This is a genomic window from Mesorhizobium sp. B2-6-4, from assembly GCF_006441495.1.
GTDB lineage: Bacteria > Pseudomonadota > Alphaproteobacteria > Rhizobiales > Rhizobiaceae > Mesorhizobium.
Genome location: NZ_VFUE01000017.1, coordinates 55134 through 109215 on the forward strand (window position 1 = coordinate 55134; position 54082 = coordinate 109215).

Annotated in this window: 61 protein-coding genes (2 of these 61 only partly in view); 23 read left to right on the forward strand and 38 right to left on the reverse strand. The window is 64.2% G+C overall.

Annotation, left to right across the window (positions count from 1 at the left end):
• The 5 genes from FJ426_RS22495 to FJ426_RS22515 form a co-directional block, all read left to right on the forward strand.
• A protein-coding gene (locus FJ426_RS22495) for a glucan 1,4-alpha-glucosidase (protein ID WP_140825526.1) crosses the window boundary here: on the forward strand, positions 1-312 show its 3' end. 2106 nt of this gene lie to the left of the window's left edge; 312 of the gene's 2418 nt are visible here — the last part of the coding sequence; its start codon lies off the left edge, out of view; the stop codon is at positions 310-312.
• A 42-nt stretch (positions 313-354) separates the two neighbouring features.
• The gene (gene gnd, locus FJ426_RS22500; RefSeq protein WP_140492606.1) at positions 355-1371 is read left to right on the forward strand and encodes a phosphogluconate dehydrogenase (NAD(+)-dependent, decarboxylating); all 1017 of its coding nucleotides are present in this window, start codon (positions 355-357) and stop codon (positions 1369-1371) included.
• Between the two features lie 22 nt (positions 1372-1393).
• Complete coding sequence (gene zwf, locus FJ426_RS22505) at positions 1394-2770, forward strand: glucose-6-phosphate dehydrogenase (RefSeq protein ID WP_140513965.1); 1377 nt, start codon at positions 1394-1396, stop codon at positions 2768-2770.
• 16 nt (positions 2771-2786) lie between these two features.
• The gene (locus tag FJ426_RS22510) at positions 2787-3491 is read left to right on the forward strand and encodes an ROK family protein (RefSeq protein WP_140559253.1); all 705 of its coding nucleotides are present in this window, start codon (positions 2787-2789) and stop codon (positions 3489-3491) included.
• A gap of 216 nt (positions 3492-3707) precedes the next feature.
• Positions 3708-4169 (forward strand): MucR family transcriptional regulator, encoded by a 462-nt coding sequence (locus FJ426_RS22515; RefSeq protein WP_140492615.1) that lies wholly within the window; start codon positions 3708-3710, stop codon positions 4167-4169.
• A gap of 178 nt (positions 4170-4347) precedes the next feature.
• Here the strand turns inward: FJ426_RS22515 and FJ426_RS22520 are convergent, their stop codons facing one another.
• A complete protein-coding gene (locus FJ426_RS22520; RefSeq protein WP_140513964.1) occupies positions 4348-4755 on the reverse strand; it encodes a lysozyme inhibitor LprI family protein in 408 nt (135 codons plus the stop codon).
• Positions 4756-4788: 33 nt separating this feature from the next.
• Positions 4789-5214: a hypothetical protein gene (locus FJ426_RS22525; protein WP_140513963.1), complete on the reverse strand. Its 426-nt coding sequence runs from the start codon at positions 5212-5214 to the stop codon at positions 4789-4791.
• 896 nt (positions 5215-6110) lie between these two features.
• On the opposite strand from FJ426_RS22525, the gene FJ426_RS22530 reads away from it, so the two are divergent.
• Together FJ426_RS22530 and FJ426_RS22535 are read left to right on the forward strand one after the other, a co-directional pair.
• Positions 6111-7349, forward strand: a complete 1239-nt coding sequence (locus tag FJ426_RS22530; protein WP_140513962.1) for an MFS transporter — start codon at positions 6111-6113, stop codon at positions 7347-7349.
• A gap of 84 nt (positions 7350-7433) precedes the next feature.
• On the forward strand, positions 7434-7664 hold the full coding sequence (locus FJ426_RS22535) for a hypothetical protein (protein ID WP_140492627.1): 231 nt from the start codon (positions 7434-7436) through the stop codon (positions 7662-7664).
• Between the two features lie 21 nt (positions 7665-7685).
• Here the strand turns inward: FJ426_RS22535 and FJ426_RS22540 are convergent, their stop codons facing one another.
• From FJ426_RS22540 to hemC, 6 genes are all read right to left on the reverse strand, one after another.
• On the reverse strand, positions 7686-8414 hold the full coding sequence (locus FJ426_RS22540) for a glutamine amidotransferase (RefSeq protein ID WP_140559254.1): 729 nt from the start codon (positions 8412-8414) through the stop codon (positions 7686-7688).
• A 22-nt stretch (positions 8415-8436) separates the two neighbouring features.
• Positions 8437-8916, reverse strand: coding sequence for a TerB family tellurite resistance protein (locus FJ426_RS22545; RefSeq protein ID WP_140492633.1), 480 nt, complete (start codon positions 8914-8916; stop codon positions 8437-8439).
• Between the two features lie 36 nt (positions 8917-8952).
• On the reverse strand, positions 8953-10554 hold the full coding sequence (locus tag FJ426_RS22550) for a heme biosynthesis protein HemY (RefSeq protein WP_140513961.1): 1602 nt from the start codon (positions 10552-10554) through the stop codon (positions 8953-8955).
• A gap of 10 nt (positions 10555-10564) precedes the next feature.
• Positions 10565-12046: a mitofilin family membrane protein gene (locus FJ426_RS22555; protein WP_140559255.1), complete on the reverse strand. Its 1482-nt coding sequence runs from the start codon at positions 12044-12046 to the stop codon at positions 10565-10567.
• 89 nt (positions 12047-12135) lie between these two features.
• Positions 12136-12852 (reverse strand): uroporphyrinogen-III synthase, encoded by a 717-nt coding sequence (locus FJ426_RS22560; protein ID WP_140513959.1) that lies wholly within the window; start codon positions 12850-12852, stop codon positions 12136-12138.
• A 2-nt stretch (positions 12853-12854) separates the two neighbouring features.
• Positions 12855-13781 (reverse strand): hydroxymethylbilane synthase, encoded by a 927-nt coding sequence (hemC, locus tag FJ426_RS22565; RefSeq protein WP_140559256.1) that lies wholly within the window; start codon positions 13779-13781, stop codon positions 12855-12857.
• Between the two features lie 105 nt (positions 13782-13886).
• Between hemC and tsaD the strand changes: the two genes are divergently transcribed.
• From tsaD to FJ426_RS22595, 6 genes are read left to right on the forward strand one after another with little or no spacing between them, the layout of a single operon-like run.
• Complete coding sequence (gene tsaD / locus FJ426_RS22570) at positions 13887-14972, forward strand: tRNA (adenosine(37)-N6)-threonylcarbamoyltransferase complex transferase subunit TsaD (protein ID WP_181172715.1); 1086 nt, start codon at positions 13887-13889, stop codon at positions 14970-14972.
• Positions 14969-16006, forward strand: a complete 1038-nt coding sequence (locus FJ426_RS22575; RefSeq protein WP_246671685.1) for an NAD(P)H-dependent glycerol-3-phosphate dehydrogenase — start codon at positions 14969-14971, stop codon at positions 16004-16006. The genes tsaD and FJ426_RS22575 overlap by 4 nt, the downstream gene beginning before the upstream one ends.
• 23 nt (positions 16007-16029) lie before the next feature.
• Positions 16030-16326, forward strand: coding sequence for a YciI-like protein (locus tag FJ426_RS22580; protein WP_140513955.1), 297 nt, complete (start codon positions 16030-16032; stop codon positions 16324-16326).
• Positions 16327-16354: 28 nt separating this feature from the next.
• Positions 16355-16780 carry an EVE domain-containing protein gene (locus FJ426_RS22585; RefSeq protein ID WP_140492656.1) on the forward strand — a complete coding sequence of 142 codons (426 nt, stop codon included), beginning with the start codon at positions 16355-16357 and terminating at the stop codon, positions 16778-16780.
• The gene (locus FJ426_RS22590) at positions 16777-17448 is read left to right on the forward strand and encodes a methyltransferase (RefSeq protein WP_140559258.1); all 672 of its coding nucleotides are present in this window, start codon (positions 16777-16779) and stop codon (positions 17446-17448) included. The genes FJ426_RS22585 and FJ426_RS22590 overlap by 4 nt, the downstream gene beginning before the upstream one ends.
• Before the next feature lie 51 nt (positions 17449-17499).
• Positions 17500-17916, forward strand: coding sequence for a DUF1761 domain-containing protein (locus FJ426_RS22595; RefSeq protein WP_140513953.1), 417 nt, complete (start codon positions 17500-17502; stop codon positions 17914-17916).
• Positions 17917-17925: 9 nt separating this feature from the next.
• On the opposite strand, the gene gcvA is transcribed toward FJ426_RS22595, so the two are convergent.
• The gene (gcvA, locus tag FJ426_RS22600) at positions 17926-18858 is read right to left on the reverse strand and encodes a transcriptional regulator GcvA (protein ID WP_140492662.1); all 933 of its coding nucleotides are present in this window, start codon (positions 18856-18858) and stop codon (positions 17926-17928) included.
• Between the two features lie 165 nt (positions 18859-19023).
• On the opposite strand from gcvA, the gene FJ426_RS22605 reads away from it, so the two are divergent.
• The gene (locus FJ426_RS22605) at positions 19024-19269 is read left to right on the forward strand and encodes a hypothetical protein (RefSeq protein WP_140554835.1); all 246 of its coding nucleotides are present in this window, start codon (positions 19024-19026) and stop codon (positions 19267-19269) included.
• Between the two features lie 56 nt (positions 19270-19325).
• On the opposite strand, the gene FJ426_RS22610 is transcribed toward FJ426_RS22605, so the two are convergent.
• Positions 19326-19862 carry a L,D-transpeptidase gene (locus FJ426_RS22610; protein WP_181165209.1) on the reverse strand — a complete coding sequence of 179 codons (537 nt, stop codon included), beginning with the start codon at positions 19860-19862 and terminating at the stop codon, positions 19326-19328.
• A 144-nt stretch (positions 19863-20006) separates the two neighbouring features.
• Here FJ426_RS22610 and FJ426_RS22615 point away from each other — a divergent pair, with 144 nt between their 5' ends.
• Positions 20007-20690 carry a response regulator transcription factor gene (locus tag FJ426_RS22615; RefSeq protein WP_140559259.1) on the forward strand — a complete coding sequence of 228 codons (684 nt, stop codon included), beginning with the start codon at positions 20007-20009 and terminating at the stop codon, positions 20688-20690.
• Positions 20691-20811: 121 nt separating this feature from the next.
• Positions 20812-21267, forward strand: a complete 456-nt coding sequence (locus FJ426_RS22620) for a cyclic nucleotide-binding domain-containing protein (RefSeq protein ID WP_140492671.1) — start codon at positions 20812-20814, stop codon at positions 21265-21267.
• A 122-nt stretch (positions 21268-21389) separates the two neighbouring features.
• On the opposite strand, the gene FJ426_RS22630 is transcribed toward FJ426_RS22620, so the two are convergent.
• The 7 genes from FJ426_RS22630 to tesB all read right to left on the reverse strand — a co-directional run bounded on the left by FJ426_RS22630 (position 21390) and on the right by tesB (position 29441).
• Positions 21390-22196 (reverse strand): exodeoxyribonuclease III, encoded by an 807-nt coding sequence (locus FJ426_RS22630; RefSeq protein ID WP_140492674.1) that lies wholly within the window; start codon positions 22194-22196, stop codon positions 21390-21392.
• A 130-nt stretch (positions 22197-22326) separates the two neighbouring features.
• Positions 22327-23007: an outer membrane lipoprotein carrier protein LolA gene (locus FJ426_RS22635; protein ID WP_140513951.1), complete on the reverse strand. Its 681-nt coding sequence runs from the start codon at positions 23005-23007 to the stop codon at positions 22327-22329.
• Between the two features lie 135 nt (positions 23008-23142).
• Positions 23143-25809 (reverse strand): DNA translocase FtsK, encoded by a 2667-nt coding sequence (locus FJ426_RS22640; protein WP_140559260.1) that lies wholly within the window; start codon positions 25807-25809, stop codon positions 23143-23145.
• Between the two features lie 213 nt (positions 25810-26022).
• On the reverse strand, positions 26023-26298 hold the full coding sequence (locus FJ426_RS22645) for a hypothetical protein (protein WP_140513949.1): 276 nt from the start codon (positions 26296-26298) through the stop codon (positions 26023-26025).
• Positions 26299-26607: 309 nt separating this feature from the next.
• On the reverse strand, positions 26608-27960 hold the full coding sequence (locus FJ426_RS22650; RefSeq protein ID WP_140559261.1) for an ammonium transporter: 1353 nt from the start codon (positions 27958-27960) through the stop codon (positions 26608-26610).
• A 32-nt stretch (positions 27961-27992) separates the two neighbouring features.
• Positions 27993-28331, reverse strand: coding sequence for a P-II family nitrogen regulator (locus FJ426_RS22655; protein ID WP_013528889.1), 339 nt, complete (start codon positions 28329-28331; stop codon positions 27993-27995).
• Between the two features lie 249 nt (positions 28332-28580).
• Positions 28581-29441: an acyl-CoA thioesterase II gene (gene tesB / locus FJ426_RS22660; protein WP_140524665.1), complete on the reverse strand. Its 861-nt coding sequence runs from the start codon at positions 29439-29441 to the stop codon at positions 28581-28583.
• 99 nt (positions 29442-29540) lie between these two features.
• Between tesB and FJ426_RS22665 the strand changes: the two genes are divergently transcribed.
• Positions 29541-30800 carry a ubiquinone biosynthesis hydroxylase gene (locus tag FJ426_RS22665; protein WP_140559262.1) on the forward strand — a complete coding sequence of 420 codons (1260 nt, stop codon included), beginning with the start codon at positions 29541-29543 and terminating at the stop codon, positions 30798-30800.
• 13 nt (positions 30801-30813) lie between these two features.
• Here FJ426_RS22665 and FJ426_RS22670 read toward each other — a convergent pair whose 3' ends face one another.
• The gene (locus FJ426_RS22670; protein ID WP_140492691.1) at positions 30814-31170 is read right to left on the reverse strand and encodes a YciI family protein; all 357 of its coding nucleotides are present in this window, start codon (positions 31168-31170) and stop codon (positions 30814-30816) included.
• On the reverse strand, positions 31167-31394 hold the full coding sequence (locus FJ426_RS22675; protein ID WP_140554839.1) for a hypothetical protein: 228 nt from the start codon (positions 31392-31394) through the stop codon (positions 31167-31169). Before FJ426_RS22675 ends, FJ426_RS22670 begins: the two co-directional genes overlap by 4 nt.
• A 213-nt stretch (positions 31395-31607) precedes the next feature.
• Between FJ426_RS22675 and FJ426_RS22680 the strand changes: the two genes are divergently transcribed.
• Positions 31608-32033 (forward strand): OsmC family protein, encoded by a 426-nt coding sequence (locus FJ426_RS22680; RefSeq protein ID WP_140492697.1) that lies wholly within the window; start codon positions 31608-31610, stop codon positions 32031-32033.
• A 48-nt stretch (positions 32034-32081) separates the two neighbouring features.
• Here the strand turns inward: FJ426_RS22680 and FJ426_RS22685 are convergent, their stop codons facing one another.
• The 5 genes from FJ426_RS22685 to sdhC all read right to left on the reverse strand — a co-directional run bounded on the left by FJ426_RS22685 (position 32082) and on the right by sdhC (position 36290).
• Positions 32082-32708, reverse strand: coding sequence for a DUF480 domain-containing protein (locus FJ426_RS22685; RefSeq protein WP_140559263.1), 627 nt, complete (start codon positions 32706-32708; stop codon positions 32082-32084).
• Between the two features lie 105 nt (positions 32709-32813).
• Positions 32814-33593 (reverse strand): succinate dehydrogenase iron-sulfur subunit, encoded by a 780-nt coding sequence (locus tag FJ426_RS22690; RefSeq protein ID WP_140518103.1) that lies wholly within the window; start codon positions 33591-33593, stop codon positions 32814-32816.
• Positions 33594-33632: 39 nt separating this feature from the next.
• The gene (gene sdhA, locus FJ426_RS22695; protein WP_140518102.1) at positions 33633-35468 is read right to left on the reverse strand and encodes a succinate dehydrogenase flavoprotein subunit; all 1836 of its coding nucleotides are present in this window, start codon (positions 35466-35468) and stop codon (positions 33633-33635) included.
• Positions 35469-35472: 4 nt separating this feature from the next.
• Positions 35473-35868 carry a succinate dehydrogenase, hydrophobic membrane anchor protein gene (gene sdhD, locus FJ426_RS22700; RefSeq protein ID WP_140518101.1) on the reverse strand — a complete coding sequence of 132 codons (396 nt, stop codon included), beginning with the start codon at positions 35866-35868 and terminating at the stop codon, positions 35473-35475.
• 2 nt (positions 35869-35870) lie between these two features.
• Positions 35871-36290, reverse strand: a complete 420-nt coding sequence (gene sdhC / locus FJ426_RS22705) for a succinate dehydrogenase, cytochrome b556 subunit (protein WP_140518100.1) — start codon at positions 36288-36290, stop codon at positions 35871-35873.
• A 444-nt stretch (positions 36291-36734) separates the two neighbouring features.
• Between sdhC and FJ426_RS22710 the strand changes: the two genes are divergently transcribed.
• The gene (locus FJ426_RS22710) at positions 36735-37097 is read left to right on the forward strand and encodes a hypothetical protein (protein ID WP_140559264.1); all 363 of its coding nucleotides are present in this window, start codon (positions 36735-36737) and stop codon (positions 37095-37097) included.
• Here FJ426_RS22710 and FJ426_RS22715 read toward each other — a convergent pair.
• Together FJ426_RS22715 and FJ426_RS22720 are read right to left on the reverse strand one after the other, a co-directional pair.
• Positions 37081-38283: a GGDEF domain-containing protein gene (locus FJ426_RS22715; RefSeq protein ID WP_140559265.1), complete on the reverse strand. Its 1203-nt coding sequence runs from the start codon at positions 38281-38283 to the stop codon at positions 37081-37083. The genes FJ426_RS22710 and FJ426_RS22715 overlap by 17 nt on opposite strands.
• Positions 38284-38472: 189 nt before the next feature.
• A complete protein-coding gene (locus FJ426_RS22720; RefSeq protein ID WP_140662750.1) occupies positions 38473-39669 on the reverse strand; it encodes a GGDEF domain-containing protein in 1197 nt (398 codons plus the stop codon).
• Between the two features lie 160 nt (positions 39670-39829).
• Here FJ426_RS22720 and FJ426_RS22725 point away from each other — a divergent pair, with 160 nt between their 5' ends.
• Positions 39830-40144 (forward strand): hypothetical protein, encoded by a 315-nt coding sequence (locus tag FJ426_RS22725; RefSeq protein ID WP_140559267.1) that lies wholly within the window; start codon positions 39830-39832, stop codon positions 40142-40144.
• Positions 40145-40232: 88 nt separating this feature from the next.
• On the opposite strand, the gene leuC is transcribed toward FJ426_RS22725, so the two are convergent.
• The 8 genes from leuC to rplS all read right to left on the reverse strand — a co-directional run bounded on the left by leuC (position 40233) and on the right by rplS (position 46595).
• Complete coding sequence (leuC, locus tag FJ426_RS22730; RefSeq protein WP_140518096.1) at positions 40233-41642, reverse strand: 3-isopropylmalate dehydratase large subunit; 1410 nt, start codon at positions 41640-41642, stop codon at positions 40233-40235.
• Between the two features lie 66 nt (positions 41643-41708).
• Positions 41709-41834, reverse strand: coding sequence for a hypothetical protein (locus FJ426_RS32070; protein WP_140492732.1), 126 nt, complete (start codon positions 41832-41834; stop codon positions 41709-41711).
• Positions 41835-42235: 401 nt separating this feature from the next.
• Positions 42236-42871, reverse strand: a complete 636-nt coding sequence (locus FJ426_RS22740; protein WP_140559268.1) for a class I SAM-dependent methyltransferase — start codon at positions 42869-42871, stop codon at positions 42236-42238.
• Between the two features lie 56 nt (positions 42872-42927).
• Positions 42928-43740, reverse strand: coding sequence for an amino acid ABC transporter permease (locus tag FJ426_RS22745; protein ID WP_140559269.1), 813 nt, complete (start codon positions 43738-43740; stop codon positions 42928-42930).
• Between the two features lie 260 nt (positions 43741-44000).
• Positions 44001-44798 (reverse strand): transporter substrate-binding domain-containing protein, encoded by a 798-nt coding sequence (locus tag FJ426_RS22755; protein ID WP_140559270.1) that lies wholly within the window; start codon positions 44796-44798, stop codon positions 44001-44003.
• A 177-nt stretch (positions 44799-44975) separates the two neighbouring features.
• Positions 44976-45485, reverse strand: coding sequence for a MarR family transcriptional regulator (locus FJ426_RS22760; protein ID WP_140518092.1), 510 nt, complete (start codon positions 45483-45485; stop codon positions 44976-44978).
• Complete coding sequence (locus FJ426_RS22765) at positions 45482-45901, reverse strand: organic hydroperoxide resistance protein (RefSeq protein ID WP_140492746.1); 420 nt, start codon at positions 45899-45901, stop codon at positions 45482-45484. Before FJ426_RS22765 ends, FJ426_RS22760 begins: the two co-directional genes overlap by 4 nt.
• 154 nt (positions 45902-46055) lie before the next feature.
• Positions 46056-46595, reverse strand: coding sequence for a 50S ribosomal protein L19 (gene rplS / locus FJ426_RS22770; protein WP_140492749.1), 540 nt, complete (start codon positions 46593-46595; stop codon positions 46056-46058).
• Positions 46596-46900: 305 nt separating this feature from the next.
• Here rplS and FJ426_RS22775 point away from each other — a divergent pair, with 305 nt between their 5' ends.
• Positions 46901-47653, forward strand: coding sequence for a sulfite exporter TauE/SafE family protein (locus FJ426_RS22775; protein ID WP_140559271.1), 753 nt, complete (start codon positions 46901-46903; stop codon positions 47651-47653).
• Here FJ426_RS22775 and trmD read toward each other — a convergent pair.
• Both trmD and rimM read right to left on the reverse strand, forming a co-directional pair.
• A complete protein-coding gene (gene trmD, locus FJ426_RS22780) occupies positions 47635-48336 on the reverse strand; it encodes a tRNA (guanosine(37)-N1)-methyltransferase TrmD (RefSeq protein WP_140559272.1) in 702 nt (233 codons plus the stop codon). The genes FJ426_RS22775 and trmD overlap by 19 nt on opposite strands.
• Positions 48333-48932 (reverse strand): ribosome maturation factor RimM, encoded by a 600-nt coding sequence (gene rimM / locus FJ426_RS22785; protein WP_140825527.1) that lies wholly within the window; start codon positions 48930-48932, stop codon positions 48333-48335. Before rimM ends, trmD begins: the two co-directional genes overlap by 4 nt.
• 282 nt (positions 48933-49214) lie before the next feature.
• On the opposite strand from rimM, the gene FJ426_RS22790 reads away from it, so the two are divergent.
• Positions 49215-50153 carry a tyrosine recombinase XerC gene (locus FJ426_RS22790; RefSeq protein WP_140559274.1) on the forward strand — a complete coding sequence of 313 codons (939 nt, stop codon included), beginning with the start codon at positions 49215-49217 and terminating at the stop codon, positions 50151-50153.
• Between the two features lie 174 nt (positions 50154-50327).
• Complete coding sequence (locus FJ426_RS22795; RefSeq protein ID WP_140559275.1) at positions 50328-51395, forward strand: TraB/GumN family protein; 1068 nt, start codon at positions 50328-50330, stop codon at positions 51393-51395.
• Between the two features lie 505 nt (positions 51396-51900).
• On the opposite strand, the gene lpdA is transcribed toward FJ426_RS22795, so the two are convergent.
• Together lpdA and FJ426_RS22805 are read right to left on the reverse strand one after the other, a co-directional pair.
• Positions 51901-53304, reverse strand: coding sequence for a dihydrolipoyl dehydrogenase (gene lpdA, locus FJ426_RS22800; RefSeq protein WP_140554848.1), 1404 nt, complete (start codon positions 53302-53304; stop codon positions 51901-51903).
• Between the two features lie 26 nt (positions 53305-53330).
• Positions 53331-54082: the 3' portion of an SDR family oxidoreductase gene (locus FJ426_RS22805; protein WP_140554849.1), read on the reverse strand. The gene runs 4 nt beyond the window's last position; only the last 752 of its 756 coding nucleotides appear in the window; its start codon lies off the right edge, out of view; it ends in the stop codon at positions 53331-53333.

Sequence of the window (54082 nt, forward strand, 5' to 3'; positions counted from 1 at the left end):
TATATCGACAATAGGACCGTCTCGCCGTTCCGGACATGGCGCTTCAACAACAAGATCCGTTCCATGCCGGCCGGCAAGACAATGCGCGTCGAGCTTTTGGCGAAGGCAACCGTTCATTGGAGCGTCGACAATTGGGCGACCGTGCATGACAGCGCGACCAGCGAGAATGCCTTCGGCGTCCATGTTGCTGATCTGCCGGTCGCCGGCCTGCCCGAGGGGAGCACGCTGATCTTCACTTTTTTCTGGCCCGGCAGCGGCGATTGGGAGAATGTCGACTTCTCCGTCATCATTGGTGAACAGGACAGACTGTAGATCCTTCCCGGCAGATCCTCTTCAAGACACAAGGATGAGACCATGCAGATCGGAATGATGGGACTGGGCCGAATGGGCGCCAACATGGTCCGGCGCCTGATGCGTGACGGCCACGAATGCGTCGTCTACGACATCAACCCGGCAAGCGTCGCGGCCCTGGTCGGCGACGGCGCCTCGGGGGCTGCATCGATGGCGGAATTCGTCGGCAAGCTCGCCAAGCCGCGCTGCGTGTGGCTGATGCTGCCTGCGGCCATCACCGGCAAGATCGTCGATCAGGTGGCGGCGCTGATGGAACCCGGCGACATCATCATCGACGGCGGCAATTCCTACTATCACGACGACGTCGACCGGGCCGCCAAGCTCGCCGCCAAGGGCCTCAACTATGTCGATGTCGGCACCAGCGGCGGCGTCTGGGGCCTGGATCGCGGCTACTGCCTGATGATCGGCGGGCCCGATGACGCGGTCCGGCATCTCGATTCGGTCTTCGCCACGCTGGCGCCCGGCGCGGATGCCGGTGCGCCCGCTCCCGACAAGACGGCCGGCACGGCGCCCTTCGGCTATCTGCATTGTGGCCCGAGCGGCGCCGGCCACTTCGTCAAGATGGTCCATAACGGCATCGAGTACGGCGTCATGGCCGCCTATGCCGAAGGCATGAATATTCTCAAGGCCGGCAATGCCGGCAAGGTCAAGCGCGAGGCCGATGCCGAGACCAGCCCGTTGCAGAACCCCGAATACTACCAGTTTGACATCGACCTTGCCGAAGTGGCCGAGGTCTGGCGGCATGGCAGCGTCATCGGCTCGTGGCTGCTTGATCTCACCGCCGGCGCGTTGAAGAGCGATCCCGGCCTGACCCAGTTTGGCGGCCGGGTGTCCGATTCCGGCGAAGGCCGCTGGACCCTGAAAGCGGCCATCGACACCGGCGTGCCGGCGCCGGTGCTGTCCTCGGCCCTCTTCGACCGCTTCTCCTCGCAAGGCGAATCCGAATTCGCCGACAAGCTCTTGTCGGCCATGCGCTATGCATTCGGCGGCCATGTCGAAAAACCGAAGGCCGGCAAGTGACGGCGGCAGGGGAGACGCGCTCATGAGCCCGGAACGGTCCGATACGCTGGTGCTCTTCGGGGCGACCGGCGACCTCGCCCACAAGAAGATATTTCCTTCCCTCTATGCCATGGTCGCCAAGGGAACGCTTACCGAACCGGTGATCGGCGTCGCCTTCGACGCCTGGGATTTGAGGAAATTGCAGGACCGCGCGCGCGACGGCATCGTCAATACGCTCGGCAAGATCGACGAGAAGGTGTTCGCCAAGCTCGCTTCGCTGCTGCGCTATGTCAGCGGCGACTATCGCGACCCGGCCACGTTCGAGAAACTGAAGAGCGCGCTGGGCACCGCCCAGCGGCCGCTGCACTACATGGCGGTGCCGCCGACCATGTTCGAGACGGTGGTCCAGGGCCTGGAGCAATCGGGCACGGCGCGCGGCGCGCGGCTGATGGTGGAAAAGCCCTTCGGCCATGACCTGCAATCGGCGCGCTGGCTGAACCGGGTGCTGCATCTGGTGTTCGACGAACAGTCGATCTTCCGTATCGATCACTATCTCGGCAAGGAGGCGATCCAGAACCTGCTCTATTTCCGCTTTGCCAATTCCTTCCTGGAACCGATCTGGAACCGCAATTTCGTCGAGAGCGTGCAGATCACCATGGCCGAGGATTTCGGCATCGATGGGCGCGGCCGGTTCTATGACGAGGTCGGCTGCGTCAGGGACGTGATCGAGAACCATCTTCTCAACATCCTCCTGCTGCTGGCGATGGAACCGCCGGTCGGCCGTTCCGCCGACGACCTGATCGACGAGAAGGTGCAGGTGCTGCGCGCGATCCGCACCTTGACCAAGGACGATATCGTGCGTGGCCAATTCGACGGCTATCTCGCCGAGCCCGGCGTGGCGCCCAACTCGCCGGTCGAAACTTTCGCGGCGGTGCGCTTCTTCGTCGACACCTGGCGCTGGCGCGACGTGCCGTTCTTCATCCGCGCCGGCAAGAACATGCCGGTGCATGCCACGGAGGTGATCGTGCGGCTGAAGCGGCCGCCGCTCGATGTCTTCGACCCGATCAAGCCGAACGACGCCAATTATGTGCGCTTCCGCATCGACCCGCAGGTGGCGATCTCGATCGGCGCCCAGCGCAAGGCAGCGGGCGACGACATGGTCGGCGAACAGGTCGAACTGACGGCGCTCGACGACAGCAAGGGCGATATGCCGCCCTATGAACGGCTGATCGGCGATGCCATGAACGGCAATGGCCAGCTTTTTACCCGCCAGGACGCCAGCGAACTTGCCTGGCGCATCGTCGGGCCGGTCCTCGGCGACACCACGCCGCCGCATCTTTATGAACCGAAGACCTGGGGGCCGGCAGCCGCCATGAACGGCTTCGGGCCGCCGAACGGCTGGATCAATCCATCGAAATAGGCTGGGAGAGGGCAGCATGGCCAGGACGGCAAGGCCGAAAGCGGCGAGCGGCGATCCGATCGTGCTGTCGATCGACATAGGCGGCTCGCACGTCAAGATCCTCACCAGCTCAGGCGGTGCTGAGCGCCGCGCCGATTCCGGGCCGGACCTGAGGCCCCAGCAGATGATCGATGCGGTGAAGGCGCTGGCCGACGGACTGTCCTACGACGTCATCTCGATGGGCTATCCCGGCCCGGTGCATCACAACAGGCCCTTGTTCGATCCCGCCAATCTCGGCAAGGGCTGGGCCGGCTTCGACTTCGCCGCGCAGTTCGGCAAACCGGTCAAGGTGGTCAACGACGCGCTGATGCAGGCCATCGGCAGCTATGAAGGCGGTCGCATGCTGTTCCTGGGGTGGGGAACCGGCCTAGGTGCGGCGATGATCGTCGACAACGTCGCCCAACCGATGGAACTCGCCCATCTTCCCTATAAGAAGGGCAAGAGCTTCGAGGACTATGTCGGTGAGCGCGGCCTGATAAAACGCGGCAAGAAGAAATGGCGAAAATCCGTTTTCGACGTCGTCGACCGGCTGCGCGCCGCCATGCAGCCCGATTATGTCGTCATCGGCGGCGGCAATGTCGACAAGCTCGGCGATTTGCCCGCCGACAGCAGGCGCGGCGACAACACACGCGCCTTCGAAGGCGGATTTCGTCTGTGGCGAGACAAGGCCCTGATCGTCTGATAGTATTACAGTTCAGTATAGTTATTCAAAATAATGTGTGACGCGGGGCCAAGTCGTTGCATTGCGCAGATTTGCCGACTAGGAATTCCGGCGCACTACATCGCGACGAACCGCGAGGGACGTGCAAAGACGCCGCCGCACTTTAACTTTGCGCATCATCCCATCCGAAACTGTGCCGATTTCGGGCCCCATACGCCATAGACGGAGGAAAATAGATTGACCGACGACAGCAACGACGCTCGCAAGGATATCGACCTTCTCGAGCTGACCGCCCATATCGTGTCGGCTTACGTCGAGAAGAACCGCCTGCCCGCCTCCGGCCTGGCCGACCTCATCGCCAGCGTCAGCGCTTCGATCAGCGGGCTCGGCCAGCCGGCCGTACCCGTGGCGGCGCCGCTCGTGCCGGCGGTCAATCCCAAGAAGTCGGTGACGCCGGATTTCATCATCTGCCTGGAGGACGGCAAGAAGTTCAAATCGCTGAAGCGTCATCTGGGCGTGCATTTCGGCCTGACGCCGGACGCCTACCGAGCCAAATGGGGCTTGCCGTCGGACTATCCGATGGTCGCTCCCAATTACGCGGCCTCGCGTTCGGAACTGGCTAAGTCGATCGGTCTCGGCCGCAAGGCCGTCGCCCCGAAAGCGCCGGCCAGGGGCAGGAAAGCCAAGGTCTCGGCCTGAGCGCGCATTCCGGCGCTGAGCCAATGGTTTGATTGAGGCCTGCCGGCGGTTCCGTCTTGGCAGGCTGCCCGATGTTGCGCTCTTCCACGGCGAGCGCGCAATTGCAGGGGGGCTCGACGCCATCTCCGGCGAGCTGAGGGAATGATTTTCCACCCCGCCTGCAGGCAGGCAGGAAAGCTCAGTTCGCTGCCGGAACGGAACAGCTCAGATCGCCTTCCTTGCAGTTCAGGTAACCGTCGAAATCCTTGACCCGGGATTGCGTCAGGCCATCCATGCACATCGAGAGGAGCATGGGGACCACGCTGCCTCCGGCCGCTCCCGCGGTCTGAAAATTGCACTCAGCGTCGCGGAACTTGATCCAATCCTGCTGCGCTTGGACAAGAAGCTTCTTGGTATCCGCGTCGTCCTTCAGGCGGGTTTCGATCTGCTTGTAAAGTTCGTTGAGCTTCTTGTCGGATTTCCTGAACGAAGCATCGGCGCACTGGTTCATGGTGGCCTGATCCTTGGCGTCGGCACACTTGTCCTTGGCAAAAGCGAAAGCCGGCATGGCCAGAACCACGGCGGTGGTCAGAATTGCGGTTTTCATTGGTCTCGTCCTCTTTGCAGGTGAGCGGCATCGTCATTCCGTAACGGTTTCGGCGAAGCACCTGGCCAGCTTTTCCGGTGCTCCAAGCTTCTTCGCCCAGGATACCAGTCCAGGCTTTTCCGATGGATCGGCATAGCCGCCCCATACGTCACGAAACTGCTTCTTTCCGTCGACGGTCTGGAAGAACATCACGCCGTCATCGCTCACAGGCGTGGAGACATAAGCGGCGCTCCAGTTGCCGCTTTCCAAGATGGTGATGAACTTGGCGCGGGCGGGCTTGAACTTATTGTCCATCGCCGAAGCGACGAGCGGTGCATATTCCTGTTTGCGCGCCTTCGTCACTTCGACCTTGACGCCGTCGCAGGCATCGTTCGCGAAAGCAGATGTCGGTATCAATCCCGCCAGCCCGATCATGACGGTTTTGGCGTGCCGTCGAACCAAGTCGCCGAATTCAGACATGGGTGGTTTTCCTCTTCCTTTGCGGAGTGTGGCTGTCAGTCGGAATCGTCGTCATCGGACGAATTGTCATCGTCAGGCGCATCGACCTGGCAGCCGATGCCATTGCACCCCTGATAGTTGCCCTGCGTATCGAAGCTTGGATTGCCGGGCTGTGGCCCATGCATTCGACGACTTTGCGGCCGGCCGTCGCAATTCCTCAAGTCGAGGGGAGCGCTCCCAGCGGGAGCCGCCTTGGCGAATGTCCATTTCCCTCTCCATGCCTAGCGCCCATCCGCCCAAGCATGCCAACGATCCGCCGGCGCGGTTGATGTATCCATAGGTTGTAGCCGATGTCGCCGGCTAGCAAGGGAAAATTGCCAGATCTTGAGTTCTGTTTTGAGAATGCTTAATAATCCAGTAAGCGCCCTGCTTGATTTAGCAAGTACTTAAATATAATTGACAGAAAGGCTCCAGCAAAAAGATTGCTGGGTTACGCCTACGCTTTTCGACTATTCCAACATAAAATGGTCTATTATTCCAATTCACAAGGGACGACGATATATAAGGGTGAAGTTACGCTCGACATTATCGCCAGAACCCCAATGTATTGGTAGGTTTCGGCCAGGCCAGTGGGCAGGCCAAAAGAATGCTGCTCACGGATCGGCTTTCAAGGTTATCGCGTGCACGATGGGGGAGACATGCGGTCTTCGAGACACCCGATAGGCTTTCCTGTCCCGCTGGGTCTTGGCGGGTGAGTTTCGTGTGCGTTCGATGGAACACGCCAGAAAATCCTTGATCCAGAACCTGTTTTTTGCGCGCGTCATACGTCGAACTGGGCTAAAGGGTTCCCCGGCCGGACCAGCGTCCATCGTGGAAGTGCCCCGCCGGCCTCCATCCTTCTAACGGGGCCTCGTTCCATGACCGCCGAACAGATATCACCGGACCAGCGCTATGCCGCGTTCCGCCATCGCTCCTTCCTGAGCTATTGGGCGGCGCGCTTCCTCACCACATTCGCCACCATGATCGTTTCCGTCGCGGTCGGCTGGCAGATGTACGACCTGACCCGCGACCCGCTCGATCTCGGTCTTGTCGGCATCGTCCAGTTCCTGCCTTCGCTACTCCTGGTGCTGGTCACCGGGGTCGTTGCCGACCGTTTCGGCCGCCGGCTGATCATGGCGCTGGCGGTGCTACTCGAGGCGATCTGCGCGCTCGCGCTGCTCATCCTGACCCTGCGCGGCATCAGTGGCCCGCTGCCAATCTTCATCGTGCTCGCCATGTTCGGCATCGCCCGCGCCTTCTTCGGACCGGCCTCGTCGTCGCTGTTCGCCAATCTGGTGCCGCCCCGGGATTTCGCCAACGCCATTGCCTGGAACTCGTCGGCCTGGCAGACGGCGACCATCGTCGGGCCGGTCGCCGGCGGCCTTCTCTACGGCGTATCGGCCGAGGTGGCCTATGGCACGGCCACGGCGCTGATGCTCGTCGCCGGGCTGCTGATCTTCACCATACCGAGGCCGGCACAGCGCAGCGAGACCGACAAGCCGACCATGCAGACCCTGTTCGCCGGCTTCGGTTACATCTGGGGCGAGAAGATCGTGCTTGGCGCCATCTCGCTCGATCTCTTCGCCGTGCTCCTGTCCGGCGCCTCGGCGCTGCTACCGATCTATGCCCGCGACATATTGCAACTCGGTCCCTGGGGACTTGGTTTGCTGCGCTCGGCGCCAGGGGTGGGTGCCATCTGTGTCGCCATCTGGCTCGCTGGTCATCCTATCCGAAACCACGCGGGCCTGATCATGCTCGGCTTCGTGGCCGCGTTCGGCGCCTTTACGGTGCTGTTCGGCCTGTCGACCTTCACCTGGCTGTCGATCCTGGCATTGGCCTTCCTCGGCGCCACCGACATGTTCAGCGTCTACATCAGGGAAACGTTGATCCAGCTCTGGACCCCCGATCATGTCCGCGGCCGCGTCAACGCCGTCAATCAGGTCTTCGTCGGCGCCTCCAACGAGCTCGGCGAATTCCGCGCCGGCACCATGGCGGCGCTGATCGGCACGGTGCCTGCCGTCGTCATCGGCGGCGTCGGCGCCATTGCCGTTGCCGGCCTGTGGGCCTATCTGTTCCCGGCGCTCCGAAGGGTGCGGCACCTCAGTGGACGAAACTGACGGGGATCGAATTCAGGTCCACCGGTATCGGCGGGCTGCGAATCTGTGCTAAGCCGCCGCCCGACCAATCAAAGGACGATAACTGTGAGCGAACCGACCGTGGCTGAGGCAACCGAGAGTATCTATGTGTCGCTGCGGGCCGATAATGCCGATCTCGACGCCCATATCGCGACGCTTAAGGCAGCGCTGGCACGAGAGGGGATGAAGCAGGCGGTGTTCGATCCCACCAAACTGGCGCAGAACAACCGCTCGGGCCGCAAATTGATGCAGGCTTATTTTCGTCAGCGCGGCGTGAGCGTGACGTTTTCGAACTAGCAGGTGTTAAACGACCCGCCATCAGGGGATGGTTGTGCCGCGACCGCGCCGTCGGCCGCCGAAAATCAGCACCAGGAACTCGTCCAGCCAGCGCTTGAGGTGCATGTCCCAGATCAGCCTGCCGCCGAGATGGTCGCGGCCGGGCTGGGCGCCCGGCAATTCGAAGCGGTGCGCGCCGCGCACCACCCAGCGCTGCATCATCAGCCTGGTCAATTCGCCGTGGAACTGGATGCCCCAGGCATTGTCGCGGTAGCGGAAAGCCTGGTTGGGATAGGTCTCGGCGGTCGCCAGCAAGGTCGCGTCGCTCGGCAGCGAAAAACCTTCGCGATGGAACTGATAGACCATTTCGGGCCAGTGCATCAGCTTTCTGCCGGCTTCGGTCGCCTTCAACGGATACCAGCCGATCTCGACAAGCCCTTCGCCATGCCCCTCGACCTTGCCGCCCAAATGGTTGACCAGCATCTGCGCGCCAAGGCAGATGCCCAGCAGCGGCCGGTTCTCGCGCAGCGGAACCTCAAGCCACTCGGTCTCGCGGCGGACGAACTCGTCCTCGTCATTGGCGCTCATCGGCCCGCCGAACACCACGGCCCCGGCATGGCCGTCGAGCGTCTCTGGCAAGGGATCGCCAAGCGGCGGGCGGCGGATGTCGAGATCGAAGCCCTCTTCGAGAAGCATGTGGCCGACGCGCCCGGGGCTCGAATTCTCCTGATGCAGCACGATCAGGATTCTCGGCTTCGAACGCGGCGGCATCGGCGGCATCGGCGGATGGATCCTATTCGTCGCTCGACGTTCCACGGGCCCCCGGCGCCGCGGCCGCCGCCTTGCGGCGCGCCTCGATGCGATCCTGGCGTTCGACGCCGATCAGCTCGGCAACGCGCCAGACCGTGTTGTCTTCCAACTCGTGCAGCTCGCCATCGGCATAGACGATCTCCCACATCAGGCCGATGAAAGCCTTGCGGCCTTCGGCATCGAGGTGGCGCTTCAGCACGCTGGTGAAGGCATAGAGGTCGATCGCCTCGTTGTCGGCGCGCTCGCCGGCGGCGGCCAGCGCGTCGAGCTCGTTGCCGCTGACCGAATAGGCCTGCGCCAGCACTGCCTTGAACCGTTCCCACTCGACGTCCTGGCGCACGCCGTCGGCGCTCATCACGTGGTAGAGCAGCGCCGAGGCTGCCACGCGCGGATCATCGGCGCTGGCGCGGGCGCCGGTGCCGGTCGGCAAATCCCTCAGAAACGACAAAACGCGTTCGAACATCGATCCATTCCCAAACGGCCGGGCCACCCAGCCAACTCAAAACAACCGGAACCGGCGCGGCGACTTTTCCGCCGCATCGTCCGGATCGACGCCGGGATCGTCCGGCAGGCGTGCCAGTTCCTGCGCCGGTTCGACGGCCTCGGCATCGGCGGGCACCGCGGCGAAAGCCTGCGCCGTCACCGGCCTGACGTGGTCCTGATCGTTCTCGGCCTGCTTGCCGGCCGTCTCGCCGCCCGGGCCAGCGTGATCGATCACCTCGACCGACTCTTCCTGCGCCGGCCTGCCCGGCGCCTCGATCGCCACCGCCGGGGCGTCCGGCGCATCGTCACGGCTGTCGATCAGCTGGCCGAGACGCTCCATCGGGGCGCGCCACTCGAAGGCGTCAAGCCGGCCGGTGACCGGCGATACCGGCGCCCAGCGCTCCGAGACGACGCCGTCGGCGACCCAGGCCGGGTCGCGCGGCGCCCGCACCGCCTTGGACAAGAGCTGTCGCACCTTGCCTTGGTCGCCCGTCTCGGCTTCTTCGATGTCGGCCAAAAGCAGATAGGCGCCCTCGCGGCGGTCCATCCGGATCGCCGCCTCGGCTTCGCGGCGGGCAGTCGCAAAATCCTGTGCATCGAGCGCGGCGCGCGCCACCGTCATCGAGGATTCGGCGTGGTTCTTCTTCATCTCCTGCAATTTCCTCGCCCGGTTGAGGCGATCGAGCACGGCGTCACCCGGCCTTGCATGGGTATAGAGCTCCGCTATCTCCGGATGCGGTTCGGCCCTCCAGGCTGTCTCGAGGATCTTCGAGCCCTTGCGCACGTCGTTCTGGCGAAACAGCAGCGTCGCAGCCGCGACCGCGGCCGGCGCGAACTCCGGCTGCAGCCGATTGGCCTCTATCGCCGCCGTGCGGGCGGCTGCGGGATCGCTGTCGGCGAGTGACTGCGCCTTGGCGGTCAACAGCACGGCGCGTCGGCGGTTGGCGGCGTCACGTTCGATCTGGCGGGTCGCCTTCTGCGCCTCGACCAGCTTCAGCGCGCCGTCCCAGTCGCCGCGCCCGGTCAGCTCTTCAAGCGTCGATTCGGCCGCCCAGGCCAGTTGCGGCGCCATGCCGGCGGCGCGCCCAGCATAGTGCCTGGCGGCATTGCGGTCCCCCAGGCGCTCGGCTTCGAGATAAAGCCCGCGCAGGCCGAGCAGCCGCATTTCGGGATCGTCGAGCATGCTCTCGAATTTCTGGCGCGCGCCTTCGTGGTCGCCTTCGAGCAGCGAAGCCTGGGCCTCGAGCAGATGGATCAATGGCTCCTGGTCGGAGCGGATCAGCTTGGCCGCTTCCTTGGTCTTCTTGCGGGCCAGCGCGCCGTCGCCGGCGCCGGCGGCGATCATGCCGGTCGACAGCGCCTGATAGCCGCGGTCGCGGCGCCGCACCCGGAAATAGCGCGAAATGGTGTAGGGGCTGTTCCAGACCGACTTGATCAGCCACCACAGGATCATCACCGCCGCGACGACAGCGACCACCGCCACCGCCGCCACCATCAGGCTGACCTGATACTGGTAGCCGTTGAAGGTGATGACCATGTCACCCGGCCGGTCCGCCAGCCAGGCAAAGCCTAGGCCCAGCGCGAAGACGACGGCGAGGAAGAGCAGGATTCGGATCATCGCCAGTTCCTCACGCCTTCATCGCGCCTGATATCAGCGCATCGATCAGCGTCTCGACCTCGATGCGTGCCTTCAGCTTGCCGGCAAAATCGGCGCCGGCCGCCTTTGCAGGCGCGGGCAGCGTCTCATATTCTGTGAGCGCCTTGGCATAGTCGCCCTGATTGACCGCCACCTCCATGCGCGCAATGGTTTCCGGCGCGCCGGCGCCCTGGACAGCGCCGATCGGCCGGACCTTGACCAGCGATTCGGCGCTCGACAGAAGGTTCTGCAGCAGCCCGGCATTTTCGTCGACCGGCGTGGCCGCCGCGACCATGGCGTTGGCGGCGGCATCCATCTGCGATGCGATCTCGGTGCGGGTCTGGACGCCCTTTTGGGCGTAGGCGCGCAGAGCCGCAAGCTGCGGCGCGTCCGGCGCGATCGCGGCGAAGGTCTCGAGTTCGGCACCAAACGGCGCGCCACGGTCGAGCGCCGCCTTCAGTGCCGAAGCGGCGATGGCGAGCGCGACCTTCGGCTGTCCGGCCTGCGCCTCGACTTTCCCAGAAAGCTGCGACACCGACTGCTCCAGCGCGGTGAGCCGACCGTCCTGCTTCGCCGCCGCCTCGCCGGCCGATTTCACCAGCGCATCGAGGCCAGCCAGCCTTTCATTGAGCGGACCGAGATCGACTGGGGCCGAGTTGCCGGCCTTGCCGAGCGCCGCAACCGCCGTCTCGATCTGCCTGACCTTGTCGCCAAGCGCGGCCAGCCCGGCATTGTCGCCCGCTCCGCCTTGCTCGACCGCCGATTTGAGCGCTGCGACATCCGTCCTGACCTGATCCAACGCCGCGGACAACCCGTCGACCTTGGCCGACGCACCGCCGTCGCCGGCTTGCCTCAGATCCGCGATCTCGGCTCTGAGCGCGGCGATTTCGCCGTTGACGCCTTCGAGCGAGACGCTGGGAGCGGACCCCGGCGCGCCGAGCAGGCCGGCGAACTGCAATCCGCCGGCGCCGACCAGTGCGATGACACCGCCGATGATGCCGGCCGCGATGCCGTTGACCCGCTTCGGCGGTGGCGGTGCGGATGCGGTTTTCCCGTTCCCCGCCGAGGCGCCGGTTACTGGCCCGGCCGGTTCAGGTTCGGCGCGCTTCGCCGAAGCGTCCTCGAAACTGTAGTCGAAGGCGCCGGCCTTGCCAGCGGCGTCGTCCGGGGAACCGGGGTAGGCTGCCGCCGGTTCGTCCGCCTTGGCGGCGCTTTCCGCGGATCGTTCCGATCGGGGCGCTGTCGCCTCGGCGTGCTCCCAGGGTTCTAGATCGGTCTGGTCGGCGTGCACAGGCTCTTCGGGCGCCTCCGGCCGCGAGGCGTTCGCGGCTTCCTCCGCCTTGGCCTCGTCGGTTTGCGCCCCGGCCCTGGCGGCATTCTCGTCGGCGATGCGGGAAACGGCGCCGGGCTCAAGTTCGATGGTCACCGGCTCGCGGCGGCTTTTCGAATGTCGCATCTTCGGCGTCTTGACCATGCTTGGGCTCCGCAAATTCGCTTGGGGATGGTTCAAAGAGGGTCTAGCACATCACCAAGCGGTGAAAAGGGGCGGTGTGATGACGCGGCTCAGGACCCGGGCCGCAAAAGCGAAAGCAGCGCACCCTCGTCGGGCCGCGCGGCTATGTGGATGCGGTCGCCAGCGACGTCGCCAAGGACGGCGGCGATGCGATGCGACAGGGCAAAAACCCGCGTCTTGTCAAAGGCTTCATGCAGCGCAGGCCGCCTGACCAAGGCCTGCAGCGCAGCAGCCGCCCTGGCGGAATAGAGCAGCACCGCATCCGCGGTTTGCCCCGACAGACGGGCAAGCACGGCCTCGTCCGAATAGGTCACGGCGAGCGTGTCGTATGTCTCGACGGGGCGGACCCCGACATCGGCAGCTTGCAGCCGCTGCTCGAATGCCGGGAAGCGCACGCGTCCGCAGAGATAGACAATGGTCTTGCCCTGGAATTCGCCGGCAAGACTGCCAGCAAGACCTTCGGCATTGCCGGGACCTTCGCTGACGGACAAAAATCCTGCTTCACGCGCGGCTTGCGCGGTCCTCTTGCCGACGGCATGGCAAGGCAAGTCCGAAAGCCGGGCGACGACCTCCTTAGGCGCAAAGCGCACGCCATTGGCGCTGGTCACCGCAACGGCCACGGCATTGCCGATGACGAGGTCCGTATCGATCGGCAAGGCCACCGTCTCGGTCAGCGGCAAAAGCAGCGGTAGAAACCCCATGTCCTTGAGCATTCGCGCGGTGCGGGAGGCGCCCGGTTGAGGCCGCGTCACCAGAACGCGCTGCACCGTCAGGCCCAGCCGTCGAAGAATGTCTCGCCGGCCCTGGCCCGCACCGTCCTTGCCGCCTCTTCACCGATGCGGGCGGCATCCAGCGCCAGGCCTTTCATCTCGACCACGTGCCACTGCGTGCCATCAGGCGAGATGATCAATCCCGCGAAAGAAAGGTCCGCGCCGTCTATCACGGCATGACCGGCAATCGGCGTGCGGCAGGAGCCGTCGAGGGCCGCCAGGAAAGCGCGCTCGCAAGCCAGCGCCTGTCCGGTCGGCAGGTCGTGGATGGCCGCCAGCATCTGTTCGACGTCGCCATCGCCTATGCGGGTTTCGATGCCGATCGCGCCTTGGCCCGGCGCCGGCGGAAAGATGTCGAGCGGGATCAGATCGGTGACCACGTGGCCGAGCCCGAGCCGCTTCAGCCCGGCATGGGCGAGGATGGTGCCGGCGGCAACGCCTTCATCGAGCTTGCGCAGCCGCGTCTGCACATTGCCACGAAACATCACCACGTCGAGATCCGGCCGCATGCGGCGGATCAGCGCCTGCCGCCTGAGCGACGACGAGCCGACTTTGGCGCCACGCGGCAGGTCTGCAATCGTCTTAGCCGCCTTGCCGACGAAAGCATCGCGCGCGTCCTCGCGCGGCAGGAAAGCAGACAGCTCCAGCCCATCGGGCAACTGCGTCGGCATGTCCTTCGAGGAATGCACGGCAATGTCGATCGCGCGGGCGAGCAGCGCCTCCTCGATCTCCTTGGTGAAGAGGCCCTTGCCGCCAGCTTCCGACAGCGGCCGGTCCTGGATGCGGTCGCCGGTGGTCGAGATGACGACGATTTCGAACGCTTCTTGCGGCAAACCATGCGCCGCCATAAGCCGCGCCTGGGTTTCCTGCGCCTGCGCCAGCGCCAGCGGGCTGCCGCGTGTTCCGATCTTCAAGATTGTTTGCATGGCGCGCGGTCCGTGATAACCCCCCGGCAAGCGAAGTCGCCTTTTCCGGGCGTCTCCTACCGGGGAATGCCCCGATACACAATCCTTGGGGACAGCGACCAATTGATCCGCGTTCTGGGCATTGAAACGAGTTGTGACGAGACCGCCGCCAGCGTCGTGGCGTTGGAGGGCGATGCCGCGCCCAAAATCCTGTCCAATATCGTGCTGTCGCAGATCGAGGAGCATGCCGCCTTCGGCGGGGTTGTGCCGGAGATCGCCGCGCGCGCCCATGTCGAGGCCCTGGACGGCATTGTCGAGGCAGCCCTTGCCGATTCGGGCGTGGCGCTGGCCGACATCGACGCCATCGCCGCGACCGCAGGTCCGGGCCTCGTCGGGGGCCTCATCGTCGGGCTGATGACGGCCAAGGCGATCGCGGCCGCAACCGGCAAGCCGCTGATCGCCGTCAACCATCTCGAAGGCCATGCCTTGACGGCGCGGCTGACCGATGGGCTCGACTTTCCCTATCTCCTGCTGCTGGTCTCCGGCGGCCACACACAGATCCTGGCCGTGCGCGGCGTCGGCGACTACCAACGCTGGGCGACGACCATCGACGACGCGCTCGGCGAAGCATTCGACAAGACGGCCAAGATGCTTGGCCTACCCTATCCCGGCGGTCCCAATGTCGAGAAGGCGGCGGCATCGGGCGATGCGGGTCGTTTTGCCTTCCCGCGTCCGATGAAGGGATCGGCGCAGCCCGATTTTTCGTTCTCCGGCTTGAAGACCGCCGTGCGCCAGGCGGCGAGCGCGATCGAGCCCTTGAGCGACCGGGACGTCGCCGACATCTGCGCGTCCTTCCAGGCGGCGGTGGCCGACGCGCTGGGCGACCGTGTCTCGCGCGCGCTCGCCCGGTTCCGCCGGGAATTCCCCGACACGGCCGCGCCGGCGCTGGTCGTCGCCGGCGGCGTCGCCGCCAACCATACGATCAAGGCGACGCTGGAACGGCTGTGCGCCGAGGCGCGCTTCGCCTTCGTCGCGCCACCGCTGAAACTTTGCACAGACAATGCGGCAATGATCGCCTGGGCCGGCATCGAGCGGATGCGCGAAGGCCTGGCGCAAGAAAACGGCTTCGATTTCGTGCCGCGCTCGCGCTGGCCGCTGGACGGCATCTCCGCGCCGATGATCGGTTCGGGCCGGCGCGGGGCCAAAGCATGAGCAAGGAGGGCATGAGCGAAGAAGGCATGAGCGGCATCGAGATCGCGCCAACCGGCTGGCGCGTTGCCGTGCTCGGTGGCGGGGCCTGGGGTACCGCTTTGGCGCTGGCCATGCTGCGCGCCGGCCATTTCGTCCGCCTTTATGCGCGCGACCCGGAGACCGTCGCCGCAATCGACCACGGCGAAAATCGACGCTATCTGCCTGGCATCGCGCTCCAGGCCGGCATCGTGGCGACGAGCAACATCCAAGCCGCGCTCGACGGTGCCGATTGCGTGCTGGCGGTGACGCCGGCGCAATCGTTGCGGGCCATGCTTGCTCACGCCAACGGCCATATGCCGGCCGGCGTCCCACTGGTGCTATGCGCCAAGGGCATCGAGCGCGACACCGGCGCTTTGCTGTCGGCGATCGTCGGGGAAATCCTGCCTGTGAATCCGGTCGCCGCTCTGTCCGGTCCGAGCTTCGCCACGGACGTTGCCCGGGGCTTGCCCACGGCGGTAGTGGTTGCCGCCCGGGACGAGGCGCTGGCGGCCAAGCTTGCCGCGCGCTTCTCGGCGGAAAATCTGCGCTGCTATTCGAATGATGATTTGATCGGCGTCGAGATCGGCGGCGCCTTGAAGAACGTCTTCGCCATCGCCGCGGGTGCCGTCACCGGCGCCGGGCTCGGCGCCAGTGCCCAGGCCGCCATGGTGACGCGCGGCTTCGTCGAACTGCGCCGCATCGGTGCCGCCTTCGGCGCCAGGCCCGAGACGTTGATGGGGCTTTCCGGCCTTGGCGACCTGCTGCTCACCTGCTCGTCCACGCAATCGCGCAACTTTGCCTACGGACTGGCGCTCGGCCAGGGCAAGCCGCTTGGCGGGCTGCCGCTGGCGGAAGGCGTGCCGACGGCGGCGATCGCCGCCCGCATCGCCACCGAGCGCGGCATCGACGCGCCTATCATCGCCGCAGTCGCCGCCATACTGGACGGCACCATCACCATCCGGCAGGCTGTGGCGGCCTTGATGACCCGGCCGCTGAAGACCGAAACCGACGATTGATTCCAGCATCAGGAGACAGAGACATGTTGTTCGCGTTGATTTGCAAGGACAAGCCCGGAAGCATGCAAGTGCGCATCGATACGCGGCCGGAGCACCTCGCTTTTCTCGAAGGGCTGAACAGCGACAAGAAGCTGGCCTTCGCCGGTCCGTTCCTCGACGCCGACGGCAAGTCCAACGGCAGCCTCGTCGTCGTCGAAGCGCCTGACATGGCAGGCGCGCAGGCGCTGTCGGCAGCCGATCCCTATGCCAAGGCGGGACTGTTCGAAAGCGTCGAGATCCGCCAGTGGAACTGGACCTTCAACAAGCCGGCGGCTAATTAATCGGCACAAGGCTGGAGGAGCAATACGAATGAACTACTGGCTGTTCAAATCCGAACCCTCGGTCTTCTCGTTCGAGGCGTTGAAGGCCAAGGGCAAGGCAGGCACGCAATGGGACGGCGTGCGCAACTATGCGGCGCGCAACAACATGAAGGCCATGCAGATCGGTGATCTCGGCTTCTTCTACCACTCCAACGAGGGGCTGAACGTGGTCGGCATCGCCGAAGTGTGCGCACTGGCTCATCCCGACACCACATCGGACGATCCGCGCTGGGAATGCGTCGACATCCGCGCCTTCAAGGATGTGCCGAACCCGCCGACGCTGGAGCAGGTCAAGGCCAATCCCAAGCTCGCCGACATGGCGCTGGTGCGGCTCGGACGGCTTTCCGTGCAGCCGGTGACGCCGGCCGAATGGAAGGAAGTCTGCCGCATGGGTGGCCTGACGCCGGCTCCGTGACGGTTCTCACGAGCCATAGCGCCGAACGCTTCATCCTCGACAATACGGCGCTGATGGCGCCGCCGCATGTGCCCGAGATTGTGCTGTATCTTGCCGACGAGGCGCATGATCTGTGGCAGCGGACGGAGGACGAGCTGGTCGAGATCGGGCTGCCGCCGCCTTTCTGGGCCTTTGCCTGGGCCGGCGGCCAGGGGCTTGCCCGCCATATCATCGACAATCCGGCCATGGTGCGGGGCAAGCGCGTGCTCGACTTCGCCTCCGGCTCCGGTCTCGTCGCCATCGCCGCAGCCAAAGCCGGCGCGGCAGGGGTGACGGCCGCCGACATCGACCCGTTCTGCGCCACGGCGGTCCGCCTCAATGCGCAAGCCAATGGCGTCGCGGTCGAATTCGTCCAGAATGACTGCGTCGGAACGGATGCGGACTGGGACGTGGTTCTTGCCGGCGATGTCTTCTACGACAAGCCGTTCGCAGACCGGCTGACGCCCTGGTTCGCGGCTCTGAAGCGGCGCGGCGCCGATATCCTGATCGGCGATCCCGGCCGCTCCTATCTGCCGCGGTCGGGGTTGGAACCGCTTGGCGTCTACCAGGTGCCGGTGACGCGGGCGCTCGAGGATGCCGAGATCAAACGCACCACCGTCTGGCGGTGGAGCACCGCGCGCCCGGCTTGACGCCGCCACTGAACAGGCGTTTCCATGAGCTCCGTATCAGAGGGGAATATCATGGATTTTTCAGCGGTTAACTGGCTGGCGGTGATCGTCGCCGCAATCCTGGCGTGGCTGTTCGGCGCCGGCTGGTACACCGGTTTGAGTAAGCCATGGCTGAAGGCTGCAAAACTCGATCCGGCGACCATGAAGAAATCGTTGCTGCCGTTTCTCATCTCTTTCATCGCCGAGTTGGTCATGGCGCTTGTGATGGCCCTGGTCGTCGGCGCGGTGACTGGCGGCGAGCCGACATTGCTGGCGGGACTGGTCTTCGGTTTCGTGCTTTGGCTCGGCTTCGTCGCAACCACGCTGTCGGTCAATCATCGCTACGAGAATTTCGGCTGGGACCTGACCATCATCGACGGCGGCCACTGGCTTGGCGTGCTGTTGATCGTCGGCGCCGTGGTCGGCTGGTTCGGCGCCGCAGCGAGTTGAAGGCCTCCGCTACACCCGGTCCGCGGTTTGGGATTTTGCCATTTCCTCCAGAATCCACGTGCGAAAGGCAACGATGCGCGGATCGTTCACCAGTTCCTTGGGATAGACCAGGAAATAGGCGAATTCCGGCGCGACCTTGATGCCGAGTTCGAAAGGCCGCACCAACCTGCCTTCGGAAAGGTCGTTGGCCACCATGGCGAAATCGGCGAGCGCCACGGCGCTGCCCTCCATCGCCGCCTGGACCGCGTCGGCCGAGGTGCCGAAAACGATGGTGCGGCTGTCGTCGAAATCGTCGACGCCGGCTGCCGCCATCCACATGCGCCAGTTCGGCCAGGTCACGCCCTGACGCGCCCATTCGATATGGGCAAGCGTGTGATGGAAGAGATCGCGCGGTTCGCGCAGCGGCGGACCTGACGCCAGCAGGCTCGGGCTGCATACCGGGATGATGACGTTGTCGAACAGCCGATGCGCGCAAAGTCCCGGATATCTGCCGGCGCCGAAGCGGATGCCGACATCGACATCGTCGAGGTCGAAATCCCGCAATCCGTAGGCGATGTCGAACCTGAGTTCGATGCCTTCATGTTTTTTTCGAAAATCCTCGACCCGCCGCATCAGCCATTTCGTCGCGAATTGGGCGTCGAGCGTCACTTTCAGCAGCGTCGTGCCGCGCGTCATCTTCTGTGCCCGCGAGACGGCCTTGCCAAGCAGGTCGAGCGCATCGGCAGAGGCCTCGAACAGCACCGTTCCGGCCTCCGTCAGCCGGATGCTGCGGCTGGAGCGCGTGAACAGGACGATGCCGAGCTGGTCTTCGATCTCCTTGATCTGGTGGCTGACGGCGGCTGGTGTCAGGCCGAGTTCGTCGGCGGCCCGGGTGAAATTGAGATGCCGGGCCGCTGCCTCCAGCGTCCTCAGCGCCCGGGTTCCCGGCACCAGGCGGGCCATCAGCGCGGCCCCAGAACAGACGCGGTCATGGCGCCCTGATCCTCAAAGAAAACTTGATAATCCGGAAAGAACTACTCGTTTCTCTCCAATCTTTCAATCGGGCATGATGCAACCATCGAACCAATATCAAACCGGATTTTATGTCCGGATGGAAGGAACCGCATCATGTCTCACATAGCTTTGAGAGCTCCCGCGAGCCGGTTGAACTGGCTGACCGCCGCGTTCGACTGGCTCCGCCAGGCCAAGGTCGCGGCAAGCCTGCCGCAGGACGACATCGAGGACCTGTCGGATCGCCAGTTGCGCGATGTTGGCGCCACGCGCAAAGACGTCTCCCGCGCCATGGACCGCGAACTCGGCCGGCTGGGCCTGCTCGACATCGGCTGGCAGGTAAGGAAAGGGAATAGGAATTAGGAGTAGGCAATAGAAAGAGAACCCTACTGCCTACTGCCTATTCCCTACACCATTCCCTACCTTACCACCCTCACCACCGTCCGGTCCGACAGCAGCGGCAAAAGGCGCGCCATCGTGCGTGCGGTCACCGCGACGCAGCCTTGCGTGGGCGTAAAGCCCGGGCGCGCAAGGTGGAAGAAGATGGCGCTTCCGCGCCCGCGGCGGCGCGGCGTTATATTCCAGTCGAGCACAAGGCAGGCATCATAGAGCCTGTCGTCGCGCCGCATGCGTTCGTGGCTGGCGCCGTAGGGGATCTTGACTGGCCTGTTATAGTTTCGGTCGTCGGGCACTTCGCACCAGCCGAGATCAGGCCCGATCGGCGTCATCGCCAGCCGGGTGATGCGGCCGCTGGAGAAGTGGTCTCCCCGGAAATAACCCGACAGGATCCGCATTTGGCCAAGCGGCGTGGCGCCGTCGCCTTCGCGCTTGCCCGCCGAGATGCCGCCACGCCCCAGCGCGCAGGCAAACACCGTTCTGCCCGCCTGCAGCAGCCCCTGGCTGGGACGGCCGGGCCTTGCCCGCACGGTCAGCACCCGCAGTCCTTTTCGCAAAATTGCGCCGGCTGCATTGCGATCGTGTTTTTTCTTGTATGATCGTGCCACGGAACAAATCACTGTGATCGGCTGTTGTGCCGGTCAGCTTCCGCATAAACAGGCAGCGGTCAACTGAATTTTCTTTTCAAAACAACGGATTGATCCATGACTTCACGAACCATCCTGATCGTCGACGACGATGACGACCTGCGCGGCACGCTGGTCGAGCAATTGTCCCTCTACGAGGAGTTCGACGTGCTGCAGGAATCGACTGCGGCAAAAGGCGTCACCGCGGCGCGCGGTGGCCTCATCGACCTGCTCATCATGGATGTCGGCCTGCCCGACATGGACGGCCGCGAGGCGGTGAAGCTGCTGCGCAAGGGCGGCTACAAGGCGCCCATCATCATGCTGACCGGCCACGATACCGATTCGGACACGATTCTCGGTCTCGAGGCCGGCGCCAACGACTATGTGACGAAGCCGTTCCGCTTCGCCGTGCTTTTGGCGCGCATCCGCGCGCAGCTGCGTCAGCACGAGCAGAGCGAGGACGCCACCTTCTCGGTCGGTCCCTACACTTTCAAGCCCAGCCAGAAGCTGCTCATCGACCCACGCGGCGGCAAGGTGCGGCTGACGGAAAAGGAGGCCTCGATCATCAAGTATCTCTATCGCGCCGACCAGAAGGTGGTGACGCGCGACGTGCTGCTCGAGGAAGTCTGGGGCTATAATTCCGGCGTCACCACGCACACGTTGGAGACCCATGTCTATCGACTGCGCCAGAAGATCGAGCGCGATCCTTCCAATGCGGAAATTCTTGTGACAGAAAGCGGTGGCTACAAGCTGGTTCCTTAAACATTTTATTATCCAATAAGCGGTCTGGGCGGGGCTGCTTTTGGGTGCGATCCTGTTGGAGCGGGATTCTGGATCGCACCGCAGAGGAGGGATTGGACTGACCGTTCGGGGACACAGCTAGATGGCGCTGGATGACGACATCCGCATCCTGTCAGCCGTGAGGCTTTTCGAGGGCTTCACGCAGGAACAATTGCGCCTGCTCGCCTTCGGCGCCGAGACCATGCTGCTGCAGGCAGACCACAAGCTCTATCGCGAGGACGATATGGCTGATTCGGCCTATATCGTGGTCAGCGGAGAGATCGTGCTCTACCGCGAGCAGACAGGCGAACGCATCCCTATCGGCACGGCCGGCCCCGGCACCATGCTGAGCGAACTGGCGCTGATCGCCGACACCAACCGGCTGACCAGTGCATCGGCCGCGGTCGATTCGGAGGTGATCCGGCTCAGCCGAAAGATGTTCCGCCGCATCCTGGAGGAATATCCGGATTTGGCGGCACAGCTCCACCAGCGCATCCTGGAAGACTTTCAGGCAATGATCCACCGCATCGAGAAGCTGGCGCCGCGCTTTTCCGAGTGAACGGGAGAGACAGGTGGAGTTCCGGCTGGTTCGCGCCACCGAAAATGACCTGCCCTTCATCATGGCGACCGAGCGGCTTGACGCAATTGTCGCCGGAGTGGGAAAAGCGCCGGCCCGGCTGATCAGTCCAGGTTGAACCGCGCGATGACCGGAACATGGTCCGAGGGACGTTCCCAGCCACGCGCCGCCCGCAGGATTTCGTAGCCGGTGAAATCAGGCACCAGGTTCGGTGACGACCAGACATGGTCAAGCCGCCGGCCGCGGTTGGATGCCTCCCAGTCCTGCGCGCGGTAGCTCCACCAGGTGTAGAGCTTCTGTTCTGATGGCACGTTGAGCCGCATCAGGTCGACCCAGTCGCCGGCCAGCCGCATGGCCTCGAAACTCTCCGTCTCGACCGGCGTATGGCTGACCACGTTGAGCAGTTGCTTATGCGACCAGACATCGTGTTCGAGCGGCGCGATGTTGAGGTCGCCGACCAGGACCGAGGCGGACACTTCGCTGTGTTCGGCGCGGATTGCGTTCATCTCGGCGACGAAATCGAGCTTGTGCCTGAATTTGCGGTTGACTTCCGGGTCCGGTTCGTCACCGCCCGCCGGAACGTAGAAATTGTGCAGCAGGATCGTCTTGCCGCCGGCCCGCACGGTCACCGACAAATGCCGGCTGTCGTCGATGTCGCAGAAGCGGCGCTTCTCGACCACCGCGATCGGCCGGCGCGCGACCGTCGCCACGCCGTGATAGCCCTTCTGACCGTGAAAGGCGATGTGCCCGTAGCCGAGCCTGCGGAAGGCCTTTTCGGGGAACAGCTCGTCGGGAACTTTTGTTTCCTGCAGGCAAAGCACATCGGGTGCGTATTCATCGAGCAGGCGCTCGATGATCGGCATGCGCAGGCGAACGGAATTTATGTTCCAGGTGGCGATGGAAAAGGGCATTTGGCGGGTCCGGCGAAAGATCGCCGAACTACTGCCAGCCCCGCGCCATAAAGACAAGCATTGCAGCAGTTGCGGAGGTCGGCGCCGCGCCGCCGAAACTGCACGAAAGGCTTCGCCAGCGCGAGGAAAGCTATCTGGTTTTCGTATTCAGCTCGCGATTGGCCGTATAGTCGATGGCAAACGTGTCGGGAGCGAAGCTGACGCCTTCCTTGGTGTTGAAGATCATCACCGTGGTGTCCTTGCCCTGCGCATCGGTGATCGTCCACTGGCGCAGATCATAGGTCTTCGGATCGAACATCATGGTGATCCGCGCATTGCCGAACACCGACTTGTCCGAGAGCTGGATGGTGGTGAGATCGTCCTCTTCCTTGACGCTCTTGACGCGGTTTCCGGAGAGATCGATCCGGTCGTCGAGCAGCAGTTTCAGCGGCGTCTTCGACAAGGGATAGAGATCGGACGTGTTCAGTTTCTTGTTGAGGATGACCACCGACTTGCCGTCCGAAATCACCCGGAAATTCGAGGATCCGTCATAGTTGAAGCGGATCTTGCCCGGTCTTTCCAGGAAGAACTTGCCGCCGGTCTGTTCGCCCTTGGGGCCGAACTGCACGAATTCGCCGCTCATCGACTTAACCGAGGAAAAATGATCGGCGATCTTCTGCGCGGCCGCCGGCACGGCCGCCTGCGCGGATGCCAGCAGCTCGAATCCGGGCACCACGTTGAGGGCGGCAGCGCCCGCGAGCACCAGGCCGAGGCCAAGCAGCTGACGGCGCGTCGGGGCAAGATCGCCGAGCGCGGAAAGATCGTTTTTCATGTCGGTCACTCTCATCTTGAGTCCTGATTTGTTGTTGTCCTGAACCCCCAGTTGGGCTGAAGTTTGACGGCGCGAACGCTGCTTACCGCTTGAACGCGCCAGAAGGTTCAAAGTTGCCGCCGGTATCTTTCGCGATCAGAATTTGTCCTCTTCGGTCGGCACCAGGATCTCGCGTTTTCCGGCATGATTGGCGGGGCCGACAATGCCTTCTTTTTCCATCTTCTCGATGATCGAAGCGGCGCGGTTGTAGCCGATGCCCAGACGCCGCTGGATATAGCTGGTCGAGGCCTTGCCGTCGCGCAACACCACGGACACCGCCTGGTCGTAAGGGTCGTCGGAATCCTCGAAATTGCCGCCGCCGCCGCCCGAGCTGCCCTTGCCGGAGGGCTCGTCCTCGTCCTCATCATCGTCCTCGGTGATGGCGTCGAGATATTCCGGCACGCCCTGCAGCTTCAGATGCGCGACGATCTTCTCCACCTCGTCGTCGGAGACGAACGGGCCGTGCACGCGCTGGATGCGGCCGCCGCCGGCCATGTAGAGCATGTCGCCCATGCCGAGCAGCTGCTCGGCGCCTTGCTCGCCCAAGATGGTGCGGCTGTCGATCTTCGACGTTACCTGGAAGGAGATGCGGGTGGGGAAGTTGGCCTTGATGGTACCGGTGATCACGTCGACGGACGGACGTTGCGTCGCCATGATCACGTGGATGCCGGCGGCGCGAGCCATCTGCGCCAGGCGCTGGACGGCACCCTCGATGTCCTTGCCGGCAACCATCATCAGATCGGCCATTTCGTCGATGATGACGACGATGTAGGGCATCGGCTCGAGGTCGAGATTCTCGGTCTCGTAGATCGCCTCGCCGGTCTGGCGGTCGAAGCCGGTCTGCACCGTGCGCGAGATCTTTTCGCCCTTCTTCTCCGCCTGTTGGACGCGTGCGTTGAAACCGTCGATATTGCGCACGCCGACCTTCGACATCTTGCGGTAGCGGTCTTCCATCTCCCGCACGGTCCATTTCAGCGCAACCACCGCCTTCTTCGGGTCGGTGACGACAGGCGTCAAAAGGTGCGGGATGCCGTCATAGACCGAGAGCTCCAGCATCTTGGGATCGATCATGATCAGCCGGCATTCCTGCGGCGTCAGCCGGTAGAGCAGCGACAGGATCATGGTGTTGATGGCGACCGACTTGCCCGAGCCGGTGGTGCCGGCGACCAAGACGTGCGGCATCTTGGCGATATCGACGATGACCGCCTCGCCGTTGATGGTCTTGCCCAGCGCCAGCGCCAGCTTGGCCTTGGTGGTCTCGAAATCGCGGCTGGCCATGATTTCCCTGAGATACACCGTCTCGCGCTTGGCGTTCGGCAATTCGATGCCGATGGCGTTGCGGCCCGGCACCACGGCGACGCGGCAGGCGATGGCGCTCATCGAGCGGGCGATGTCGTCGGAGAGGCCGATGACGCGCGATGATTTGATGCCTGGCGCAGGCTCCAGCTCATAGAGCGTGACGACGGGGCCGGGGCGGACATGGATGATCTCGCCCTTGACGCCGAAATCCTCCAGCACGCCTTCGAGCAGGCGGGCGTTCTGTTCCAGCGCGTCTTTCGAGAGGCTCGGGTCGCGCGCGACGTTCTTCGGTTCGGACAGGAAATGCAGCGACGGCATCTCGAATTTTTCCGAGCCGATCAACGAGGTCTGCGCCTCGCGCTGGACGCGCGCACCCGGAGCCGGGCGCGGCGCCGGCGCTTCAACGCGCGTGGCGGCATCCGAGCGGAACGGCTGGACTTTGGCGGTGGAAGCCGCGCGACGCTGGACGAGGGGTTCATCGTCGAAATCGACATCGTCATCGCCGGTGTCGAAGCGATCGTCGAAGACGTCATCGTCCGGATCGACGGAAACGCTGCGGTCGTTGACCATGGCGGCGAAGAATTCCGGTTCGACGCGGGCACGGCCATCCGGGCTCATCCGCTGCTCGGCGAACTCGGCCGATTCGACTCGTTCGGCGGCACGCCGCCAGGCGCTGGCGCGCGGCTCCATTCCCGGCTCGAATTCGTCCCGCCGCTGCCTGCGGCGCACGGCGCGGCGGTGCATCCACGCGCGGAACGAAAGCCACCAATGGGTCATTGCGCCGAGCGCCAGTATGCCTTCGTCGCCTTCATCCTCGTCATTGTCGAACAGCAGCTCATCCTCACGCGGATCGGCGGCGGCCGGTTCCTCCATGACGGCGAAACCGTTCTTGCGTGCGATCAGCGCCGAACCGTAGGCGAATAGCCATAGCGCCGGACCGGCCATCAGAATGGCGAGCACGCTGGCCACCAGCCCGGTCGGATAGCCACCGATGACAACGCCCGGAATCTTCAGTACCATGTCGCCGAACACGCCGCCGAGCCCGGTCGGCAGCGGCCAGGTCTTGGGCGGCACCACGCAGCCGGCGATCGCGGCGGCCAGCAGGGCAAAGCCGAACCAGAACAGACCGCGCCTGGGCAGCCTGTCGACGCCACGCGCCGAAAACAGCAGATATCCCCAGATCACGGCCGGAACCAGCGCCGCCACGGCGGCAAGGCCGAAGAACTGCATGGCGATGTCGGAGAAGACAGCACCCGCATAGCCCATGGCATTGGTGACGGTGTTGGCTGTGGCGTGCGAGAAGCTCGGGTCGGCGACATTCCAGGTGGCCAGGCTGGCGACGCCGAAAGCGGTGAACGCGAACATGCCGGCGCCGACAAGCCGGCCGACCTGGCGTCGCGCGAATGCCTGGATGCCGTGCCCCGTATCGGTCAGCGCGAGCGGTGCTGAAGCCCCTGAACGCATGCTCTTCCCCGTCAGTGATTGCCTGGCCCGAGCGCGTGACGCACTTCGGCAGATTTGGCTGCCAGACTATGCGTGGGAAGGTTAAGGCCGCATTAACCATGGCAAGGGCCCCAGCCGCCTGCCGCAAATAACAATGGCGAGCCTCACGGCCCGCCATTTCTGCATCGGCAACGGCAGGGTGACCAGGCTCGGTGGGCCTGATCACCCGCGGTCTCAGTTGGCTCCGCCGAGCGCCTGGACGTTGGCGCAGAACTCGGCATGCGGCTTGCTCATCGCCGCGTCCTGGCATTCCTTCTTCATCGCATCCTGCTTTTCCATTGGCATGGCCATGAAAGCGGTCTTGAATTCCGCCATCGGCTTCATGGTTTTCATGCTGGAATCGGTGAAGAACGGGGCCATATTGTCGGGTTCGTCGAGAGCCCCGGCAAATGCCATGCCGCTGACCATGGAAAGAGCGAGCGCGCCGAGACAGATATTCTTGACGTTCATTGGATAGTTTCCTTCCCTATTGTTTGCAACGACCGCCGAACAGTGGTCGTGCCCGGGAGTTCGATGCCAAGACGGCCGATGTTTCCTCGAAAATCTCAATCACGCGAACGTGATTGCGTTCGTCCAACCAAACGGGCTCCAAAAAAAGAGGCCCGGAGCGATCCGGGCCTCAAGGCGTGAGCACCTTGCGGAGCGTCACGACGGGATTTCAAAACAGTTCCGGAAGACGTGCAGCGGTTTTCCGTACGTGATTACCGAAAGAGATGGGACCGGCGGGAGGAGGTCCGCCGGTCCCATCGCAAAGAGGCCTTACGGCACCACTTCGCCGTGCTGGCTGATGTCGAGACCCTCGACCTCTTCCTGGGTCGACGGACGCAGGCCGACGAGCGCCTTGACGATGTAGAGGATGACGAAGGTGGCGATTGCCGTCCACAGGATGGTGAAGACGATGCCGTAGAGCTGCTTGCCGATCGACGCGCCCGAGGAGAGGCTGTTGATTGCCGGGTCGGCGAGCACGCCGGTCAGCAATGCGCCGACCACGCCGCCGACGCCATGGACACCGAAGGCATCGAGCGAGTCGTCATAGCCGAACATGTGCTTTACCTTGACCGCCGAGATGTAGCAGACGACGCCGGCGACGATGCCGACGATGAAGGCGCCCGTCGGGTTGACGAAGCCGGAAGCCGGCGTCACCGCGACAAGGCCGGCGACGGCGCCGGAGATGATGCCGAGCACCGAGGGCTTCTTGGCGACGATCCATTCGGCGAACATCCAGGCCAGCGCCGCTGCCGCGGTGGCAACCTGGGTGTTGAGCATCGCGGCACCGGCGAGGCCGTCGGCGGCGAGTTCCGAACCGGCGTTGAAGCCGAACCAGCCGACCCACAGCAGCGAAGCGCCGATCACGGAATAGACCAGGTTATGCGGCGCCATGTTGGTGGTGCCGTAGCCTTCGCGCTTGCCCAGGACCAGGGCGCAGACGAGACCCGCGACACCGGCATTGATATGGACGACCGTGCCGCCGGCGAAGTCGAGCACGCCGGCAGCGCCGAGGAAGCCGCCGCCCCAGACCCAATGCGCGATCGGCGCATAGACGACCAGCAGCCACAGCGCCATGAAGATCAGCAGGGCCGAGAACTTCATGCGCTCGGCAAAGGCGCCGGCGATCAGGGCCGGGGTGATGATGGCGAAGGTCATCTGGAACATCGAGAAGACGAATTCAGGAATGTTGGCCACGCCCGGCGCCCACAGCGTCGAGGTGGTGATGCCGTGATGGAAGAATTTCGAGAAGCCCCCGAGATAGGCATTCATGCCGCCGCCGTCGGAAAAGGCCAGCGAATAGCCGAACATGAACCACAGCACCGTCACCAGGCAGGTGATGGCGAAGCTCTGCATGACGGTGGCAAGCACGTTCCTCTTGCGCACCATGCCGCCGTAGAACAGTGCCAAGCCGGGGATGGTCATCATCAGCACCAGCGCCGTCGAAGTCAGCATCCAGGCGGTGTTGCCGGTGTCGAGCACCGGGGTGGGAGCGGCCGGGGCGGCGGCAGCCGCGGCCGGAGCCGCTTCCTGCGCGAGGGCGGCGACGCTGCCCAACGCTGCGAGAGCGAGCGAGCCAAAAAGGGCGGCGCGTCCCGTCTTCTTCAAGGTGGAAGGAATATTCATTGAACTCTCCATTGGAATACGTGTTCGCCGCTTCAGAGCGCGTCGGTGTCTGTTTCGCCGGTGCGGATGCGCACCGCCTGGTCGATGCCGAAAACGAAGATCTTGCCGTCGCCGATCTGACCGGTCTTGGCGGCTGCGGTGATGGCCTCCACGGCCTTGTCGACCATGTCGGCGCTGACCGCGACCTCGATCTTGATCTTCGGCAGGAAACTGACCGCGTATTCCGCCCCGCGATAGATTTCCGTGTGCCCCTTCTGACGCCCGTAGCCTTTGACTTCGGTGACGGTCAGGCCCTGGATGCCGACGGCGGTAAGCGCTTCGCGCACCTCGTCGAGCTTGAACGGCTTGATGATTGCCATCACGATTTTCATAAGGTTTCACCCTTTTGCTGTTGCGGTCCCCCGCGTTTGCACACCTTCACCGATCCCGAGGAGCCGGAGAGTGCCGACGAGGATTCAAGCTCCGTGCCAATTGCCGAAGCAGCGTGTTAACTGGTTGTAAACAAAGGAATTGACGCGCCCGCAATCGCACCGTGACGATGGGCGCGGCACAGCTTCTGCTCAATAATTAAGCAATTTTCTGAAAACGCCTATTTGGAAGGCTTTGGGCGAAAGGACTGCTCAACGCTTGAGCCGGATCAAGCCTTCCTGGGCCATCGAGGCGATCAGCGTGCCGTCGCGGGCATAAAGCGTGCCGCGGCTGAATCCGCGCGATCCCGAGCTCGAGGGGCTGTCCTGCGCGTAGAGCAGCCAGCCGTCGAGCGAATGCGGGCGGTGGAACCACATCGAATGGTCGAGGCTGGCCGCCTGGATGTCGGGATCGAACAGCCCGCGCCCATGCGCGAAGGTCGAGGTGTCGAGCAGCGTCATGTCGGAGAGATAGGCGAGCAACACCGATTGCAGCGCGCGGTCGTCTGGGACGGGACCGGCGAGGCGGATCCAGACATTCTGCCGGGGCGGCAGCTTGTCACGGCTTTCATAGTGCTGGAGATTGACCGGCCTGAGCTCCAGCGGTCGCTCGCGCGCCCAGAAGCGTCGCACCGCTTCCGGCACCCGGTCGGCCTTTTCGAGCAGTTGGCGCTGCGTCTTCAGCCCTTCCGGCGGCGGCACGTCGTCGGGCAAAGCGAACTGGTGCTCCAGCCCCTTCTCATCGACCTGGAACGAGGCTTCCAGCGAGAAGATCGCGTTCCCGTGCTGGATCGCCAGCACCCGGCGGGTGGTGAAGGAGCCGCCGTCGCGGATGCGGTCGACCTCGTAGATGATCGGCACCTTGATGTCGCCAGGCCGCATAAAATAGCCGTGCAGCGAATGCACGTAGCGGTCGGGCTCGACGGTCCGCTGCGCCGCCACCAGCGCCTGGGCGATGGTCTGGCCGCCGAACACGCGCTGCCACTCCACCTGGGGGCTGCGACCACGATACAGATTGTGTTCCAGCCTCTCGAGGTCGAGAATGCGCAGAAGCTCGTCCATGGCCGCCGTCATGTGTCGTGACCTCGCCTCAAGATTTCCTCGGCGGGTTTCCGACAGGAAGGACGGGCCGTCAAGGGCGGATGGCAGGCTGGCTTGCAAGGAGCGAAGACCATGGAAGGCAAGGCAGAGGCGAAAACCAGGTCCGGGCTCGATGTTCTGGTCGCCGGCGCCGGCTATGTCGGCCTGGCTGCCGCCGTGTCGCTGAAACAGGCGCAACCGGAGCTTGCCGTGGCCCTGGTCGATGCCGCACCCCCCGGCTCCTGGCAAAGGGACGGGCGCGCCTCGGCCATTGCGGCGGCCGCCTGCCGCATGCTCGAGCGGCTCGGCGTCTGGGCCGAGATCGCGCCGGAAGCGCAGGCAATCACCGAGATGATCATCACCGATTCGCGTGCCGCCGATCCTGTGCGCCCGGTCTTCCTCACTTTCGACGGCGAGGTGGCGCCGGGCGAGCCCTTCGCACATATGGTGGCCAACCGGGTGCTGAACGGCGCCTTGCGCCGCAGCGCCGAAAAGCTCGGCGTCGACATCATCGAAGGCGTTGCCGTGCAAGGGTTCGAAACCAATGGTGCGGGCATCACCGTGCATCTGGCCGACGGCGCGACGCTGAAGGCGCGGCTGCTGGTCGCCGCCGACGGCGTCAACTCGAAGCTGCGCGACATGGCCGGCATCAAGACGGTGAAATGGGAATACGGCCAGTCCGGCATCGTCTGCACCGTGGCACATGAACGGCCGCACAATGGCCGCGCCGAAGAGCATTTCCTGCCCGCCGGACCCTTCGCCACGCTGCCGCTGAAGCCGGGCGCGGACGGCTCCAACCGCTCGTCGATCGTCTGGGTCGAGCGGTCGGAAGATGCTCAGACGATGGTCGCCGGCGACGACCTCCTCTTCGAGCACGAACTGGAACAGCGTTTCGGCCTCAAGCTTGGCGAGATCCGCGTCGCCGACAAGCCGCGCGCCTGGCCGCTGGGTCTTACCATCGCGCGCGCCTTCGTCGCGCCGCGCGTGGCGCTTGCCGGCGATGCCGCCCACGGCATCCACCCGATCGCCGGCCAGGGCCTCAATCTCGGCTTCAAGGATGTCGCCGCCCTGGCCGAGGTGATCGTCGAAGCCGACCGGCTGGGCCAGGATATCGGCGCGCTCGACGTGCTCGAGCGTTACCAGCAATGGCGCCGTTTCGACACGGTGCAGATGGGCGTCACGACAGATGTGCTGAACCGGCTGTTTTCCAACGATATCGGCCCGCTGCGCGCGGTGCGCGACATCGGCCTCGGCCTGGTCGAGCGCATGCCACGGCTGAAGGAATTCTTCATCCGCCAGGCGTCGGGGCTTTCAGCCGGCACGCCGCGCCTTTTGAAGGGCGAGGCGATCTGACCCGCCGCGCCGCTTATGACCCGGGCACGTCATAGATCGCCCGGACCTCGATCGTGCCGAGTTCGGCCAGCGGAATGCCGCCGGCGATGTCCAGTGCCTCCTGGAGGTCCTTCGCCTCGATCATGACGAAGCCGAGCAACTGCTCCTTGGTTTCGGCGAACGGGCCGTCGGTGACCAGCCGCTTGCCCTTGCGACGGCGCACGGTTTTCGAGGTCTTCACCGATTGCAGCGCCTGCGCGACGATGAGCTTGCCTTGTTGGTCCAAGGACCGGTCATAGGCCAGCGAATCGGCGTCGAGCTTGGCCGATCCTTCCGGGGTGAGCGCGTAGAGGTCTTTCTCCTCACCATAGACCAGGCAGACATATTTCATTTCGCGCTCCCTTGCTGCGATGAATCATAGGATGCGGTGACGAGCGTGTCAGCCTTGCCTTCGACCGCTGCCGCATGGTCGAGAAGGCATGCCGCGACCGCGATGATGGCGACAGCCGCCAGCAGCCTGCGGACACCGGACGGCGGTGGCTCCAGCCAGAAGTCCTGCCGTCGTTGAGCCTTGCGGCCCGGGGTCTTCCATATTGCGAAAAACAGATTGTCCATGTGAACCTCCATCCGGCCACAATCCCGTGGTCGCCCGCAGGACGGCCGGGCCGAATGGAAGCCGACATTTTTGCACGCGGTTTTTTTTCTAAAGGAATGAACCGTCATCACGCCGTGGTCCAAACAGCGCAGTGGTCTTCGCGCATGCCCGCGTTATAGTTGGCCGGACGCTGGGCTCACCTGGACAAGTTCACGACAACCAAGGAGGAATTCATGGACCGCACCGCAACCGCCGTCTGGAAGGGCAATCTGAAGGACGGCAAAGGCACGCTCGACAGCCAGAGCGGGACCCTGAACGGCACGCCCTATTCGTTCAAGGCACGCTTCGAGGACGAGAGCGGCAAATCCGGCACCAATCCGGAAGAGCTGATCGCGGCCGCGCACGCCGGCTGCTACGCCATGCAGCTGTCGCATTTCCTGGCCGAGAACGGCACCCCGGCAGCCGAGCTCGACGCCAAGGCCGTGGTGACGCTGGTTCCCGGCACCGGCATCACGGGCAGCGCGATCACCCTTGTCGGCAAGGTGCCCGGCATCGACGCCGCGAAGTTCAAGGAATTGGCCGAGAAGGCCAAGGCCGAATGCCCTGTTTCCAAAGCGCTGGGCGCCATCAACGTATCGCTCGACGCCAGGCTCGGCTGAGACCACGGCATCCCGGCGCGCATGGTCGCGCCGGACACGCCCGACCGCTCAGGCGCCCAGCGCGTCGAGCCGGGCGCGAAGGGCTGCGACTTCCTGCTCCAGCGCCTCCACTCTCGCTTCGAGGTCGGAAGCGGGCACGGCCGATGCAGTGCGCTGCGCCGACAGGGCGGCAACGTCAACCGGCCCGGCGAGGAGATGCACATAGCGGTCCTCGCGTTGGCCTGGACCGCGCGGGATTTCCTGAACGAGCGGCGGTCGACGGCCGATCAGCATATCGAGTTCACCGCGCAAATCCTCGATCGATGAAAACCTTGCCATGCGCTCGCTGCGTGCCAACAATTCATGCGCCGTCTGCGGCCCGCGCAGCAAAAGCAGACCGACCAAGGCGGTCTGAGGCGTGGTCAGCGAGAAGCGCTGCGCCATCTGGTGCTCGTAGCGCTCGACGCGGGAGCCGAACATCTGCCGCACCAGCCCCTTCTGCTCGAGCAGCTTTAGCGCCCGGTGCACCTCTGTCTGCTCCAGCGCCATGACGGGCTCGCGCGCCGTCTTCTGGTTGGCGGCGGCAAGCGCTGCGTTGAGGGTCAACGGATAGACGTCCGGCGTCAGCTCCTTCTTCTCGATGAGGCAGCCGAGCACACGCGCTTCGGGAGGAGACAGGATGGGGAGGTCCGTCATTGGATTGCAATCCTTTTTGAAGCTGGCAAGACAGCGCCCCTTTTGTCCTGCCGGAGAAAGGGGGCGCGAAGGATCGCTGCGTTCAAGATTGCCGCGAGCGAGCGCCTAAACCCTTCTCTCCACCATCATCTTCTTGATTTCCGCGATCGCCTTGGCCGGATTCAAGCCCTTGGGGCAGGTCTGCGCGCAGTTCATGATGGTGTGGCAGCGATAGAGCCGGAAGGGGTCCTCGAGATTGTCGAGCCGCTCGCCCGTGGCCTCGTCGCGGCTGTCGATCAGCCAGCGATACGCCTGCAGCAGGGTTGCCGGGCCGAGATAACGGTCGCCGTTCCACCAATAGCTCGGGCAAGAGGTCGAGCAGCAGGCGCACAATATGCATTCGTAGAGCCCGTCGAGCTTCTCACGCTCCTCATGGCTCTGCAGCCATTCCTTGGCGGGCTGCGGCGAGACCGTCTTCAGCCACGGTTCGATCGAGGCGTGCTGGGCGTAGAAATTGGTGAGGTCGGGCACCAGGTCCTTGATGACGGGCATATGCGGCAGCGGGTAGATCTTGACGGCGCCCGAGATGTCGTCGCAGCCCTTGGTGCAGGCGAGCGTGTTGGAGCCGTCGATATTCATGGCGCAGGAGCCGCAGATGCCTTCCCGGCAGGAGCGGCGCAAGGTCAGCGTCGGGTCGATCTTGTTCTTGATCCAGAGCAGCGCATCCAGCACCATCGGCCCGCAATCGTCCATGTCGACGAAATAGGTGTCCATGCGCGGGTTCTCGTCATCATCCGGCGACCAGCGGTAGATGCGGTATTCCCTGAGATTGGTCGCGCCTTCCGGCTTCGGCCAGGTCTTGCCCTGCTGGATCTTCGAGTTCTTGGGGAGCGTGAGTTCGACCATTACCTCAGGTCCTTTCGGATGACGCGGCTGGACGTCATTTCAATACACCCTGGCCTTGGGCGCGATCTTGGCGAGACTGATGCCGCCGTCCTTTTCGGCCAGCAGCGGTTCGGTGTGCACCGGACGATAGGAGAGCGTCACCTCACCGGTCTCGCTCAGATGGGCGAGCGTGTGCTTGCGCCAGTTGGCGTCGTCGCGGGCCGAGAAATCCTCCCGCGCGTGCGCGCCACGGCTCTCCTTGCGGGCCTCGGCGCCGTAGACCGTGGTGATGGCGTTGGCCATCAGGTTTTCCAGCTCCAGCGTCTCCACCAGGTCGGAGTTCCAGATCATCGAGCGGTCGAAAACCTTTATGTCCTTGAGCTCGCCCCAGATCTGCGAAATGCGCTTGCAACCGTTCTCCAGCGATTCCTGCGTGCGGAACACCGCCGCGTCTTCCTGCATGGCGCGCTGCATCTTTTCGCGCAGAACCGCCGTCGGCGTCGAGCCGTTGGCGTGGCGCAGCCGGTCGAAGCGGTCCATGATCTTGTCGACCGAGGCCTGGTTGGGCGACGGGATTGCCGATTTGCGGTCGATGACCTGGCCGGCACGGATCGCCGCCGCGCGGCCGAACACGACCAGGTCGATCAGCGAGTTCGATCCCAGCCGGTTGGCGCCGTGCACCGAGGCGCACCCGGCCTCGCCTACCGCCATCAAGCCGGGCGAGACCCGATCGGGATTAAGGATCGTCGGGTTGAGCACCTCGCCCCAGTAATTGGTCGGCACGCCGCCCATATTGTAGTGCACCGTCGGCAGCACCGGAATCGGCTCCTTGGTGAGGTCGACGCCGGCGAAGATCTTTGCCGATTCCGAGATGCCGGGCAGCCGCTCGTGCAGCACCGCCGGATCGAGATGATCGAGGTGCAGGAAGATATGGTCCTTGTTCTTGCCGACGCCGCGGCCTTCGCGGATTTCCAGCGTCATGCAGCGCGAGACGACATCGCGCGAGGCAAGGTCCTTGGCCGACGGCGCGTAGCGCTCCATGAACCGCTCGCCCTCGGAATTGACGAGATAGCCGCCCTCGCCGCGCGCGCCTTCGGTGATCAGGCAGCCGGCCCCGTAGATGCCGGTCGGGTGGAACTGCACGAACTCCATGTCCTGTAAAGGGAACCCCGCCCGCGCGGCCATGCCGCCGCCGTCGCCGGTGCAGGTGTGGGCCGACGTCGCCGAGAAATAAGCGCGGCCATAGCCGCCTGTCGCCAGCACAACCATCTTGGCCGAGAAACGGTGGATGGTGCCGTCGTCGAGATTCCAGGCGACGACGCCTGTGCATGTGCCGTCCGGCTCCATGATCAGGTCGAGCGCGAAATACTCGATGAAGAACTGCGCGTTGTTCTTCAGCGACTGGCCGTAGAGCGTGTGCAGGATGGCGTGGCCGGTGCGGTCGGCGGCCGCACAGGTGCGCTGCACCGGCGGGCCATCGCCGTAATTCATCATGTGGCCCCCGAACGGCCGCTGGTAGATCTTGCCCTCTTCCGTGCGCGAGAACGGCACGCCGTAGTGCTCGAGTTCGTAGACGGCGGCTGGCGCTTCACGCACCAGATATTCCATGGCGTCGACATCGCCCAGCCAGTCCGAACCCTTGACGGTGTCGTACATGTGCCACTGCCAGGAGTCCGGGCCCATGTTGGAAAGCGAAGCGGCAATGCCGCCCTGCGCCGCCACCGTGTGCGAGCGGGTCGGGAAAACCTTGGTGATACAGGCGGTGCGCAGGCCCTGTTCGGCCATGCCCAGCGTAGCGCGCAGTCCCGCGCCTCCGGCACCGACGACCACGACGTCGAATTTGTGGTCGACATAGGTATAGCCTGCCGTATTGGCTTCTTTCGCGTCCTTGGCCAAAACGTCAGCCTCCGAATGCCAGTTTGAGCAGGGCGAAGAGCGAAGCCACGCCGACCGCTACGGTGAAGAAAGTGTTGAGGGCGATCAGCGCCAGCTTCATGCCTTCGCCATGCACGTAATCCTCGATGATCACCTGCATGCCGATCCGCATGTGATAAAGCGGCGAGATGAGCACAAGGGCCATCATCAGCGCCACGAGCGGGTTGGCGAGCGCTGCCCGCACCTCCGCATAACCGGCGCCGTTGAGCGCGACCAGGAACCCGGTGAAGAACAGGATCAGCGGGATGTTGGCGATTGCCGTGAGGCGCTGGCGCCAGAAATGCCCGGTGCCTTCGCGGGCCGAGCCCAGGCCGCGGACTTTCGCCAGCGGCGTGCGCATGTCGGTCTTTCCAGTGCTCATGGTCAGGCTCCTCGCGCCATATAGCCGGCGATCCAGATCAGCAGCGTGAGCAGGACCGAGCCGGCCAGGGTCGCCCAGGCAATCTTGGAGGCGGTATGCTTTTCGAGACCGGCGCCGGTATCCCAGATCAGGTGGCGCACGCCGCCCAGCATGTGGTGCATGAGCGCCCAGGTGTAGCCGAACAGGATCAGCCGTCCGAGCCAGGTTCCGAAGGCCCAGCTCACCCAATCGAAAGTGGCTTGCGAGCTCGCCGCCGCCATCAGCCATATCGCGACCAGGAGCGTGCCGAAATAGAGCGCGCCGCCGGTGATGCGATGGATGATCGACATCGTCATGGTGATCGGCGGCCGGTACACGCTGAGGTGCGGCGAAAGCGGCCGTTCACGTCTGGCGAATTCGCGGGTGGCTGGTGATTTGCTCATGGCTCCCCCAGTTCGGCGTTCCTGGAGCCTCAGGTGGAAATGCGGCATTGCCGCTTCCGGTTGCGACTTCGGACAGCCGGTTTCTAATGCTCTTTTTGCACCGCGTCAAAGCCAGAAAACCGTTTCGAAAACGTAATTTAGTCTTATTAAAAGGCAGGTCCGGGCTTCAATCGATTAGGCGTCGACGATGCCAAGCCGGCCCGTTCTCGCTGCGGTGCAGCATATATGTGGCGGGCGCGGGCTTCGGCTCAGCGGGTGCGGGTCAGCGGCGCCGAGCCCGCTTTCATCACCAGCGCCTCGCGACCGTCGATCACGATCGCGTCATGTGCCTCGTTAACCATGTTTATCAAGACATGGGTGAGAACCGCGCCAGCCTCTTAACAAAGGTTAAGAAAAGGTTAATTTCCGATTCGAGGAGGCTTTGTCTCCAACATGGAGGACGCCATGCGTTCGAATTCGGGCAGATCGCGCCTTGCGGCGTTCACAGTGGCGGTATTGGCCGTCGGCTTCGCCGCGCCGGCGCTGGCGGACGGACGCCACCAGGATCGGGTCTACGCCGATTCCTTCGGCAATCTCGTCATCGACAGTGCCGCCGGCTACAAGCGCATCCTCGTCGGCGAAGGCAATCTCGCCAAGCAGCTGTCCGACTATACCAGCGCCGGCCAGCCCAAGGTGATCTACGAGAACGGCGCTGAGGAGATGTCGGGCTATGGCGACTGCTATCGGCCGCCGGTGTTCGTGAAGGGGCGCAGTTATATGTATGGCCTCTCCGACGGCGAAATGCCCGAGCTCAGCCCCTGCCGCTGAACAGCGCCACGGCCTCTGGCCTGGCTGGCCCGGCGGAAACGCGCACGCAGTCGCGCCCGGCATCCTTGGCCCGATAGAGCGCTTCATCGGCACGCCGCATCAGACCGGAAAAATGCTCGCCGGCACGAAGCTCGGCGACGCCGAAGCTTGCCGTGCAGCGATTGTCGGCGGGGAGCCCGTCGATGGGCAGCGTCCCGAAGGCGCTGCGCGCGCTTTCGGCGAACAGCCGCGCGGCGGCAAGGTTGGTGCCTGGCAGGATGATGGCGAACTCCTCGCCGCCTATACGACCGGCGACATGGTGGTCGGCCGCGGCCTCGCGCAGGAAGCGGGCAAAGGCCTCGATGACCCGGTCGCCCGAGGCATGGCCGTAATTGTCGTTGATGGACTTGAAGTGGTCGAGATCGGCGATGACCAGCGCGACTGGGACGCCCCGGCGCGCCGCGTCCCCCAGCGCCCTCTCGGCGTGATGCTCGAAGCCGCCGCGGTTGAGGAGCCGCGACAGCGTGTCCGTTTCCGATTTCGACGTCGCCTCGGCGAGCACGTCGCGCACCAGTATGGCCAGCGCCAGCAAGGCCAGCGCCACGCCGAACACGGTGCCGAGCGATTGCGATACCAGGGCATAGCTGGTCTGCAGATAGGATTGCGGGGCGGCGCCGCGGCCGCCAAGCGCATCGGCGATAAATGGCTTGCTGGCGAACTGCATGGCGCTGGCCGCCAGCACCGCCATCAGCATCCGATCGAGCCGGTCACGCCTTTGCCTGGACGACCAGACAATGCCGAACCCGGTAAGCTGCATGACGGCGTAGGGCAGTTGGTAGGCCATCTTGCTGACTAGGGACTGGCGCGGCAGATCCTGGGCGAAATAGACCGCGACAGACGCAACAGCCAGGATCAGGAGCATCGCCGACCAGGGCGGCGTCACGCCGTATCTATGCGCAAGCCCGCCGTTGAAGGCGATGGTGGCGCCAAGGAAAACGGCAAAGGCTGCGACGACCACCAGCCGCGCATTGTCGAAGGCGGGGATGCTGAATTCCACGACGAAATAGGCCATGCCCAGCACATAGCCGAACGCCAGCCAGCGTGCCGAGACGCGTCCGATGTCATAGACGGCAATCGCCATGAAGGCCGCCGCCAGCAGCCCGGCAACGAACAGATTGATGACAAGGATGAAGTCCGCGCCGCCCATGATTTCCCAAGCCCCTGACGGCAGCAAACCATCGACGGGCGAAAAAGAAGTTAACGTCAGGTCATATCGGAGGCTCGCGCACGCCTCGGGGATTGGCCGAACGATGTTTGCCATCGCCTTTCAGGGCGAAGCAAGGAACGAAGCGGTGCGGCGCGGTCCTGGATGGTGAAGACGTCAGGCCGATCGCCTTCAGCCGGCTTTGAGCGGCTCCGGCACGAACAGCGTTTCCGGCCGCTCATAGGACAGGCGCACGCTGTCGCGGCCGTTCTTCTTGGCCTTGTAGAGAGCCTCGTCGGCGCGGCGCATCAACGGCTCCAGCGCTTCGTCGCCGCTGCGCGCCGCCACGCCGAAACTGGCGGTGACCTTGGTGCCGGGCGGAAGTCCGTCGACGCCGCCGGCCGAGTAGGCCACGCGCACGGCCTCTGCGAGCAGCCGCGCGGCGGCAAGATCGGTCAAGGGCAGGAGCACCGCGAATTCCTCGCCGCCGATACGTCCGGCCTCACCGCGCGTACCGGCGGCGGCGCGAAGCTTGGCGGCGAAGTCGGCGATCACCCGGTCGCCCGCGGCATGCCCATGCAGGTCGTTGAGCGCCTTGAAGTGGTCGAGATCGGCCAGCACAAGGGCCACCGGCAATTTCGCCGCCGCGCAGCGTTGCAAGAGCAGTGCCGCCCGTTGCTCGAAGCCGCGCCGGTTGAGGAGGCGAGACAGCGGATCTGTGTAGGTTTCGACCTTCAACGCCTTCATCACGTCGAGCGCGGCGGCGGAGAACAGGCAAAGCGCGATCAGCAGCGACAGCAGCGCATGCGACAGCAACGCCGTCGTCCAATAGGATGATGTATAGAGCTCGTCATAGGTCGCGAAAGGCCCGTGCGCGACGATGACGGCAAGCGTGCGCACGAAGAAATTCAGCCCCGCGAGCAACGCCAGGACGAACAGGATATTTTCCGTCGGGCCATTGCCACGCACCTTGCGCAATTCGGCGGCTGCGACCAGGCTGATGCCGCCGAGCGCGAAATTGATGACGAGGACCCGCCATGTCAGGTCCGGCTGGACGAACAGGAACCAGCAAAAGGCGGCCATGCCGCCGCTCGCCAAGACGCAAAGCCCGGCATAGGGCACTCGCCGGCCATGCCGCGCCACGATCGCGCCGGCCAGGCAGGATCCGGCAACGCAGAAGCATAGGTTGGAGAGCAGCTTCGACGGTGCCAGGCCAACGGGCAGCGTGAAATGCTGGAACAGGAACCCGGCCGCCGCAAGCGAATAGCTTACCGCCAGCACGGCCAGATAGGGACGGTGGCGCTGATAGAACCAAAGCACGAGGAACGCCGCGCCGAGGGCCAGCGCGATCGTCGGGTTTAACAACGCTATCAGCAGGCCGGTGTCCAAAAGACCGTGACTTCCCCTCGCTTGACGTCAGGGAAGACCTTAGGGCGCAAGCCCAAACAAGCGGTTAAGCGAAAGCGAATATGCGTCACGCGGGTGCGGAGCGTGACGTGGAACCGGCGCGCCGGACCTGCGTTTGTCCAGCGCAGAAGAGGAACCGATAATGGCCGATACAATCACCCTGACCGATCACGAGGCAATCCGTTCATGGGCCGCGTCACGCGCCGGCTTTCCGGCCATTGTCGACGTGTCGCCCGAAGCCGGCACGCAGGCGATGCTGCGGCTGGTGTTCGGCCAGCACGCCTATGAGGACGAAGACCAGCCGGAGCGTCCGATCAATGCCGGAGGTTATGAGCTGGTCGAGTGGGACGAATGGTTCAAACTCTTCGATGAACGCAGGCTGGCCCTGGTGGTCGCCGCCGAAGAGCCCGGGCGCCGCGAGCAGTTCCACGAGATCATCCGCCGCGACGACCGGTGAAGCTCCAAACATGCTCTGAACGCTCAAGCAGAAGGCCCGAATCGCATCGCGATCCGGGCCCTTGCGTTTCGATCGAACCAGCCGCGATTTACTTCCAGTCGCGAATGTCGACGAAGTGGCCGGCGATCGCCGCCGCCGCAGCCATGGCCGGCGACACCAGATGGGTGCGCCCCTTGAAGCCCTGCCGGCCCTCGAAATTGCGGTTCGAGGTCGAGGCGCAGCGCTCATGCGGCTTCAGCCGGTCGTCGTTCATGGCAAGGCACATCGAGCAGCCCGGCTCGCGCCAGTCGAAGCCGGCGGCGAGGAAGATCTTGTCCAGCCCTTCGGCCTCCGCCTGTTCCTTGACCAGGCCGGAGCCCGGCACGATCATGGCGTTGACGCGCGGATTGACTTTTCTGCCCTCGACCACCTTGGCGGCGGCGCGCAGATCCTCGATGCGGCCGTTGGTGCAGGAGCCGATGAAGACACGGTCGAGGGCGATGTCGGTGATCTTCGTTCCCGGCGTCAGGCCCATATAGTCGAGCGCGCGCTGCTTTGAGGTGCGCTTGTTTTCGTCGGTGATGTCTTCCGGGTTCGGCACAATCCCTTGCACCGAGACAACATCCTCCGGGGAAGAGCCCCAGGAGACGATCGGCGGCAGTTTGGCCGCATCGAGCACGATCACCTTGTCGAAATGCGCGCCTTCGTCGGATTGCAGCGTCTTCCAGTAGGCGAGCGCGGCGTCCCAGGCGGCGCCCTTGGGCGCGCGCGGCTTGTCCTTGACATAGGCGAAGGTCGTCTCGTCAGGTGCGATCAGGCCGGCGCGCGCGCCGCCCTCGATCGACATGTTGCAGATCGTCATGCGGCCTTCCATCGACAGCGAGCGGATCGCCTCGCCGGCATATTCGATGACATAGCCGGTGCCGCCGGCTGTGCCGATCTCCCCGATGATGGCGAGGATAATGTCCTTGGCGGTGACGCCTTCCGGCAACTGGCCGTCGACGCGCACCAGCATGTTCTTGGCCTTACGCTGGATCAGCGTCTGCGTCGCCAGCACGTGCTCGACCTCCGACGTGCCGATGCCGTGCGCCAGCGCGCCGAAGGCGCCGTGGGTGGAGGTGTGGCTGTCGCCGCAGACGATGGTCATGCCGGGCAAGGTGAAACCCTGCTCCGGCCCGATGATGTGGACGATGCCCTGGCGGATGTCGTTCTCGGAATAATATTCGACGCCGAAATCCTTGGCGTTCTTGGCCAGAGCCTCGACCTGGATGCGGCTTTCCTCGTTCTTGATGCCGAACTTGCGCTCGGGCGAGGTCGAGACGTTGTGGTCGACCACGGCCAGCGTCTTTTCGGGATGACGGACTTTGCGGCCACTCATGCGCAGGCCCTCGAAGGCCTGCGGGCTGGTCACCTCATGGACGAGGTGGCGGTCGATATAGAGCAGGCAGGTGCCGTCGTCCTGGCGGTCGACGACGTGGTCGTCGAAAATCTTGTCATAGAGGGTGCGCGGTGCGCTCATGTGCGTAAATCCGTCGATATGAGAAAGGGAAGGGCAGACGCCGAGATGTCAGGCGAAACGAGTTGATCAGTCGGCCCGCGTAAGTCGGCTGGTCGGCGCGCCGCAGACACGCGCGGAGAAGCGCGACGGCAGGCGTTTTCTGTCCTGCAGCACGAACCCCTTGTAGGCCGGATCGCCAAAAAGCTCTTCCATGCGCCAGCTCATATCAATGTTTGCCGATTTCGGCAATTGCAGTGGGCCGCAAGCGCGACGTCACTCGTCTACCTTATAGAAATTGCTTTCACCACGCGGACATTCCGTTCGAAGTAGCGATGCACTTCTCCCGAAGGAGGCGGGTCCTGTGCCGCCACATTCGACCTGATGCTGGCAGCGCAAGCAAGTAACGCAAATTCCGTCTGATGCTCCCCAGACACCTTCTACTTCAGCGTATTCCCAGTCAGTTTGGACCCGCATATCCGCCCATCCTATGTTCGAACGTATCATGAACATAGGCGATTCTTTGAGAATCGATAAGGTCTAAATTTGGCACTGTGAAAAGAGTCAAATGCCAATAGCTATGGCCACCCGTATCACTGCACCCCACCTATCTGGTTTCAAAGCACCTCGAAGACAAACGTCTTCACCAGCGCATCCGGCTCGGCAATCGCATAACAGCGGAACCACGGGCTTTGCTCGACCAGCCGCCATTTTCCTGTCCGTTCCAGCTCGTCGAAGACGGCCTGGAAACCACCGCTCTCGAACACCTGGTCGCGTACGGTGAAGATGGCGTGGCCGCCTTTCTTCGTGATGCGCACCAGTTCGTGCAGGCCGGAAGCCGGCGCATGGCTGATGGTGAACACGCCGGTCGAGAAGAAGGCGCGGAAATGCTCGTGGGGCCAGGGCAGCGGGCCACCCAGCATTGCCTGCTTCAGCTCGCTATAGGCGTTGCGGCTGCCGGCGATCTTCAGCATGTCGTCCGACAGGTCGAGCCCGGCGATATCGGAGTAGCCCAGCGCCTTCAGCGATGGCCCCGACAGGCCGGTGCCGCAGCCCGCGTCGAGCAGCGGCCCTTCGCCCGCAGGCACATGGCGCGCCATCCAGGCGGTGATGAGGAACGGCAGGAGATAACCGAGCGAGGCGGTCTCGCTGTCATAGGTCGCGGCCCATGCGGCATAGGCCTGCGTCAGGGTTTCGGGCGTATCGGCCGTATAGACCGAGTCCAGCGCAGCATTGGCCTTGTCGATGTTCATGGGCATGCTCCTTCTCCAGTGCGCAACCGGAGCGTAACGCCGTCCTTGCCGAAAGACTATTCCTGATGCTGGCGGCGCAGCCGCCGTTCCAGCGCCCGGAGCGCCAAAGACAAGCCGACGGTCAGGATGAGATAGATGTAGGCTGTTATCGAATAGGTCTCGAAGAAGCGGAAGGAGCCGGCGGCATAGACCTTGCCCATCTGCGTGATGTCGGCGACGCCGAGCACCGAGACCAGCGAGGAATCCTTGACCAGGGCGACGAAGTCATTGCCGAGCGGCGGCAGGATGGTGCGGATCGCCTGCGGAAAGACGATGAGCCGGAAACGTTGCGCCCGCGTGAGCCCGAGCGCCTTGGCCGCTTCGATCTGGCCCTTCTCGACCGCCTGGATGCCGGCCCGGAACACTTCGGAGATGAAGGCGGAATAGCCGATGGTCAGCGCCATGACGGCGCGCCACAAGAGCGAGACGTCGCGCACCTGCAACTCGCCGAGATAGCCGGTGCTCTGCAGCGGCGCGGTCAGCGCGTTCCAGGCTGCGACGAAAGCCGGTGCGCCGGCAAACGCGATCCAGAACAAAAGCACCAGGATCGGTACGCCACGGATGATCTCGACATAGAAACGCGCGATCTGCCGCAGCCACTGCGAACCCGACAATCCCATCAGCGCGATGCCGACGCCGATGATCGAGGCCAGCGCGAAGGCGACAATGGTGACGAAGACGGTGACGCCGATGCCCTTGGCGACAGTGGCGAAGACCTGGGCATAAAGATCGCTGGCGGCGATGGCGAGCGCGGCGGCCAAGGCAAGGACAAGGGCGGCGGCCAGCCACCAGGGGAATTCAGGTTTGACGGAGGATGGTGGGGGGGCCATCAGGCGTGGCCGGCGAGGTGCATAGTGCGCAAGGCAGGCGCCAAGGCGCCCCCCTCTGTCCTGCCGGACATCTCCCCCTCAAGGGGGGAGATCAGATGTCTCATCGACCTTCGCCAATCTTCATCGATGCTGCATGTGGGACGAAGGCCAAGCTGCCAATCTCCCCCCTTGAGGGGGAGATGCCCGGCAGGGCAGAGGGGGGCGTTCAAGCGCAAACTCAGCGCGAGTTCCCGCACGCGCACCGCCCGCATCAAGACGAACTACTGCCCCATCTTGTAATCAAGAAACCATTTCTTGTTCAGCGCATCGAACGTGCCGTCGGCCTTGAGCGCGGCGATCGCGGCGTTGACAGGCTTCACCAGGTCGGAGCCCTTGGGAAAGATGAAGCCGAAATCCTCGGTGCCGAGCGGGCCGCCGACCAGCTTCAGCTTGCCCTCGGAAGCGTCGACATAGCCCTTGCCCGCAGTGCCGTCCGTGAGCACCACATCGACGTCGCCAGTCTTCAGCGCCTGCACGGTGGCACCGAACGTCTCGAACAGCTTTATGCGCGGGTTCTGCTCATTGCCGTCCAGCACGCTGTAGACAGCGGTGTAGAAGGGCGTCGTGCCGGCCTGCGCGCCGATCAGCCCGTCCTTGAAGGCGCCGAAGGTCTTGGCGTCGGTGAAGCGGCTCTCGTCGCCGCGCACCAACATGAACTGTTCCGAGCGCATATAGGGGTCGGAGAAATCCACCTTCTGCTTGCGGTCGTCCTTGATGGTGATGCCGGTCATGCCGATGTTGTACTGGTTGTCGGAAACCGCCTGGATCATCGCGTCCCAGGACGTGTTCTGGTACTCGACGGTGAAATTCAGCCGCTTGGCGATCTCGTTCATCGCGTCATATTCCCAGCCGATCTGTTTTCCGGTCTTGGCATCGATGAACTGTAGCGGCGGATAGGCGTTTTCCGTCACCACCACCACTTTCTTGCCGCCGAGATCGGGCAGCGCCTGGGCGAAGGCGGCAACGGGCGCAAGCATGACGGCAAGCAGGCCGGCCAGCAGCAGTTTCGATTTTGTCATGACACACTCCCCGGAAGTGAAAGCGCCCGGACACGGGCCGGGCTTGCAAAGGAATCCGGCGCCGACTTTAGCTCTCCGCAAGCGCCATGCAAGACGCTCCGCTGCGCCACGGCCGGCGAAAAACGCAAATAGATACTTTCGGCCGGGATTCTGGGGAACGATCCTTGCCGTGGCCGATCAGCCGCGCTGCGGCGCTCCGGCATCGGCCTCGCGCAGCCCGGCGACGAAGCGGGTCAGCGTGCCATGCAGCGACTTCAACTCGGCTGGGTCGAGCGGCATGCTGCAGAGCATGGCGGCGGGGATGTCCCTGGCGCGCTCGCGCAAGGCTTGGCCCTTGGCTGTCGGCTCGACCAGCACGCGGCGCTCGTCGGCAGGATCGCGCCGGCGCGTAACCAGGCCGCCGGCCTCGAGCCGCTTGAGCAGCGGCGTCAGCGTCGCCGAATCGAGGCCCAGCGCCTCGCCGAGCTCGCCCACCGTGCTCGGCGCGCGCTCCCACAGCGCCAGCATGGCCAGATATTGCGGATAGGTCAGGCCAAGCGGATCGAGCAACGGCCGGTAGAGCTTCGTCATCAATCCGCTCGCCGAATAGAGCGCGAAGCAGAGCTGGTCGCTGAGCCTTGGGACCGCGCTTGTCCCGGCGTCACCCGCCGGGACCTGGTTGGCCGTGTCTTTGGTTTTCGCCGTCATGTCGCCTTTGCCGAAATCGCCACCTCGATATTGCCCCTGGTTGCGTTGGAGTAGGGGCAGATCTGGTGCGCTGCCGATACAAGCGCTTCGGCGGCCGCCTGATCAAGACCTTTCGTCTCGGCCGCCAGGGACACGCCGAGCAGGAAACCGCCCTGACCGTTGGGATGGAGGCTGACAGTGGCCGTCACCGAGGCATCGCGCAGCGGCAGTTTCTGCTTGCCGGCGAGAAACCGCATGGCGCTTTCGAAGCAAGCGGCATAGCCGGCGGCGAAAAGCTGTTCGGGATTGGTGGCGCCACCCTTGCCGCCAAGCTCCTTCGGCATTGCGAGATCAAGGCTGAGCAGGCCGTCATCGGTCTGGACGTGGCCGGCGCGGCCGCCGACGGCACGAGCCTGGGTCGAATAGAGTGCGGTCATATCAAGTCTCCAAAATTAGTTTGTACACGATTAATTAGTGTACAGTATTATAGAAATCAATCCCGCTTTGGAAGCCCGCATTTGGCAAAAGGCGGGCTCCGAAACGAAAAAAGGCGGCCGAAGCCGCCTTTTTCAGAATGTCTGTCCAAAGCCTTTATTCGGCGGCGGCGGCTTCCGCAGCCTTGGCGGCCTCGTCGGCGGCCTTCTTCTCGGCGGCTTCCTTGGCGGCCGTCTCGGCGGCCAGCGCCTGCGCGGCGGCAACCTTCTCGGCCTCGATGCGCGCCTTCTCGGCGTTCAGCGCGTCGCGCTCCTCATCATTGAGCTTGCGGGCGCGCACGCCGGTGTTCTCCGAAATACGGGCCGACTTGCCGCGACGGTCGCGCAGGTAATAGAGCTTGGCACGACGCACCTTGCCGCGACGCACGATCTCGACGCCTTCGACCATTGGCGAAAACACCGGGAAGACGCGCTCGACGCCTTCGCCGTAGGAGATCTTGCGGACAGTGAAATTTTCCTGGAAGCCCGAACCGGCGCGGGCGATGACGACGCCTTCATAGGCCTGGACGCGGGTGCGGGTGCCTTCGGTCACGCGGACCTGGACGCGCACGGTGTCGCCGGGCTGGAATTCGGGAAGCTTGCGCTTGGCTTCGATCTTGGCGGCCTGTTCGGCCTCGAGCTGACGGATGAGATCCATCTCAATAATCCACTTCTTGTTCTTCCGACAGTCAGAGCGCCCGGCGCTCGCCTTGCAGTTCCAATGACCGCTCGGCTATGCCCTTTGTTCGAAAACATCGGGCAGGGGCGACTACACCGCCATTGTTGACGGGTCCGGCAGATTTCTCCCGGTTCGGCGGGCACATACAGCTATTTCGACGCTTTGTCACGTCTTGGCCGCGTCTTTTTTGCTCGCGTGCACCATCGTATCTGTCCACTGCCGGGTTGCAAGGGCCCTTCAAGCTGCCTAAGGCGAGGCAACCATAGTTCTCGGGCGGCATCCTCATGTCCTTTTTCGACGCGGTCCTGCTATTCATGGCGGGTTTTCTTTCCGGCGCCGCCAATGCGGTCGCGGGCGGCGGCACCTTCATCACGTTCGGTGCCATGACCTTGGTCGGCCTGCCGCCGATCGTCGCCAACGCCACCTCCTCGGTGACGCAATTTCCCGGCTACATCACCTCGACGCTGGCCTACCGGGACGACATCCGCCATTTCTGGCGTGGCGCCCTGCTGCTCTGCCTGATATCGGCGCTCGGCGCACTGGCCGGCGCGCTTATCCTGCTGGCGCTGGACAATCCGTCATTTCGCGTCCTGGTGCCGTGGCTGCTGCTGGCCGCGACGGCGCTGTTCGCCGCCGGGCCGTGGCTGAAGCCCGCACCCAAGCCGGGGCATGAGGCTTCCGTGGGCTCATTGGCCGGCTCGCTGGCGCAGTTCGTCACGGCCATCTATGGCGGCTTCTTCGGGGCCGGCATGGGCGTGATGATGCTGGCGACGCTCGGCCTGACCCAGGCCGGCGACTACCACCGCCTGAACGCGCTGAAAAACATGCTGGCCATGGTCATCGCAGCGGTCGCCATCGTCGTCTTCGTCTCGGGTGGCGTCGTCGCCTGGCCGCAAGCGATCATCATGATCCCCGGCGGCGCGTTGGGCGGCTATGCCGGCGTGTGGATCGCCAAGCGCGTGCCGCAGAATGCCGTGCGCGGCTTCGTCGTCGCGGTCGGGCTGTTCCTGGCTTTCTACTATTTCGCCAAGGGCTGAGGAGAGCCGAGCAAGTCCGGCCGCCGTTCCCGCGTCAGCTTCTCCGACTCTGCCCGCCGCCACGCTGCGATCTTGCCGTGGTTGCCCGAGGTCAGCACCTCGGGAATGGGCCGGCCCTCGAAATCCTGCGGCCGCGTGTAATGCGGGTGTTCGAGTAGGCCGTTTTCAAAGCTCTCTTCTTCACCCGACACGGCATTGCCCATGACGCCGGGCAGCAGCCGCACGACCGCGTCGAGCAGCACAAGCGCCGCCGGCTCGCCACCGGACAGAATGAAGTCTCCGACCGAGACTTCCTCCAATCCTCGCGCGTCGATCACCCGCTGGTCGATGCCTTCGAAGCGGCCGCACAGGATGACGGCGCCCGGCCCGGCGGCCAGTTCGCGCACGCGCGCCTGCGTCAGCGGCTTTCCACGCGGGCTCATCAGCAACCGTGGCCGCAAATCGCCTTCGGGCGAGGCATGGTCGATCGCCCTGGCCAAGACATCGGCGCGCATCACCATGCCGGCGCCGCCGCCGGCCGGCGTGTCGTCGACAGTGCGGTGGCGGTCGGTTGCGAAGTCGCGGATCTGGATCGCTTGCAGCGACCATGTACCCGCCTCCAGCGCCCGCCCGGCCAGCGACAGGCCAAGCAGACCCGGAAACATTTCCGGGTAGAGCGTAAGCACGGAGGCGGAGAAGCTCACCGGTTGCCCCCGGCGTCCCTCGGGCCGCGCGGCCTGCCCTTCGGGTCGAAGCCTTCCTCGCGCGGCGCTTCGCCGTCCTTGTCCTCGACCAGTCCGGCCGCCGCCTGGTTGACGCGCACAAAACCCTTGGCGATGGACACTTCGGGCACAGCGGCCTGCGTGAACGGGATCAACACGCCCTTGCGTCCGGCCAGCGTCACATCGAGGATGTCGCCGCCGCCGAAATTGTGCACGGCGACTACCTTGCCAAGGACGGCTCCCGTATCGTCCCGAACCTCCAGACCGATCAGGTCGGCATGATAGAATTCGTCCTCCTCGCCGTCATCGGGCAGCATGGAGCGATCGACGAACAGCTCCGTGCCGGCCAGCGCCTCGGCCGCGTTGCGGTCACTGACACCCTTGAAGCGCACCACGACCACGGCGTTGGCGGGCCTTATGTCGATGATCTGGAAGGCGCGGCCGTCCCTTGCGTAAAGCGGCCCGTAATCGGCGAGCGCCAGCGGATCGCCGGTAAAGGTTTTGACGCGCAATTCGCCCTTGATGCCGTGAGCGGCGCCGATCACGGCCATCTGGACGGGGTTCTGGGGCTTGCTCATGGCGCGCTTTTACCTTCGTCATCCACGGGCGGAGCAGGCGCGAAGCGACTGCGCAGACCCGAGGATCCATTCGTTACGGTGATCAAACCCACGGCAGTTCAGAAAGGCTCACGGGTTTCGTTCCTGCAACTCTCTATTTGCGGATACCCCGTTTGGCCAATCACCACGGTTTTGACTTGCCGCCGGTCGACTCCTAGCCCCACCGGATTGTCATTTCAATGACGCCTCTTCACCGCTTCCTAACCCGGCTGCCGGAAAATGACGGCGAACCGGAACGACGCCATGCAGGAATTCCTTATCCCGGCAAAGCCCGACCTCCAGGCGGCGCGCGAAAGCTGGCTCAAGATGCTCGCGCGAGAACGTCGGCTGTCGCCCGAGACGGTGGAAGCCTACGAGCGCGACACTAGGCAGTTCCTGCATTTTCTGACGGGTCATAATGGCGGCCCGCCCGGCATAGCCGACATCGCCGATCTGCGCCCGGCCGACCTGCGCGGCTTTCTCGCCGCCCGCCGCAACGAAGGCGCAGGCGCCCGCACGCTCGGCCGGGGGCTGGCCGGCATTCGCTCACTCTTGCGCTTTCTGGAACGGCGTGGTCTCGCCAACGCAGCGGGCGCGGCGGCCCTGCGCGCGCCTCGCCAACCAAAGTCACTGCCGAAACCGCTGACGGCCAGTGACGCAAAACATGTCGTTTCCGTCGAGGGTCAATTGGCGGACGAACCCTGGATCGCCGCCCGCAACGCCGCCGTGCTGACGCTGCTCTACGGCTCGGGCCTGCGCATTTCCGAGGCGCTCGGCCTTGCCGGCGCCGAACTGGCGTCGGAGGCCGATACGGTGCTGCGCGTCACCGGTAAGGGTGGCAAGACGCGGTTGGTGCCGGTGCTGCCGGTGGCGCTCAAGGCGGTTGCCGAATACCGCCGGCTGTGCCCCTACCATCTCGACCCCAAGGGGCTGTTGTTTCGCGGCGCGCGCGGCGGCCCGCTCAACCCGGCCATCGTCCAGCGCGAGATGGCCAAGCTGCGCTCGGCGCTCAACCTGCCGGACACCGCAACGCCGCACGCCTTGCGCCATTCCTTCGCCACGCATCTGCTCGGCCGCGGCGGCGACCTGCGCACCATCCAGGAACTGCTCGGCCATGCCAGCCTGTCGACCACGCAGATCTACACCGGCGTCGATACGGCGAGGCTGTTGGAGATCTATGAATCGGCTCACCCGAGGGCGTGAAGTATTGGGGTTGCGCGAGGCTTCCGGACTTCGCCACGGGATGATGAGGGGTGGGCGGCTCAACCAACCGCAAGCCGTTCAGTAATTCGAGCGATAGTCAAAACTGATTGAACCGAAGACAATTTCGTTCTCCGGGTTAACCGTTTTGCCGTTTTTCCAGCTTAGGAAAGGACCATGAAACGGGTCATCGTCATCGCCGACCGCGCTGCGCTCTTCTCGCTGAAGCTGCTCCTGGCGTTCCATGTGCTGTTCTTCCTGTCTCTGCTCGCCGTCCTGTTGTTCGCGGCGGGCAAGGCGCATGCCGAAATCCCGTCCTGCACCGGCGCCGACATGCTGTCGGCGTTGCAGAAAAGTGACCCGTCCACCTACCGCAAGATCGAGGCGGAAGCCGCCGCAACGCCGAACGGCAAGGGCCTGCTGTGGAAGCTGGAGAAGACGGGCGAACAGCCGTCCTTCCTGTTCGGCACCATGCATATGACCGACCCGCGCGTCACAGCGCTGCCGCCGGCCGCGCAGAAGGCCTATGACGGCGCCGGCACCATCGTCATCGAGACCACCGAAGTGCTCGACCAGCAGAAGATGATGGCGGCCCTGCTCAAGCAGCCGGAGCTGATGATGTTCACCGACAGCACCACGCTGTCGTCGCTGCTGTCGCCCGACGACGCCGCGGCGGTCGACAAGGCGCTCGACGAACGCGGCATCCCGCCGGCAACCGTCGCCAAGATGAAGCCGTGGATGCTGTCGGCCATGGTGGCGCTTCCAGCCTGCGAGCTCGCCCGCAAGGCGGGCGGCGCGCCGGTGCTCGACGTCAAGCTTGCCGAGGATGCCAAGGCCTCCGGAAAATCCGTCGAAGGGCTGGAGACCGTCGCCGACCAGCTGCGCGCCATGGCTTCGCTGCCGATGGCGTTCCACATGAAGGGACTGGTCGACACACTGAAGCTCGGCGACAAGATGAACGACGTCAACGAAACCATGATCGTGCTCTACCAGCGCGGCGAGACCGGCATGTTCTGGCCGCTGTTTCGCGCCGTGCTGCCCGGCGAGACGGGCGACGCGACAGGCTACGCGGCGTTCGAGCAGACCATGATCACCAGCCGCAACAAGGCGATGGTCGATCATGCCGGACCATTCCTCGCCAAAGGCAGTGCCTTCATCGCCGTCGGCGCGCTGCATCTGCCCGGTCCCGAGGGCCTGGTCGAGGATTTCCGCAAAGCCGGCTATACTGTCACCGCTGTCGATTGAGTCGCGTGGGCAGCGGAGGAATCAGGCGCCGCGTTTTCGGCGCTTTCCTTCCCTAGCGTGAAACCCCATCAACGGTTGCGCGTTGATGGCTGTTGATTGATCATTTTCATCCACGGAGGACACTTTTATGGCGAATCCATCAAACGACACGCCCAGATCAGGTGGCGGCGGCAGCCCTTGGCTGATTGCATTGGTCGTCGTTATTCTGGCGATTGTCGCGTATTATGTTTTCGGAAGAAGTGGTGAGCATCCGGCGACCGAACCGCCCGCCGCGAGCACACCGGCCCCGGCGCCAGCGCCCGCGGAGCCGATGAAGCCCGCCGAACCGGCTCCTGCGCCGGCCCCAGCTCCCGCACCGGCCCAGTAATCGGGCCACGGCTTTCAACGAAGAACGGCCCGCCTTCCGGTGGGCCGTTCTGTTTGGGGCAGGCAAGGAGGCAATTCCCTCAAGGGAAGCGTTACGCGCTTGCCCGGGAAAACCGTTTCATGATTTTCCTGGATCGTTCTAAATATGGATCGGCTTGAAGAACGTCGCCAATGCCGCTTCCTTCACTGCTTCCGACATGGTCGGATGGGCATGACAGGTGCGGGCGAGATCTTCCGACGAGCCGCCGAATTCCATCAGCACCGCCGCCTCGTGGATCATCTCGCCGGCGCCGAAGCCGACGATGTGAACGCCGAGCACGCGGTCGGTGGCCTTGTCGGCCAGGATCTTGACGAAGCCGTCGGTGTGCAGCATGGCGCGCGCCCGGCCATTGGCGGTGAACGGGAATTTCCCGACCTTGTAGTCGATGCCGGCCTTCTTCAATTCTTCCTCGGTCTTGCCGACCGAAGCGATCTCCGGGCTGGTGTAGACGACGCTCGGAATGACGTCATAGTTCACATGGCCGGCCTGGCCGGCAATGGTCTCGGCCACTGCCACGCCCTCATCCTCGGCCTTGTGCGCCAGCATCGGCCCGGCGATGACATCGCCGATGGCATAGATGCCTGGTACGTTGGTCCTGAGGTGCGCGTCGGTTTTGACCCGGCCGCGCTCATCGACCTCGACGCCCGCTTCCTTCAGGCCCAGGCTGTCGGCGAAAGCGCGGCGGCCGGTGGCGATCAGCACCATGTCGGCCTCGATCGTCTCGGCCGCGCCGCCTTTCACAGGCTCGAAAGTGACGCTGGCGCCCTTCTTGGCCTTGGCGACGCCGGTGACCTTGGCGCCGAGCCTGAATTCGAAGCCCTGCTTGGAGAGCAGCCGCTGGAATTGCTTGCAGACCTCACCGTCCATACCGCCGAGGATGGTGTCGAGGAATTCGACCACGGTGACCTTGGCGCCGAGCCGCGCCCAGACCGAGCCGAGCTCGAGCCCGATGACGCCGCCGCCGACCACGACGAGATGGCCGGGCACCTTGTCCAGCGACAGCGCGCCGGTCGAGGACACGATGACTTTTTCGTCGAAGTCGACCGTGACGCCAGGAATGCCGGCGACATCCGAGCCGGTGGCGATGACGATGTTCTTCGTCTCGATTTCCTCGACCTTGCCGTCCTCGCTCGTCACCGACACCTTGCCCGCCGCGACCACCGTGCCGATGCCGCGAAAACTATCGATCTTGTTCTTCTTGAACAGGAAGGCGACGCCGTTGACGTTCGCCGTCACCGTGGCGTCCTTGTGCGCCATCATCTTCTTCAAATTGAGCTTCGGTGTCACTTCGACACCCAGTGTGTCGAAGGAGTGGCCGGCTTCGGCGAACATCTCGGAGGCATGCAGCAACGCCTTGGACGGAATGCAGCCGATGTTGAGGCAGGTGCCGCCGAAGGTCGGGTTCTTCTCGACCACCGCGACCTTCAGCCCGAGCTGCGCCGCCTTGATGGCGCAGACATAGCCGCCCGGTCCCGAGCCGATGATTACGACGTCATAAGCCATGTTTGTTTCCCTTTTTCTTGGGGCGCTCAGCGGCCGCCGCTGACGTTCAGGATCGCGCCGGTCGTATAGGACGCGGCATCGGACAACAGGTAGAGAACCGCGCCCGCGACTTCATCCGCGGTGCCGGCTCTTTTCATCGGCAGAAGATCGCGGAAGCGTTCTATCCGGTCCGGCTGTCCACCCGAGGCATGGATTTCGGTATCGATGATGCCCGGCCGCACCGCATTGACGCGGATGCCTTCCAGCGCCACCTCTCGGGCGAGCCCCATGGTGAAGGTGTCGATCGCGCCCTTGGACGCGGCGTAGTCGACATATTCGCCCGGCGAGCCCAGAACTGCCGCAGCCGACGAGATGTTGACGATGGATCCACCCGACCCACCGTGACGGCTCGACATCCGCTTCACCGCTTCGCGGGCGCAGAGGAACGACCCCACGACATTGATGCGCATCATGCGCTCCAGCCGTGAAACATCCATCTCATCGACCCGCGCCTTGACGTCGACGATGCCGGCATTGTTGACGAAAGCATCGAGCCGGCCATAGCCGCGGTCGACGGCTTCAAACATGGCAACGATATCGGATTCGACGCCGACATCGCCCCTGACCGCAAAGGCCTCGCCGCCTGCGGCCTTGATTTCGCCGACCAGTGCCTCGGCGGCGGTCTGGTGGGAGGTGTAGTTGACCGCTACGCGATAGCCAGCCTTCGACCCGAGCCGGCAGATCGCGGCGCCGATGCCGCGGCTGCCACCGGTGACCAGCAGCACCTTTTGCGTCCCGC

What these genes read in the sequence shown, in the direction of transcription:
- FJ426_RS22670 (WP_140492691.1), bottom strand. Translation starts at nt 31,170, where the DNA reads ATGAAATATGTCTGCCTGGTCTATGGTGAGGAGAAAGACCTCTACGCG.
- zwf (WP_140513965.1), top strand. Translation starts at nt 1,394, where the DNA reads ATGAGCCCGGAACGGTCCGATACGCTGGTGCTCTTCGGGGCGACCGGC.
- FJ426_RS22550 (WP_140513961.1), bottom strand. Translation starts at nt 10,554, where the DNA reads ATGATCCGAATCCTGCTCTTCCTCGCCGTCGTCTTCGCGCTGGGCCTA.
- FJ426_RS22635 (WP_140513951.1), bottom strand. Translation starts at nt 23,007, where the DNA reads ATGAAAAACGATCTTTCCGCGCTCGGCGATCTTGCCCCGACGCGCCGT.
- FJ426_RS22580 (WP_140513955.1), top strand. Translation starts at nt 16,030, where the DNA reads ATGTTGTTCGCGTTGATTTGCAAGGACAAGCCCGGAAGCATGCAAGTG.
- FJ426_RS22595 (WP_140513953.1), top strand. Translation starts at nt 17,500, where the DNA reads ATGGATTTTTCAGCGGTTAACTGGCTGGCGGTGATCGTCGCCGCAATC.
- FJ426_RS22710 (WP_140559264.1), top strand. Translation starts at nt 36,735, where the DNA reads ATGCGTTCGAATTCGGGCAGATCGCGCCTTGCGGCGTTCACAGTGGCG.
- rimM (WP_140825527.1), bottom strand. Translation starts at nt 48,932, where the DNA reads ATGAGCAAGCCCCAGAACCCCGTCCAGATGGCCGTGATCGGCGCCGCT.
- FJ426_RS22740 (WP_140559268.1), bottom strand. Translation starts at nt 42,871, where the DNA reads ATGAACATCGACAAGGCCAATGCTGCGCTGGACTCGGTCTATACGGCC.
- FJ426_RS22585 (WP_140492656.1), top strand. Translation starts at nt 16,355, where the DNA reads ATGAACTACTGGCTGTTCAAATCCGAACCCTCGGTCTTCTCGTTCGAG.
- FJ426_RS22655 (WP_013528889.1), bottom strand. Translation starts at nt 28,331, where the DNA reads ATGAAAATCGTGATGGCAATCATCAAGCCGTTCAAGCTCGACGAGGTG.
- FJ426_RS22650 (WP_140559261.1), bottom strand. Translation starts at nt 27,960, where the DNA reads ATGAATATTCCTTCCACCTTGAAGAAGACGGGACGCGCCGCCCTTTTT.
- FJ426_RS22715 (WP_140559265.1), bottom strand. Translation starts at nt 38,283, where the DNA reads ATGGGCGGCGCGGACTTCATCCTTGTCATCAATCTGTTCGTTGCCGGG.
- FJ426_RS22665 (WP_140559262.1), top strand. Translation starts at nt 29,541, where the DNA reads ATGGAAGGCAAGGCAGAGGCGAAAACCAGGTCCGGGCTCGATGTTCTG.
- FJ426_RS22775 (WP_140559271.1), top strand. Translation starts at nt 46,901, where the DNA reads ATGTCCTTTTTCGACGCGGTCCTGCTATTCATGGCGGGTTTTCTTTCC.
- gcvA (WP_140492662.1), bottom strand. Translation starts at nt 18,858, where the DNA reads ATGGCCCGCCTGGTGCCGGGAACCCGGGCGCTGAGGACGCTGGAGGCA.
- FJ426_RS22765 (WP_140492746.1), bottom strand. Translation starts at nt 45,901, where the DNA reads ATGACCGCACTCTATTCGACCCAGGCTCGTGCCGTCGGCGGCCGCGCC.
- FJ426_RS32070 (WP_140492732.1), bottom strand. Translation starts at nt 41,834, where the DNA reads ATGGAAGAGCTTTTTGGCGATCCGGCCTACAAGGGGTTCGTGCTGCAG.
- FJ426_RS22620 (WP_140492671.1), top strand. Translation starts at nt 20,812, where the DNA reads ATGGCGCTGGATGACGACATCCGCATCCTGTCAGCCGTGAGGCTTTTC.
- FJ426_RS22520 (WP_140513964.1), bottom strand. Translation starts at nt 4,755, where the DNA reads ATGAAAACCGCAATTCTGACCACCGCCGTGGTTCTGGCCATGCCGGCT.
- gnd (WP_140492606.1), top strand. Translation starts at nt 355, where the DNA reads ATGCAGATCGGAATGATGGGACTGGGCCGAATGGGCGCCAACATGGTC.
- FJ426_RS22545 (WP_140492633.1), bottom strand. Translation starts at nt 8,916, where the DNA reads ATGTTCGAACGCGTTTTGTCGTTTCTGAGGGATTTGCCGACCGGCACC.
- sdhC (WP_140518100.1), bottom strand. Translation starts at nt 36,290, where the DNA reads ATGAGCAAATCACCAGCCACCCGCGAATTCGCCAGACGTGAACGGCCG.
- FJ426_RS22690 (WP_140518103.1), bottom strand. Translation starts at nt 33,593, where the DNA reads ATGGTCGAACTCACGCTCCCCAAGAACTCGAAGATCCAGCAGGGCAAG.
- FJ426_RS22615 (WP_140559259.1), top strand. Translation starts at nt 20,007, where the DNA reads ATGACTTCACGAACCATCCTGATCGTCGACGACGATGACGACCTGCGC.
- FJ426_RS22530 (WP_140513962.1), top strand. Translation starts at nt 6,111, where the DNA reads ATGACCGCCGAACAGATATCACCGGACCAGCGCTATGCCGCGTTCCGC.
- FJ426_RS22525 (WP_140513963.1), bottom strand. Translation starts at nt 5,214, where the DNA reads ATGTCTGAATTCGGCGACTTGGTTCGACGGCACGCCAAAACCGTCATG.
- leuC (WP_140518096.1), bottom strand. Translation starts at nt 41,642, where the DNA reads ATGAGCGCACCGCGCACCCTCTATGACAAGATTTTCGACGACCACGTC.
- FJ426_RS22555 (WP_140559255.1), bottom strand. Translation starts at nt 12,046, where the DNA reads ATGGTCAAGACGCCGAAGATGCGACATTCGAAAAGCCGCCGCGAGCCG.
- FJ426_RS22795 (WP_140559275.1), top strand. Translation starts at nt 50,328, where the DNA reads ATGAAACGGGTCATCGTCATCGCCGACCGCGCTGCGCTCTTCTCGCTG.
- tesB (WP_140524665.1), bottom strand. Translation starts at nt 29,441, where the DNA reads ATGACGGCGGCCATGGACGAGCTTCTGCGCATTCTCGACCTCGAGAGG.
- lpdA (WP_140554848.1), bottom strand. Translation starts at nt 53,304, where the DNA reads ATGGCTTATGACGTCGTAATCATCGGCTCGGGACCGGGCGGCTATGTC.
- FJ426_RS22725 (WP_140559267.1), top strand. Translation starts at nt 39,830, where the DNA reads ATGGCCGATACAATCACCCTGACCGATCACGAGGCAATCCGTTCATGG.
- FJ426_RS22640 (WP_140559260.1), bottom strand. Translation starts at nt 25,809, where the DNA reads ATGCGTTCAGGGGCTTCAGCACCGCTCGCGCTGACCGATACGGGGCAC.
- FJ426_RS22680 (WP_140492697.1), top strand. Translation starts at nt 31,608, where the DNA reads ATGGACCGCACCGCAACCGCCGTCTGGAAGGGCAATCTGAAGGACGGC.
- FJ426_RS22510 (WP_140559253.1), top strand. Translation starts at nt 2,787, where the DNA reads ATGGCCAGGACGGCAAGGCCGAAAGCGGCGAGCGGCGATCCGATCGTG.
- hemC (WP_140559256.1), bottom strand. Translation starts at nt 13,781, where the DNA reads ATGCAAACAATCTTGAAGATCGGAACACGCGGCAGCCCGCTGGCGCTG.
- FJ426_RS22675 (WP_140554839.1), bottom strand. Translation starts at nt 31,394, where the DNA reads ATGGACAATCTGTTTTTCGCAATATGGAAGACCCCGGGCCGCAAGGCT.
- rplS (WP_140492749.1), bottom strand. Translation starts at nt 46,595, where the DNA reads ATGGATCTCATCCGTCAGCTCGAGGCCGAACAGGCCGCCAAGATCGAA.
- FJ426_RS22685 (WP_140559263.1), bottom strand. Translation starts at nt 32,708, where the DNA reads ATGACGGACCTCCCCATCCTGTCTCCTCCCGAAGCGCGTGTGCTCGGC.
- FJ426_RS22790 (WP_140559274.1), top strand. Translation starts at nt 49,215, where the DNA reads ATGCAGGAATTCCTTATCCCGGCAAAGCCCGACCTCCAGGCGGCGCGC.
- FJ426_RS22630 (WP_140492674.1), bottom strand. Translation starts at nt 22,196, where the DNA reads ATGCCCTTTTCCATCGCCACCTGGAACATAAATTCCGTTCGCCTGCGC.
- FJ426_RS22755 (WP_140559270.1), bottom strand. Translation starts at nt 44,798, where the DNA reads ATGACAAAATCGAAACTGCTGCTGGCCGGCCTGCTTGCCGTCATGCTT.
- FJ426_RS22745 (WP_140559269.1), bottom strand. Translation starts at nt 43,740, where the DNA reads ATGGCCCCCCCACCATCCTCCGTCAAACCTGAATTCCCCTGGTGGCTG.
- sdhD (WP_140518101.1), bottom strand. Translation starts at nt 35,868, where the DNA reads ATGAGCACTGGAAAGACCGACATGCGCACGCCGCTGGCGAAAGTCCGC.
- FJ426_RS22540 (WP_140559254.1), bottom strand. Translation starts at nt 8,414, where the DNA reads ATGCCGCCGCGTTCGAAGCCGAGAATCCTGATCGTGCTGCATCAGGAG.
- FJ426_RS22575 (WP_246671685.1), top strand. Translation starts at nt 14,969, where the DNA reads ATGAGCAAGGAGGGCATGAGCGAAGAAGGCATGAGCGGCATCGAGATC.
- FJ426_RS22645 (WP_140513949.1), bottom strand. Translation starts at nt 26,298, where the DNA reads ATGAACGTCAAGAATATCTGTCTCGGCGCGCTCGCTCTTTCCATGGTC.
- FJ426_RS22760 (WP_140518092.1), bottom strand. Translation starts at nt 45,485, where the DNA reads ATGACGGCGAAAACCAAAGACACGGCCAACCAGGTCCCGGCGGGTGAC.
- FJ426_RS22605 (WP_140554835.1), top strand. Translation starts at nt 19,024, where the DNA reads ATGTCTCACATAGCTTTGAGAGCTCCCGCGAGCCGGTTGAACTGGCTG.